Consider the following 54,809-nt stretch of genomic DNA (forward strand, 5'->3'; position numbering starts at 1 on the left):
ACTCCCAGCGCAAGGCCTACGAGGAGTTCCTGGAGGTGGACTTCTCGTTCGAGATCGAGGGCCTGGCGCGCTTTCGTGTCAACGCCTTCAACCAGTACCGGGGCGCGGCCGCCGTCTTCCGTACCATTCCCAGCAAGATCCTGACGCTGGAGCAGCTCAACGCGCCGCGCATCTTCGCCGACCTGGCCCTGAAGCCGCGCGGCCTGGTGCTGGTGACCGGCCCCACGGGCTCGGGCAAGTCCACCACGCTGGCCGGTATGGTCAACCACCTCAACGAGACCGAGTACGGCCACATCCTGACGGTGGAGGACCCCATCGAATTCGTGCACGACTCCAAGAAGTGCCTGATCAACCAGCGCGAGGTCGGGCCGATGACACAGTCGTTCTCGGCCGCCCTGCGCTCGGCGCTGCGCGAGGACCCGGACGCCATCCTGGTGGGCGAAATGCGTGACCTCGAAACCATCCGCCTGGCCATGACCGCGGCCGAGACGGGCCACCTGGTCTTCGGCACCCTGCACACCTCCAGCGCCGCCAAGACCATCGACCGCATCATCGACGTCTTCCCGGCCGAGGAAAAGGAGATGGTGCGCGCCATGCTTTCCGAATCGCTGCAGGCCGTGATCTCGCAGACGCTGTGCAAGACCAAGGACGGCCAGGGCCGCATCGCGGCCCACGAGATCATGCTGGGCACCAGCGCCATCCGCAACCTGATCCGCGAGGCCAAGGTGGCCCAGATGTACTCCACCATCCAGACGAGTCAGAATGTGGGCATGCAGACGCTGGACCAGAACCTGACCGATCTGGTGCGGCGCAACCTGATCAGCCCGGCCGAAGCGCGCGCCAAGGCCAAGATACCGGACAACTTCCCGGGCTGACCGCCACCGGCCCAGCCTCTCGCCACGCGCCATGAAAAGCATTTTCCGCAAGCTGCGAAGCGGCCAGGACCCTTCGGCCCCGGCCTCCGAGTCGGCCTTCTTCACGACCACGCTGGCGGCGCATGGCTTCATGGACCCGCACACGCCTCCCGTTCCCTGGGAGGCGCGCGCCATCGAGGTGGGCGCCACGCGGCTGCCGCGCGGCAGCGTCACCCAGCTGGAGCAGCTGTGGTCGCGCGACCGCTACCTGGGCCAGCTGGATGCGGCCAGCCTGCAGCGGCTCAGTGAATACTTCATCTACGCGGCCGTGGCGCCGCAGCGCGACGTGATCCGCCAGGAGGAGAACGGCAGCTTCATGGCGGTGGTGCTGTCCGGCCAGATCGCCGTGGAGCGCCAGCAGCCCTGGGGCGAGCGCATGCGCCTGGCGCAGACACGGCCCGGCGACATCCTCGGCGAGATGTCGCTGCTCGACGGCGGGCCACGCTTTTCCAGCTGCACCACGCTGACCGACTGCGAGATCGGCGTGCTCAGCGCCGAGGCGCTGGACGAAATGATGGTCAAGGATGCCGCGCTGGCCGCCAAGCTGATGGCGCTGCTGGCGCGCAAGCTCTCGTTCCGGCTGCGTGCCATCAGCGTGCGCCTGGGCGAGGAGCAGCACACTTAGATGGCGAATGAGTCGGCGAATGAGTCGAATATGAGGACGCCTGGCCCATCCGGGCCGGACCGGACCACCTGCACATAACAAAACAACCTGCGCGCCACGACGGTGCGCAATGCCCGGGGGAATACGGCAATGGAAAGAGATCAGGCCACCAAGTTCATCAACGACCTGCTCAAGCTCATGGTCAGCCGCAACGGCAGCGACTTGTTCATCACGGCGGAATTCCCGCCGGCGATCAAGATCGACGGGCGCATCACCAAGGTGTCGCCGCAGCCGCTGTCGCCGGTGCACACGCTGACGCTGGCGCGCTCCGTCATGAGCGACAAGCAGATCGCCGATTTCGAGCGCACCAAGGAGTGCAACTTCGCCATCTCGCCGCCGGGCATCGGGCGCTTTCGCGTCAACGCCTTCATCCAGCAGGGCCGCGTGGGCATGGTGATGCGGACGATTCCGCTGGCCCTGCCCACCATCGACAGCCTGGGCGTGCCCCAGGTGCTCAAGGAAGTGACCATGACCAAGCGCGGCCTGTGCATCCTGGTCGGCGCCACGGGCTCGGGCAAGTCCACCACGCTGGCCGCCATGGTGGACTGGCGCAACGAGAATTCCTACGGCCACATCGTGACCATCGAGGACCCCATCGAATTCGTGCACCCGCACAAGAACTGCGTGGTCACGCAGCGCGAGGTGGGCCTGGACACGGACAGCTGGGAAGCAGCGCTCAAGAACTCCCTGCGCCAGGCACCGGACGTGATCCTCATGGGCGAAATCCGGGACCGCGAGACCATGGAGCACGCCATCGCCTTCTCGGAAACCGGCCACCTGTGCCTGGCCACGCTGCACGCCAACAGCGCCAACCAGGCGCTGGACCGCATCGTCAACTTCTTCCCCGAAGAGCGCCGCCCGCAATTGCTGATGGACCTGTCGCTGAACCTGCGCGCCATGGTCTCCCAGCGCCTGCTGCCCAAGCAGGACAGCAAGGGGCGCGTGGCCGCCATCGAGGTGATGCTCAACTCGCCGCTGATCTCCGACCTGATCTTCAAGGGCGAAGTCACCGAGATCAAGGAGATCATGAAGAAAAGCCGCAACCTGGGCATGCAGACCTTCGACCAGGCGCTGTTCGACCTGTTCGAGTCCAACCTCATCACCTACGAGGATGCCCTGCGCAATGCGGACTCGGTCAACGACCTGCGGCTGCAGATCAAGCTGGGCAGCCAGCGCGCCAAGTCGCTGGACCTGGCGGCGGGCACCGAGCATTTCGCCATCGTCTGAACGCGCCTTCAGCGCGCCGAGCCGGGACACCGGCTCCTTCCAGGGCCGCACACCGCGCGCCCCTGCGCCACCCGCTCCCACCACCTCTCAGGAATCCCCCATGTCCGACTCCTCCATCGCCGCCCGCAGCTATGCGGCCATCGCTCCCCTCTCCGTAGCCTTCCTGGGGCTGGGCGTCATGGGCTATCCCATGGCCGGCCACCTGGCCACGGCAGGCCACCGCGTCACGGTCTACAACCGCACGCAGGCCAAGGCCCGCGCCTGGTGCGAGGAGTTCAACGGCGGCCATGCGGCCACGCCGCGCGAGGCCGTGGCCGGCGCCGACATCGTGTTCAGCTGCGTGGGCAATGACGATGACCTGCGCTCGGTCGTGCTGGGGCCGGACGGCGCCTTCGCGGGCATGCGCCGCGGCGCCATCTTTGCCGACCACACGACGGCATCGGCCGAAGTGGCGCGCGAGCTGCATGCGGCCGGGCTGGAGCTGGGCCTGCAGTTCATCGACGCGCCCGTCTCGGGCGGCCAGGCGGGCGCCCAGAACGGCCAGCTCACCGTGATGTGCGGCGGTGACGAGGCCGCCTTCGCCACCATGCAGCCCGTGGCCATGGCCTTCTCGCGCGCCTGCACGCTGATGGGCGACAGCGGCGCCGGCCAGCTCACCAAGATGGTCAACCAGATCTGCATCGCCGGCCTGGTCCAGGGCCTGTCCGAGGCCATCGCCTTCGGCCAGCACGCGGGCCTGGACATTCCCGCCGTGCTCGACGTCATCGGCAAGGGCGCAGCCCAGAGCTGGCAGATGGACAATCGCGGCCGCACCATGGCCGAAGGCAAGTTCGACTTCGGCTTTGCCGTGGACTGGATGCGCAAGGACCTGGGCCTGGTGCTGGCCGAGGCACAGCGCAACGGCGCCCGCCTGCCCGTCACGGCCCTGGTGGACCAGTTCTATGCCGATGTGCAGCAGATGGGGGGCAGGCGCTGGGATACCTCCAGCCTCATCAAGAGGCTCACCCCCTGAGCGGCTTACGCCGCTTCCCCCTCTCTACTTGCTTCGCAAGGGAGGGGGACGACACCATCGCTGCGGGGCGGCCCTTGCTTGGTGTCCCTGGCTTTAGGCCCTGCCAGATTCAAGTGCTATGCCCTGAGGAACGAGATCTTCCTATGTCCAAAACAAAAAGCCGGAACATGTTCCGGCTTTTGCTTTCAGGCGGCGGTGATCACTTCACCGGGGTGGCGGTGGCGCCCACGGGAGTGGACAGGCTGCTTTCCGAGAGGCTGGTGGGAGCGCTGGCTGCGGCGGCCTTGCCGGAGTCGTCGGTGACCACGGGGGCGGACTGCGGCTGCATGCGGGCCAGTTCGTCCTCGGAGATGACTTCCACCACGCGCACGACCTTGGTCACGTCGTTGATGCCGCGGGCGATCTCGGCGCCGCGCTTGGCTTCGCGCGGGGTGACGATGCCCATCAGGAAGACGACCTTGTTCTCGGTCACGACCTTGAAGGCCGAGGCCTGGATGTCCTTGGCGTCCAGCAGGCTGGCCTTGACCTGGGTGGTGATCAGGGTGTCCTTGGAGCGCTGGCTCAGCGTGGAGGTGAAGGGCGCCACCACCACTTCGTTGAAGACATTGCGCACCGTGGGCTGCTCGCGCACGAGCTTCTCGATGGTCTGGCGGTCGGCCTCGTTGCCGGCCTCGCCGGTCAGCAGCACCTGGCGGTTGTAGCTGGTGACGTTGACATGGGCCTTGTCGCCCAGCACTTCGGAGATGCGGTTGTTGGCGCGCAGCTCGATGCCCTGGTCTTCCACCTGGGTGCCGGTGGTGCGGCGGTCCGCCACCGACATGCCGGCCATCACGGCGCTGCCGCCCACCAGGGCGACGCAGCCCGACAGGGCGGCGCCCAGGGACGCAACGGCGAGCACACCGCAGGCGGCGCGGGACCAACGGAACTTCATAGAGGCATCTCCTGTTCACCAAGTAACTGGGCATCCACGCCGTCGCACAGGCAGTGCAGCACCAGCGTATGGGTTTCGCGCACGCGCGCCGCACGGTCATGCGGCACGCAGATCAGAACATCGGTCTCGCGCACGCGGCCGGCCAGGGAGCCGCCCGTGCGGCCGGTCAGCACCACGGCCATCATGTCGCGCTCATGGGCGGCATCCAGGGCCTCCAGCACGGCCACGTCGTTGCCCGTGGCGGACAGCACCAGCAGCAGGTCGCCGGGCTGGCCCAGGGCGCGTATCTGGCGCGCCAGGTACTGGGTGGCGTTGCCGCCCGAGCCCGTGGCGCCCACGGTGCCCAGCAGGCCACCGTCGGACACCAGGGCCACGGCGGCCAGCTCGGGCCGGTCGCGCTCGAAACCGGCCACGCACAGGGCGGCGAAGAGCTGGGCGTCGCTGGCCGAGGCGCCAGCGCCGCAGGCCAGGACCTTGCCGCCGCTGGTCACGCAGGCCAGCATGGCCTGTACCGCTGACGCAATGGGCTGGCTCAGCGCCTGGGCGGCCTGGTATTTCAGGTCGGCGCTGTCGATGAAATGCTGTTGGATACGTTGCTCAAGCATGGAGGCCCGATGATAACTGCCGCCCCTGAAGTCTTTCGTAGCCAGGCGTTATTTGTGCTGCAGCGGTAACGGATCAGGCGCCTTCGGCGTCAAAGGCGGCCTGCAGCCACTGCACGGCAGGCCCGGCGCCAGGCTCGACCAGCACCACGTCGAAGCGGCACGGCGGCGGCGCGGCCCATCGCATCAGGTAGTGGCGCGCGGCAAACACGACGCGCCGCTGCTTGGTGGCACCGATGCTGGCGCCGGCACCGCCGAAGGCGCGCGTGCCGCGGCTGCGCACCTCGACGAAGACCACGGTGCCGTCGCGCGCCTGCACGATGAGGTCGATCTCGCCGCCGCCGCGCCCCGGCGTCCGATAATTGCGCTCGACCAGACGCAGGCCGGCCGCCTGCAGATGGGCCAGCGCCGCATCCTCGGCCTGCTGGCCCCGGTGCCGGGTCGTGAGGGCAGACGGCCCCGCGCCTGCCGGCTTTTTCGCAAGGAAACCCATTGACTACCTCTTTCGCCACCGCGCTGGGCGCAGCCAAGGATGCTGCGGCATCCCAGCATTATCCGCAGGGCGCCCTCTACGTGGTGGCCACCCCCATAGGCAACCTGGCCGACATCAGCCTGCGCGCCCTGCATGTGCTGCAGCTGGTGGACTGCGTGGCCTGCGAGGACACGCGCCACACCCAGGGCCTGCTGCGCTCCTATGGACTGGACCGCCCCGGCAGCCAGCTGCTGGCCGTGCACCAGCACAACGAGGCCGAGGCGGCACAGCAGATCGTGGCCCGGCTGCAGCAGGGCCAGCGCATCGCCTATGTCAGCGATGCCGGCACACCCGGCGTCAGCGACCCCGGCGCACGCCTGTGCGCCGCCGTGCAGGCCGCGGGCCTGCGCTGCATTCCGCTGCCCGGCGCCAGCAGCATCACGGCCGCCATCAGCGTGGCCGGCGCGGTCACGCCTTCGCAGGGCGAGGGAGGTTTCGTCTTCGCAGGCTTTCTGCCCACCAAGTCGGCCGAGCGCCTGGCTGCCGTGCAGCAACTGGCGCTGCAGCCGCGCTGCACCGTGCTGCTGGAGGCGCCGCACCGCATTGCCGACCTGGCCGCCGCCCTGGCCACGCTGGGCGAGCGCCCGGTGACGCTGGCGCGCGAGATCACCAAGCAGTTCGAGGACATTGCCACCATGCCCGCCAGCGCGCTGCCGGCCTGGCTGCAGGCCGTGCCCCAGCGCAGCAAGGGCGAGTTCGCCGTGGTGCTGCACCCGGTGGCCCTGGGTGGCGATGAGGCCGACGCCGACGCCCTGCGCGTGCTGCGCCTGCTGCTGGCCGAGCTGCCCACCAAGACGGCCGTGCGCCTGGCCGCCGAGATCACGGGCGCACCGCGCAACCGCCTCTATGACGCCGCGCTGGCGATCAAGCAGGCCGCCGAGGAGGACCCGATAGAGGATTAAGCCCAAGGCGGCAGCACCACAGTGGCCTTCACCCTCAGGGACACCGAGCAAGGGCCTACGCCGGCCGCGCCGCCCCGCCGCGAGGGTGTCGCCGGTTGCCCGTACGCCCCCCGCGTAGCGAGAGGGGGGCGCCGTGCAACGGGAAGCGGCGCAGCCGCTCAGGGGGACTTATGCATACGCCAGGCCGGTGGCCACGCCACCGAACAGGTCGCCCTCGACCTGCGGCACGCCGGGGAAGGCCTCGCGCAGCGCATCGCGCAGCGTGCGCAGGGCCGACGAGCCGCCCGTGAGGTAGATGGCGTCCAGCGCCTGGGGCGCCACGCCGGCCAGGCGCAGGCAATCCTGGGCACAGGCCACGACCTGTTGCAGGGGGCCTTGCAGCTGCTCGTGCAGCACCTCGGGCGAGATGGCGGCGGACAGGCCCGATTCCAGCCAGCCCAGCTCGATGGGCGACTCGGCATGGCGCGTGGAAGCCTCGATCTTGGCCTGCTCCACGACGGCGGCCAGGCGGTGGCCTTCGCGCAGTTCCAGCACGTCCATCAGGCGCTTGTGCAGGCGCTGGTCGCTGTAGTCGGTGCGCAGGTTGCGCGCCTCGGCCAGGGCCTTGGGCGAGTACAGCCACTGGATCAGGTGCCAGGTCGAGAGGTCGAAGAACACGCGGCTGGGCACTTCGCGGCCGCTGGGGCCGGTGTGGCGGTAGCCCAGCAGCGGCATGATCTGGGCCAGGTTGAGCCGGTGGTCGAAGTCCGTGCCGCCGATGTGCACGCCGCTGGTGGCCAGGATGTCGTCGCGGCGGTCGCGGCGGCCGGCCTGCTCGGGCCCCAGGCGCACGACGGTGAAGTCGGAGGTACCGCCGCCGATGTCCACCACCAGCACCACGGATTCCTGCGTGAGGCGCTGCTCGTAGTCCAGCGCGGCGGCGATGGGCTCCATCTGGAAATCCACTTCGCCCAGGCCGGCGGCGCGCGCGGCGTCGGCCAGGGCCTGCTGGGCCTGGCGGTCGCGCTCGGGATGGTCATCCACGAAGTGCACGGGCCGGCCCAGCACCACGCGCTCGGGCAGGCGCCCGTCCAGCGAGGCACGCGCCCGGTCGGCCACGCGGCGAAGGAACAGTCCGATCACATCCTGGTAGCTGACCAGCTGGTCGTGCACGGCCGTCTTTTCCTGCAGCAGCGCGCTGCCCAGCAGGCTTTTGAGCGAGCGCATGAGCCGGCCCGGCTCGCCATCCAGGTACTGGGCCATGGCGTCGCGCCCGAAATGCGTGCTGTGCTCATCCGTATGGAAGAACAGCGCCGTGGGCATGCCGCAGGCATCGCCTTCCAGCGGCAGCAGGCGTGCGGGCTGGCCGGGCGCGCGCCAGGCCATGGCGGAGTTGGAGGTACCGAAATCTATGCCCAGCGTGGCAGGAGAGGAAGCAGTCGTCATGGCAAGCGGCGCCGCGCCACGGCAGCCTGCGAAGGCTGCAGCGGCTGCAACGAAAACGCCCACCGGAGTGGGCATGGGTGTCAGCGGGGCGCCATTCTATCGCCCGCGCATTGCGCCTAGGCGGCAGCGGTTTCCCGGGGCAGGGAATCCTGGGCGAGCACGATGCGCACGCCATGCGTGGCGGTCTCGTCCAGTGCCCGTGCAGGCGCAGTCCGCCGCACGTCCAGCCCGATCGCATAAGGGCCTTCGCCGCGCGTGGCCAGCCGGTGGCCCAGGGCGCCCGTGGCCACACCCTGGGCTGGGGCAGACAGCACCAGCTCGGTGGCGCCCGGCCCCGTGCCCCCCAGCTTCAGCGAGGCGCGGTAGGCGCCGCCATCGGCCGACAGGCGGGCCTCGCCGATGTCGGCGCCCTCGCCCAGCAGCGCGCGCCAGCGCGCCAGGCTGGCCCGCAGGTCATGCACGGCCACGTGCAGCCGGGCCACGCCGGTGGCGCCGTTGGCATGCACGCGCGCATCGCCCTCAGGCACGCGCAGGGTGCGCGGCGTGAGGTCGCCGCAGAGAAAGGGCAGGTCCTGGCTGCGGGCGCGTGCGTTGCGCCAGCGCAGCTGCGCGCCGTCGGGGCGCAGGCGGCCGCCTTCGTAGGGCGCCTCGTAGTCCAGCCCGCGCGCCTGGGCGGCGGAAACCACGGCGCCGGTCTCGGTGGGCAGCAGCGCGAAATCGACAATGCCCTCGCCATGGCGCTGCAGCTGCTGCCACCAGCGTTCCTCGGGCGCGGGCGCGCGCCAGGCGATGAGTTCGAAGTAGGCGCCGTCGGCAAACACCACCAGGGCGTTGTGCGTGGAGCGGCCCGGATGCTCGCCGCCGCGCAGCACGTTGAAGCCCAGCGCGGTGTAGTCGGCAATGGTGCGTTCCAGGTCCTGGACCGCGATGACGATGTGGTCGAGTGGCAAGGTCATGGCAGGGGTGCTTCGCACGGTGTTCAGGCCGCCAGGCGCGCGGCGGCGCTGGAGTCGGTGTGGCGCACTTCGGCGCGGATGTTCTGCGGATTGCGCAGCAGGTTGAGGATGGGGCAGGTGCGCTCCACGGCCTCGAACAGCGCATCGATCTCGGCGCGGCTGGCCGGCGAGTCGATGTGCACGGTGTAGCCGATCTCATGCGGCCAGATGGGCGTGGCCTCGTGGCCGGGCCTGCCGCCGCGCGGGTCGATGATGCCCGTGACCTCGACCTCCAGGCTCTCCACGGGCACCTGTCGCTCGGCCGCCTGGATCAGAAAGATGTGGGTGACGCAGGTGCCCAGCACGCCCAGCTGCAGCTCGGGCGAGCTGGGGCCGAGGTTGTAGCCCGCGAAGTCGGGCGGGCTGTCGCTGATGACCTGGTGCTCGCGTATGCGCAGGCGGCGCACGCCGCTGCGGCCCTCGGCACGCACATGGGCCTTGAGGTGGGCGGGCTGGGCCGTGCCGGCCGCGACGGCGGCGCTGCGGGCGAGCACGGCGGCGCGCTTTTCGGCGAGGTATTCGTTGAGATGGCTCATGGACGGGCTTTCGGTGAAGGAAGTACCAGCCCATTGTTGGGACCGCCGCATGCGCGGCAAACAAACGAATCCGTCTGCGCTTATGCACTGGACAGATATGCGGGGCACCCATCCCTTAGTCGTTTTCCAAATAACGATGCAACTCGATATATGAGCGCAAATATTTGGCATCGATAGCATGAAAAACATGGAGCCGGTCCTGTGGCCGGCAGTCTTGTTTTTCAGCGCCCCAGCGGCGGCGAGGTACGAACGTGTTTTCCCAATCGAAGGCGGGTCAGGCGGCATGGAAGGCCGCGATAGCGGTATTGGCGGGCAGCAGCCTGCTGCTGGCGGCGTGCTCCAGGCAGGCCGATACGGCCCAGGCAGGCGCGGCTGCTGGCCCCGTGGAAGGCGGCACCCTGGTCTACCTGGAGCAGCAGGCCCATACCAACCTCTATCCGCCGGCCGGGGGCTTCTATCCCAACGGCGGCGTGCTCAACCAGATCACCGACAAGCTGACCTACCAGGACCCGAAAACGCTGGAGATCCAGCCCTGGATCGCCGAGTCCTGGACCGTGAATGCCGACGCCACCGAGTACCGCTTCAAGCTGCGCCCCGGCGTGACCTTCTCCGACGGCACGCCGCTGGACGCAGCAGCCGTGGCGCGCAACTTCGACACCTATGGCCTGGGCAACAAGGCGCTCAAGCAGCCCGTGTCCGAGGTGATCAACAACTACGAGCGCAGCGAAGTGGTCGACCCACTGACGGTGAAGTTCTTCTTCAGGAAGCCTTCGCCGGGCTTCCTGCAGGGCACCTCGGTGATCGGCTCGGGCCTGGTCTCGCCGGCCACGCTGGACCGCCCCTTCGAGGAGCTGGGCGACGCCACGCGCATCATCGGCTCCGGCCCCTTCGTGGTGGCCAGCGAGACGCTGGGCAAGGAGCTGGTGCTCAAGGTGCGCAAGGACTACGCCTGGGGTCCCGCCAAGCTGGCCCACCAGGGCCGCGCGCGGCTGGACGAGGTGAAGTTCATCGTCACGCCCGAGGACAGCGTGCGCATCGGCGCGCTGCTGGCCGGCCAGGCCGGGCTGATCCGCCAGATCCAGGCCTACGACGAAAAGCGCGTCGAGGACCAGAAGTTCAGCATCTACGCCCCGCCTACGCGCGGCGTGAACAACAGCGTGGCCATCCGCCCCGACAACGCCCTGGTGGCCGATCTGAAGGTACGCCAGGCCCTGCTGCACGGCACCAATGCCAAGGAGATCGTGGAGACGCTGTTCTCGCCGCGCTATCCGCAGGCGCGCTCGGTGATTGCCTCCACTGCGGCCGGCTTCGTGGACCTGTCGGCCAAGCTGGCCTATGACGAGGCCAAGGCGAAACAGCTGCTGGACGAGGCCGGCTGGACGCTGGGCGCCAACGGCCTGCGCCAGAAGGACGGCCGCGATTTCGTGCTGTCCACCTACGAGTCCCTGCCCCAGCCGCAGAACAAGGAGACGCTGCAGCTCGTGGCCCAGCAGTGGGCGCGCATCGGCGTCAAGCTCAACGTGCTGTCGGGCGACGCGGGCAGCCGCGCCGTGGACACGCTGGACCCCGACAAGACCGGCGTGCTGCCCGGCATGGTGGGCCGCGCCGATCCCGACGTGATCAAGAGCAACTACTACCCGACCAACCGCAACGTGCTGCTGCAAAAGGGCGGCGTGAGCCAGAAGGTCAAGTCCTTCGAGGACACCAAGCTCAACGGCCTGTTCGACGCCCTCGCGGCCGAGACCGATGCCGCCAGGCGCCTGGCGCTGGCCGGCGAGGTGCAGAACTACCTGATCGACCAGGCCTATGTGATCCCCATCTTCGAGGAACCCCAGGCCTTTGCGGGCGCAGGCTGGGTGCGCGACGTGGGCTTCGAGGCCGTGGGCCGGCCCAGCTTCTACAGCACCTGGCTGGCCAGGCGCTGACCGGATCGCACCCTGAGGAACCGCTCCCATGCCGCGCCGCTATCTGCTCAGCCGCATCGCACAGGCCGCCCTGGTGCTGTGGGCGGCCTTCACGGTCTCGTTCATCCTGCTGCAGCTGCTGCCGGGCGACGCCGTGCTGATCAAGTTTCTGAACCCCGAGCTGGGCCTGGGCCCGCAGGAGATTGCCGACATCCGCGCGGCCTACGGCTCGGACCAGCCCGTGTGGCAGCAGTACCTGCACACGCTGGGCCAGTTCCTCACGGGCCATTTCGGCTATTCGCTGCAGGCCGGCGTGCCGGTGAGCCAGGGCCTGGCCACCAGCCTGCCGCCCACGCTCAAGCTCGCGGCCCTGGGCTTTGTCGCAGCCGCGCTGCTGGCCGTGGCGCTGGCGGCGGCTGCCAGCCTGGCGCCCTTTGCCTGGCTGCGCAACGCGCTGTATTCGCTGCCTTCGGTCTTTGTCTCGGTACCCGTGTTCTGGCTGGGGATCATGCTGATCCAGGTGGTGTCGTTCCGCCTGGGCTGGATCGCCGTGATCAATCCCGGCCCCTGGGAAGGACTGGTGCTGCCCACGCTGACCCTGGCCGTGCCGATCTCGGCGCCGCTGGCCCAGGTGCTGCTGCGCAATATCGACGCCGTGCTGGCCCAGCCCTTCGTGGCCGTGGCGCGGGCCAAGGGCGCCTCGCGCCGCTGGGTGCTGCTGCGCCATGTGGCACGCAATGCCCTGCTGCCCACGCTGACCATTGCCGGCGTGCTGTTCGGCGAGCTGCTGGCCGGCGCCGTGGTGACGGAGGCCGTGTTCGGCCTCAATGGCCTGGGCACGCTGACCCAGCAGGCCGTGGGCAACCAGGACACGGCCGTGCTCCAGGCCGTGGTGGTCGTCTCGGCCGCCGCCTTCGTACTCATCAACCTCGCCGTGGATCTGCTGTACCCGCTGCTTGATCCGCGCCTGCGCCATTCCGTGGAGAACCGGCCATGAACACTGCCGTCTCAAGCGCTCTTTCCCCGGCCCTGGATGCCCAGGCCGCGCCCGCCACTCCTACTCCCATTCCCATTCCCATTCCCACGGCGCTGCCAGCGTCGTCCCTGGCCCCTGCGCCAGCCGCCCCGCACCGCAGCTTCGCCTTGCCGGCCCGCCTGCAATCCCTGAAGCGCCTGCCACCCACGCTGGCCCTGGCCTGGCTGGTGATTGCCGTGGCCGCGCTGTGGGCGCTGGCGCCCGGCTGGTTTGCCCACCAGAACCCGATCGCGGGCCAGGCCGGCCAGCAGTTGCTGGCGCCCAGCGCCGCGCACTGGCTGGGCACGGACGCGCTGGGGCGCGACCTGTGGGCGCGCGTGGTGCATGGCGCCGTGCATTCGCTGTCGGGCGCCTTCGTGGCCGTGGGCGTGGGCCTGGCCGTGGGCACGCTGATCGGCCTGCTGGCCGGGGCCACGGGCGGGCGCACGGAAGATGCGCTGATGCGCCTGGTCGATGTGCTGCTGGCCGTGCCTTCGCTGCTGCTGTCGCTGACCATCATCATCGTGCTGGGCTTTGGCACCATCAACGCGGCCATTGCCGTGGGCGTGGTCTCGGTGGCCAGCTTCGCGCGCCTGGTGCGCTCGGAGGTGGTGCGCGTGCGCCGCTCCGACTACGTGGAGGCCGCCTTTGGCAGCGGCGGGCGCTTTGCCGCCGTGCTGTGGCGCCATGTGCTGCCCAACTCGCTGACCTCGGTCATCGCCATGGCCGCGCTGCAGTTCGGCTCGGCGATCCTTGCGATTTCCACCCTGGGTTTTCTGGGCTACGGCGCGCCGCCGCCCACGCCCGAATGGGGGCTGCTGATCGCCGAGGGCCGCAACTACATCGCCACCGCCTGGTGGCTGACCACGGCGCCGGGCCTGATCGTGGTGGCCGTGGTGCTGGCGGCCAACCGCATCGCCACGGCCTTCGCTCGGAGGCCTGCATGAGCGCCGCCATCGAGGAACGCATCCACGCCGCACCAGCGGTGGCAACCACCGCCCCCGTGCTCGAAGTGCAGGACCTGGCCGTGGCCTACCGCGATGCCGCAGGCCAGGCGCAGCGCGTGGTGCACGGCGTGTCGTTTTCCGTGGCGCCGGGCGAGGTGGTGGCCCTGGTCGGCGAGTCGGGCTCGGGCAAGACCACCACGGCGCAGGCCGTGATCGGCCTTTTGGCCGACAACGGCCACCGCGAGCACGGCAGCATCCGCCTGCAGGGCACCGAGGTCTCGGGCTGGCCGGCCGCACGCTGGAACGCCATCCGCGGCCGCGTGGTCAGCCTGGTGCCGCAAGACCCCACCATGTCGCTGAACCCCGTGCGCACGGTGGGCGACCAGGTGGGCGAGATCCTGCGCATCCACGGACTGCGCGACCGCACGGCCGTGCAGGCGCGCGTGCTGGAGCTGCTGGCCCGCGTGGGGCTGTCCCAGCCCGCGCTGCGCGCACGCCAGTATCCGCACGAACTGTCGGGCGGCATGCGCCAGCGCGTGCTGATCGCCATTGCGATTGCGCTGCGGCCCGCCCTCATCATTGCCGACGAGCCCACCAGCGCGCTGGACGTGACCGTGCAGCGGCGCATCCTGGACCTGATCGACGCGCTGCGCCGCGAGACCGGCACGGCCGTGCTGCTGGTCACGCATGACCTGGGCGTGGCGGCCGACCGCTCGCACCGCCTGGTCGTCATGCAGGGCGGCCGCATCCAGGAGCAGGGCCCCACGCTGGAGCTGCTGCGCAATCCGCAAAGCGCCTATACGCGGCGGCTGCTGGCCGATGCGCCTTCGCTGGCGCCCGCACCGCGCCGCACGCCCAGGCCCGCCACCACCGATGACTGGGCCATCGAGGTCGAGGACCTGGTGCACGAGTTCGCGGCCCCCGGCCATGCCTCGGCCCACGGGCGCGGCATCTTCCGCGCCGTGGACGGCGTGTCGCTGCGCGTGCGCCGGGGCAGCACGCATGCCATCGTGGGCGAGTCGGGCTCGGGCAAGACCACCACCATCCGCGCCATCGTGGGCCTGGGCCGGCCCACGGCGGGCCGCATCCGCATCGAAGGCACCGAGGTCACGGGCCTGCGCGGCGAGGCCCTGCGCCAGCTGCGCCGCCGCGTGCAGCTGGTCTACCAGAACCCGTTCAGCTCTCTGGACCCGCGCCAGAGCGTGTTCGACATCATCGAGGAGCCCCTGCTGAACTTCGACCCGCTGCCGGCCGATGAGCGCCGCCGGCGCGTGCACGACATGCTGGAGCGCGTGGGCCTGCCGGCCGCCGTGCTGCAGCGGCGCCCGCATGCGCTGTCGGGCGGCCAGCGCCAGCGCGTGGCGATTGCGCGCGCCCTGGTGCTGCAGCCGCAGGTGCTGGTGCTGGACGAGGCCGTATCGGCCCTGGACGTGACGGTGCAGGCGCAGATCCTGGCCCTGCTCGCCCAGCTGCAGCAGGACCTGGGGCTGACCTATCTCTTCATCTCGCACGACCTTGCCGTGGTGCGCCAGATCGCCGACACGGTATCGGTGCTGCGCGCGGGCCGGGTGGTGGACGCGGGCAGCGTGGAGGAGGTGTTCCAGCGCCCCACCAGCGACTACACACGCGAACTCATGGACGCCATTCCCGGCAAAAGGAGCATTGATTTTGTCCCTCACCCCGCCTGATACCAACCGTGGCCACGGCTCCCGAACCGGCCCGCGCCTGGGCTTCTTCAGCCGCCTGCTCGACGATGTGCCGGCCGGCGAGCGCTACCGCCTGGTGGCCGAGCAGATCGCCCATGCCGAGGCCCAGGGCTTCGACTCGGCCTGGGTAGCCCAGCACCATTTCCATGAAAGCGAGGGCGGCCTGCCCTCGCCCTTCGTCTTCCTGGCCCATGTGGCGGCGCGCACGCGGCGCATCCGCATCGGAACGGGCGTGATCACGCTGCCGCTGGAAAACGCGCTGCGCGTGGCCGAGGATGCGGCCGTGCTGGACCTGCTGACCGGCGGCCGCCTGGAAGTGGGCCTGGGCACGGGCGGCACGGCCGAATCCTTCGAGGCCTTTGGCGTGCAGGGCGCCGAGCGCGGCGCCGTCTTCGCACGCAACTTCGGCGTGCTGCAGGACGCCTGGGCCGGGCGTGCGCTGGCCGGCGGCGTGCGCCTGTACCCGGCCGCGCCGCAGCTGCTGGAGCGCGTCTGGCAGGCCACGTTCTCGGCCGAGGGCGGCGCGCGGGCCGGGGCCAACGGCGACGGCCTGATGCTGTCGCGCACCCAGCCACGGCCCGAAGGCGCGCCGCAGGCCACGCTATCCGAGATCCAGAACCCCATCATCGACGCCTACCTTGCCCGCCTGCCCGCAGGGCGGGCGCCGCGCATCCTGGGCTCGCGCACGCTGTTCGTGGCCGACCGCCACGACGAGGCGCTGCGCTGGGCCGAGGCCGGCCTGCGCCGCGTGGCCCGGCGCCATGCCGCCCAGCCCTCGCAGTGGGCGGCCCGCGTCGATCCGCAGGCGCCGCTGGCCGATCTCATCGCCGCCTACGACGTGCATGTGGGCACGCCCGACGAGGTCATCGCCTCGCTGCGCGCCGACACGGCGCTGGCGCGCGTGAGCGACATCGTCTTCCAGGTGCATTCCATCGACCCGCTGCACGACGCCATCCTGCGCTCCATCGAGCTGACGGCCGCCCATGTGGCACCAGCCCTGGGCTGGCGCCGTGCAGATCTGCAGGCACCCTCTTCCCTCCCCGCAGCCCGGGCCGGACTGCTGCAAGCCGCATGACCATGAACACCACCGTACAGCCCCGTTTTCCGGACGACGTCATCGACCACCTCGCCGGCATCACCCCCGGCAGCGCCCTGGACCGCGTGCGCCGCCACCGCACCGAGGCGCGCACGCAGGCCCAGCAGAGTTTTGCCGCCCTGTTCACGCCCGCCGAGCCCGTGCCCGGCACGGTCTCGCTGCGCGAGCGGCTGGCCCTGGCCGCCTTCACGGCCGGGCTGCATGGCGAGCCGCGCAGCGCCGTCTTCTATGCGAAGGCGCTGGCGGCCGAAGAGGCGGAACTGGCTGCCGCCGTGGCATCCGAAGTCGTGCGGGGCCGTGCACAAAGCCTTCAGCCCGGCAGCGGCCCGCACGGGCCGTACGGCCGCTACCCGGCAGGCCCGCTGAGCCGCGAAGACCAGAGCGGCCCCGCCTATGCCGTGGACCCGGCCCATGCCGCGCTGCTGGGCGCGCGCCTGGCCGCGGCGCTGGCCCATGCGCACCTGCTGGCCTACCACCCGCGCGACGCCAGCGCCGGGGCCCTGCAGGCGCTGCAACAGGCGGGCTGGAGCGAGACGGACATCGTCATCGTGTCCCAGCTGGCGTCCTTCCTGTCCTTCCAGATCCGCGTGGTGGCGGGGTTGCGCGTGCTGGCTGCACGCCCCGCGTCCCCGGCAGCCCATCAACCCACCCTGCAAGCCCAGCCATGACCTCAACGAACTCCGCCGCTCCCCAGGTCTTCACCCAGGAACAGCTCGACTGGCTGCCATGGATTGAGCCGCTAGACGAAAGCGAGCTGACCGAACGCCACCATGCAGGCCTGGTCGATGCCTCACGCGCGCAGTCCCCCTACTTCCGCCTGCTGGCGCGCGACCCCGACACGCTGGGCGCACGCACACGCACCGACAAGGACATCTTCTACAACCCCGACGCCGGCCTGCCGCGTGCCGAGCGGGAGCTGGCGGCCGCTGCCACCTCGCGCGCCAATGGCTGCATCTACTGCGCCTCGGTCCATACGCGCTTTGCCACGCACTTCTCGCGCCGGGGCGGCGACGTGCAGCGCCTGCTCGACGAGGGTCCGGGCACGGACCTGGGACCGCGCTGGAACGCCATCGTCACGGCGGCCGTGGCGCTGACCCAGACGCCGCCTGCGCTGGAGCCCGCCCACATCGATGCGCTGCGCGCCGCCGGCCTGGACGATGCCGCCATCTCCGATGTGCTGCACGGCACGGCCTTCTTCAACTGGGCCAACCGGCTCATGCTGTCGCTGGGCGAGCCACGGACCACCGCATGAGGGCTTTCGCCCTCACCACAGGCCCAGCAGCTTCCACCAGGCGCTGCCGACCACGGCAAAGACCAGCAGCTCGATCACGCACATGGCCGCGCCCACGCGCCACCAGTTGCCCAGCGTGACATAGCCGCTTCCGAAGATGATGGGCGAAGTGCCGGTGGCGTAGTGGGTCAGCGTCATCATGATGGCCGAGCCGGCCGTCATCATCAGCATGAAGGGCACGACATAGTCGGCAGGAATCAGCTGCGCGCCCACGGTCAGGAAGGCCAGCATCATGGCGCTGATGTGGGCCGTGGTGCTGGCGAACAGGTAATGCGAGAACACGAACACGCCCACCAGGATGGCCGCCACCGGCAGCCAGTCCAGACCGCTGGCGACGATGGCGTTCTTCATGCCCACCGCGAACCAGGACACCACGCCCAGCTTGTTGAGCTGCTCGGCCAGCATGACCAGGGCGCCGAACCACACCAGCGTGTCCCAGGCGCTTTTCTCGGACAGCACGTCATCCCAGTCGATGGTGCCCGTGATGATCAGCACGAACAGGCCCAGGAAGGCGACCACCGTCGGGTCCAGCGTGAAGGCAGGCCCGAACAGCATCTGCGGCACGTTGGCCCACAGCAGCAGCATCAGGCCGAAGGTGCCCAGCATCACGCGCTCCTTGCCCGACAGCGGCCCCATGCGTGCCATCTCGCTGCGCGCGTACTCCACGGCATTGGGCGTGGCCTTGAGTTCGGGAGGCGACAGCAGGTAGATCACCAGCGGCATCAGCAGCAGGCACAGCAGGCCCGGCAGCAGCATGTACAGCGCCCAGGTGGTCCAGCTCAGGTGCAGCGCCTGGCCCGTGGCCTTGGCCACGAAGTCCACCACCAGCGGATTGGGCGCCGTGGCGGTCAGGAACATGGCCGAGGTGATGGGATTGGCGTGGTAGTTGACCAGGGCCAGATAGGTGCCCACCTTGCCCTGCGTACCCTTGGCCGGGTCCGACTCGAAGGCATTGGCGATGGACTTCATGATGGGGTGCACGATACCGCCGCCGCGCGCCGTGTTGCTGGGCGTGAACGGTGCCAGCACCAGCTCGCAGATCGCCAGGCCGTAGCCGATGCCGATGGTCCGCTTGCCCAGCAGCGCGATGAACATCAGTCCGATGCGGTTGCCCAGCCCCGTCTTCTTGAGGCCGCGCGAGATCAGGATGGCCACCACGATCAACCATATCAGCGGGCTGGAAAAGCTGCTCAGCGCATCGGTGACTGCGCCCTTGGACGAGCCTGACGTGACCTGGGACAGCGAGACGATCACGATGGCCATCAAGGCCATCACGCCAATGGGCATGACCTTGAGGATGATGGCCACGATGGTGGTCAGGAAAATGGCCACCAGCTGCCAGGCCTTGGGCGTCAGCCCCTCGGGCACGGGCACCAGCAGCAGCCCGAACAGCACGGCGGTGGCGATCAGCGCCGGCACCAGCCGGAACGGCACGGCCGACTTGAAGTAGCGGAACAGCGAGGCAATCTTCTCGAGCATGTGGATCCTTTGCGTTGCCGGAGCGGCGCCGAGAGAGCATGGCCTGCCGGGAGCAAAAGCCCACCAGCCTGCACGGGCACTGGCGGCCGCGCCGCATGACTGACATCATGATGCAGTGCAGCATGAGCCCGGCTTCCAGCGGGCGCCTGCGCCACCGAAGTTTGACAGGCATCAAGGCCGGGCCAGTAAACCTGGCGACCCAGGCCACCGAGCCCCGCTCACATGACAGCATCCCCAGACCGGGTGCCTTTCGCCCCGGTGTACCCATGCAGTGAAAAAAGGAGAAAAGCCGACATGCCAGCCAACCGATTCTTGCCCGAGGAATGGGAATGCCGGCTCCAGGAGATCGACCTGGAGATCGCCCGCCACGCCGTCATCTGCAAGATCCCGCTGCTGCAGGCCGGCGTGGTGGAGCGCGTGCTGGCCGATGACGCCAGCGTCTGCGGCGGCGACCACGAGGCCGCTTTCAAGACCCTGCGCGGCCTCTTGTACATGCACTACACCGAGCTGCTGCACATCAGCGAGGTGCTCAGCCCCGATGCCGCCCAGGAAATCGCCCACCGCGTGCGCCTGCGGCTGGGCCAGCGCATCGGCAACCAGCTGGGCGGCTGATGCCGGGCTGTCTGCCTGGCCTTTGCCCTGGCGCGAGGGCATGAAAAAAGGGCTACGACAGTTGTCGTAGCCCTTTTCAATTTGGTTGCGCGAGAAGGATTTGAACCTCCGACCTTTGGGTTATGAGCCCAACGAGCTACCAGACTGCTCCATCGCGCGGTATTCCAAAATTATAGCAGATTATTCAGCTGCCTTGGCTTCGGCGGCGCCTTCTTCAGCGCGCTCGACCAGTTCCACGAAGGCCATGGGGGCGTTGTCGCCCACGCGGAAGCCCATCTTCAGGATACGGGTGTAGCCACCAGGACGCTTTGCGAAGCGGGGGCCCAGCTCGTTGAAGAGCTTGGTCACGCTGTCGCGGTCGCGCAGGCGGTCGAATGCCAGGCGGCGGTTGGCAACGGTGTCGACCTTGGCCAGGGTGATCATGGGCTCGATCACGCGGCGCAGTTCCTTGGCCTTGGGAACGGTGGTCTTGATGGCTTCGTGCTCGATGAGCGAATTCATCATGTTCTTCAGCATCGCCAGGCGGTGCGAAGAGGTGCGATTGAGTTTGCGGAGGCCGTGACCGTGACGCATGGTGCTTTATTCCTAAAATATGTAATTAGGGCTTGCGCAAACAAGGATGCAAGCCTGGACCCGTTACCGGATCTGCAGCTTGCCTCAACCGAATTTGCGCAAGTTGTTGATTAATTCGGGCAGCCGTATCAGGTACTGCCCGAGGCACTGAGGCTCTCCAAAAAGGAGAGCCCGCAATTATAGTGCTTAGCGCTTTTCCAGGCCAGCAGGCGGCCAGTTCTCCAGCTTCATGCCCAGCGTCAGACCGCGGGAAGCCAGGACTTCCTTGATCTCGTTGAGCGACTTGCGACCCAGGTTGGGGGTCTTGAGCAGCTCGTTTTCGGTACGCTGGATCAGGTCGCCGATGTAGTAGATGTTCTCTGCCTTGAGGCAGTTGGCCGAACGCACGGTGAGTTCCAGCTCGTCCACGGGACGCAGCAAGATGGGATCAAAGGCGGTTGCGGCACCACGGCCACCGGCCGGAGCATCGAAGACGCTGGCGATATCGCCGCCGTCCAGCTGAGCGAACACGGCGAGCTGTTCCACCAGGATCTTGGCGGATGCGCGCACGGCGTCCTCGGCAGTGATCGCACCATTGGTTTCGATCTCCACCACCAGCTTGTCGAGGTCGGTGCGTTGTTCAACGCGGGCCGATTCGACGGCGTAGCTCACGCGCTTGACGGGCGAGAACGAAGCGTCCAGCACAATGCGGCCGATCGACTTCGTGGACTCGTCGCCATAGCGGCGCACGTTGCCGGGCACATAGCCGCGGCCCTTCTCGACCTTGATCTGCATGTCCAGCTTGCCGCCTTGCGACAGGTTGGCGATGACATGATCAGGGTTGATGATTTCCACGTCGTGGGGCGTTTGGATGTCGCGCGCCGTCACGACGCCTTCGCCATCCTTGCGCAGGGAGAGCGTGACCTCGTCGCGGTTGTGCAGCTTGAACACCACACCCTTGAGGTTCAGCAGGATGTTGACCACATCTTCCTGGACACCGTCAATGGACGAGTACTCGTGCAACACACCAGCAATCGTCACTTCCGTCGCTGCGTAACCCACCATGGACGAGAGCAGGACACGGCGCAGGGCATTGCCCAGCGTATGGCCGTAGCCACGCTCAAACGGCTCCAGAACAACTTTGGCGCGATTGTGGCCAAGCTGCTCGACATTGATCGTCTTGGGCTTCAGCAAATTGGTTTGCATGCAGACTTCCTCTCAATACCCCCGGCTCGTTACACCGGTAAGGCTGGTGAAGCACCCCAGCGCGATGCCTCGCGGCTGGGGGACGGTTTTACAGAAATGTCGCTGCGCGGAATTAACGCGAGTACAACTCAACGATCAGGGATTCGTTGATGTCTGCACCGAACTCGTCGCGGTCAGGCGACTTCTTGAACGTGCCTTCAGCCTTGTCGGCCGACACTTCCACCCATGCGGGGAAACCGACTTGACCAGCCAGTTGCAGGGCTTCGACGATGCGGGCCTGCTTCTTGGACTTTTCACGCACGGCGACCACGTCACCCACCTTCACCATGTAGGAAGGGATGTTGACGGATTGGCCGTTGACCGTGATGGCCTTGTGCGACACCAGCTGACGCGCTTCCGAGCGGGTCGAGCCGAAGCCCATGCGGTACACCACGTTGTCCAGACGCGACTCCAGCAGCGACAGCAGATTGGCACCGGTGTTGCCCTTCTTCTTGTCGGCGGCTTCGAAGTAGCGGCGGAATTGCTTTTCCAGCACGCCGTACATGCGCTTGACCTTCTGCTTTTCACGCAGCTGCAGGCCGAAGTCGGAAGTACGCTGACCGGAAGTGCGGCCGTGCTGACCGGGCTTGGTGTCGAACTTGGACTTGTCGGCGATCGAGCGACGTGCGCTCTTCAGGAACAGGTCAGTGCCTTCACGGCGGGAGAGTTTGGCCTTGGGGCCGATATAGCGTGCCACTTGATTTCCTTTGTGTCATCTGCCGTGCACAAGCACGGGAGCCGCCCGCGATGTTACACATCTGGGCGGCGGTGGGCTTGGTGAAAAAGCTTAGATACGACGGCGCTTTTGAGGGCGGCAGCCGTTGTGGGGAACCGGCGTCACGTCCGCGATGGAAGTGATGCGGATGCCCAGGGCGCCCAGGGCGCGAACCGAGGATTCACGGCCGGGACCGGGACCCTTGATTTCGACGTCCAGGTTCTTGATGCCCTGTTCGATGGCAGCACGACCAGCCACTTCCGAAGCCACCTGGGCAGCGAAGGGCGTCGACTTGCGCGAACCCTTGAAGCCCTGGCCACCCGAGGAGGCCCACGACAGAGCGTTGCCTTGGCGGTCGGTGATGGTGATGATCGTGTTGTTGAACGAAGCGTGCACGTGGGCAATGCCGTCCGAAATGTTCTTACGGACTTTCTTGCGAACGCGCTGTGCAGCGTTGTTTGCGGGAGACTTAGCCATAGTGATCTTTCAATCTCTTTATTTCTTCAAAGCCGCGGCACCCTTGCGCGGACCCTTGCGGGTACGTGCATTCGTGCGGGTACGCTGACCACGCATGGGCAGGCCACGACGATGACGGAAACCGCGATAGCAACCGATGTCCATCAAACGCTTGATGTTCATCGTTGTTTCGCGACGCAGATCACCTTCCAGCGTCAGGGAAGTCAGCTGATCGCGGATCTTTTCCAGATCGCCGTCAGTCAGTTCCTTGATTTTCTTGGAATATGCGATGCCAGCGGCTTCGCAGATCTTGCGTGCAGTGGTGCGACCGATCCCATAGATAGCGGTCAGGCCGATTTCAGCGTGCTGATGCGGCGGGATGTTAATGCCAGCGATACGTGCCATTATTCGTCCTCAAACTTTCCTATCAACCCTGGCGCTGCTTGTGGCGCTGGTCCGTGCAGATCACTCGCACCACACCCTTGCGGCGGATGATCTTGCAGTTACGGCAGATTTTTTTGACCGAAGCCGAAACTCTCATTTCATTCTCCTAAAACTCTACATCCGTTACGGCCTATCGACCGGGAAACATGCCCGCGATGGATAGATCGAATGGGCGTCTACTAACTCTTACTGGACCCGCCGGCACCGCCGGCCAGGCCCATCACTTAGTTCAATTGCCAAGTGTCGCTTTGAAGTTCGCCTTTTTGAGGAGCGATTCGTACTGTTGCGACATCATGTAGTTCTGCACCTGGGCCATGAAGTCCATGGTCACCACCACAATAATCAGCAGTGATGTACCACCGAAGTAGAACGGGACGTTGTACTTCAGGATCAGGAACTCGGGCAACAAGCACACGAATGTGATGTACACCGCACCAGCCAGGGTCAGGCGAACCAGGATCTTGTCAATGTAGCGGGCCGTCTGGTCACCGGGACGGATCCCGGGGATGAAGGCACCACTCTTCTTCAGGTTGTCGGCGGTTTCCCGGCTGTTGAACACCAGGGCCGTGTAGAAGAAGCAGAAGAAGATGATGGCGGTGGCGTAGAGCATCACATAGATCGGCTGACCGGGGGTCAGCGTGCTAGCAATGTCCTTCAGCCAGCGCATGGATTCCCCTGCACTGAACCAGTTCACAACGGTCGCCGGCAGCAAGATGATCGAGGAAGCGAAGATGGGAGGAATGACCCCCGCCATGTTCAGCTTCAGCGGCAAGTGCGAAGACTGACCGCCATACACCTTGTTACCCACCTGACGACGCGCATAGTTCACCAGGATCTTGCGCTGTCCCCGCTCGACAAACACGACGAAGTACGTCACGGCTGCCACCACGAGAACGATGAAGATCGCGGCCAGGATGCTCATGGCACCGGTGCGCACCAGCTCCAGCAGACCACCGATGGAGCTCGGCAGACCTGCGGCGATACCTCCAAAGATGAGGATCGAGATGCCGTTGCCCAGACCACGTTCCGTGATCTGTTCACCGAGCCACATCAGGAACATGGTGCCGGCCGTCAGGCTGACCACCGCCGTGAGGCGGAAGCCGAAACCGGGGCTCAGAACCAGACCTGCGGAGCTTTCCAGAGCCACGGCAATTCCCAGGGACTGAAAAATCGCCAGGCCCAGAGTGCCATAGCGGGTGTACTGGGTGATCTTGCGACGACCCGATTCACCTTCCTTTTTCAGCTGCTCGAATGTAGGGACCACGTAGGTCATGAGCTGCATGATGATCGATGCCGAGATGTACGGCATGATCCCCAGTGCGAACACCGTGAAGCGCGACAGCGCCCCACCCGAGAACATGTTGAACAGATTGAGAATGCCGCCCTGCTGGCCATTGAACAGCTGCTGCAGCTGCGCTGGATCGATGCCCGGCACGGGGATATGAGCCCCGATGCGGTAAACGACCAGCGCGAGCAACAGAAAAACCAGACGGCGGCGAAGATCGCCGAATTTTCCGGTTTTTGCAATTTGAGCTGCGCTAGTAGCCACGGATGTCTTCTTTCAGATCATTAATCAGGCGATGCTGCCGCCGGCAGCTTCGATGGCAGCCTTGGCGCCGGCGGTAGCGCCGATGCCGTTGAGCTTGACAGCCTTGCTGATTTCACCGCTCTTGATGATCTTGACCACCTTTGCGATTTCACCAACCAGACCGGCTTGCTTCAGAGCTGCCAGATCGACTTCGGCCAGGCCCAGCTGTTCCAGAGCGGACAGGGTCACTTCTGCGTTGAACTTCAGCAGATGCGACTTGAAGCCACGCTTGGGCAGACGGCGCTGCAGAGGCATTTGACCGCCTTCGAAGCCCACCTTGTGGTAGCCACCCGAACGCGACTTCTGGCCCTTGTGACCACGGCCGGCAGTCTTGCCCAGGCCGGAGCCGATGCCGCGGCCGACACGGCGCTTGGCATGCTTGGCACCTGCTGCAGGCTTGATGCTATTGAGTTCCATCATCAATCCTTTCAGAGGACTTTGACCAGATAGCTGATCTTGTTGATCATGCCGCGCACAGCAGGCGTGTCCTGCAGTTCGCTGATGCTATTCAGCTTGCGCAGGCCCAGGCCACGGACGGTGGCGCGGTGCGATTCCTTGGTGCCAATGGGGCTGCGCACCAGTTGCACCTTCACGGTTTGTTGCGTTGTCATGTGATTGACTCCGATCAGGCGGTGAAGATGTCTTCAACCGACTTGCCGCGCTTGGCTGCCACTTCCGAAGGGGTCGTGGAGTTCTTCAGAGCGTCAAAAGTCGCGCGGACCATGTTGTAGGGATTCGACGAGCCATGGCTCTTGGCCACGATGTCGGTGATGCCCAGCACTTCGAAGACGGCGCGCATCGGGCCGCCGGCGATGATGCCGGTACCCTTGGGAGCGGGGTTCAGCATCACGGATGCTGCGCCATGCTGACCCATCACGGTGTGATGGATCGAGCCGTTCTTCAGGGACACCTTGATCATGTTGCGACGGGATTCTTCCATCGCCTTTTGCACGGCTGCAGGCACTTCCTTGGACTTGCCCTTGCCCATGCCAACACGGCCATCACCGTCGCCAACCACGGTCAGTGCAGCGAAGCCGAGGATACGACCGCCCTTCACAACCTTGGTGACGCGGTTCACCGCGATCATTTTTTCGCGCAGACCGTCGTCACGACCTTCGTCTTGCACCTTGGGAGAAAACTTTGCCATTTCTATCCGCTCCGCTTAGAACTGCAGGCCGGCTTCACGAGCGGCTTCTGCCAAAGCCTTCACGCGGCCGTGGTATGCGAAACCAGCGCGATCGAAAGCCACTTTCTCCACGCCTGCAGCCTTGGCCTTCTCGGCAATGCGCTTGCCGATCAGCGTAGCGGCAGCCACGTTGCCACCCTTGCCGATGGCGCCCAGTTGGGTGCGCACTTCGGCTTCGGCAGTCGAGGCCGAAGCCAGCACCTTGGTGCCGTCTTCCGACACCACGCTTGCGTAGATGTGGAGGTTCGTACGGTTCACGCTCAGACGTGCCACGCCTTGCTGTGCAATGCGGATGCGGGTCTGGCGGGCACGACGGAGACGCTGCTCTTTCTTGGTCAACATAATGCAGCTCCTTACTTCTTCTTGGTCTCTTTGATCACGACCTTCTCATCCGAGTAACGGATGCCCTTGCCCTTGTAGGGCTCGGGAGGACGAACGGCACGGATCTCAGCAGCCAGTTGGCCAACGGCCTGGCGGTCAGCACCCTTGACCACGATTTCCGTGGGCGTGGGGGTGGCAACAGTGATGCCGGCCGGCATTTCGAAGTTCACCGGGTGCGAATAGCCGATCGCGAGGTTCAGCTTGGCGCCAGAGGCCGAAGCCTTGAAGCCCACGCCGACCAGCGACAGCTTCTTCTCGAAGCCCTTGCTCACGCCCACCACCATGTTGTTCACCAGCTGACGCATGGTGCCGCTCATGGCGTTGGCTTCGCGCGAGTCGTTGACGGGCTCGAAAGACAGCTTGCCTTCGTTGTTGGAGATCTTCACCAGAACGTTCTGGGCCAGCGACAGCGTGCCGCCGGTGCCCTTCACATTGATCTGGTCAGCCTTGATGGACACATCCACGCCTGCGGGGATGGCCACGGGAGTCTTTGCTACGCGAGACATTTCAGTATTTCTCCTTAATGTCCGTTAGGCCACGTAGCACAGCACTTCGCCGCCCACGCCGGTGGCGCGTGCCTTGCGATCCGTCATCACGCCCTTGGGAGTGGTGACGATGGCCACGCCCAGACCGTTCATGACCTGGGGGATTGCGTCGCGGCCCTTGTACACGCGCAGGCCGGGACGGCTCACGCGCTCGATGCGCTCGATCACCGGACGGCCGGCGTAGTACTTCAGGGTAATTTCGAGTTCGGACTTGCCAGCGTCGGTCTTCACTTGGAAGCCGTCGATGTAGCCTTCATCCTTCAGCACCTGGGCGATGGCAACCTTGACCTTGGAGGAAGGAGCCGTCACGGTGGTCTTGGAGACCATTTGTGCATTGCGGATGCGGGTCAGCAAGTCAGCGATGGGATCACTCATGCTCATGTTTAATCTCTCCTGCTTGCTTACCAGCTGGCCTTGGTGACACCGGGGATGTCGCCAGCGAAGGCCAGTTCACGGATCTTGGCGCGGCCCAGACCGAATTGACGGAAGGTGCCACGGGGACGACCCGTGATCTCGCAGCGGTTGCGCTGGCGAGTGGGGTTCGCGTTACGGGGCAGCTTCTGCAGGCCCAGGCGAGCGGCGTCGCGCTCTTCGTCGCTGCGCTTTGCGTCAGCGGCGATTGCCTTCAGTTCTGCGTACTTGGCAGCGTACTTGGCCGCCAGCTTTTCGCGCTTGAGTTCGCGCTGAATCAATGCAACTTTAGCCATGCGCCACCTCAGTTCTTGAAGGGGAAACGGAAAGCGGCGAGCAGTGCCTTGCACTCGTCGTCGGTCTTTGCCGTAGTCGTGATGCTGATGTTCAGACCACGCAGAGCGTCCACCTTGTCGTACTCGATTTCGGGGAAGATGATCTGTTCCTTGACGCCGACGTTGTAGTTGCCGCGACCGTCGAACGAACGGCCGGAGATACCACGGAAGTCACGCACGCGGGGCAGAGCCACGGTGACGAAACGATCCAGGAATTCATACATCTGAACGCCACGCAGGGTCACCATGCAGCCGATGGCCTGGCCTTCGCGGATCTTGAAGCCGGCGATAGCCTTCTTGGCCTTGGTCACCACGGGCTTCTGACCAGCAATCTTGGTCAGGTCGGCCACGGCGTTGTCCATCACCTTCTTGTCGGCCACGGCTTCGCTCACACCCATGTTCAGGGTGATCTTGGTCAGGCGGGGCACTTCCATGGTGGAGGTGTAGCCGAACTTTTCCTTCAGTTCAGCCGCGATCTTTTCGCGATACAGTTTTTGCAGTCGTGCCATGTGTTACCCCTTAGGCCGCCTTGATTTCGGCGCCGTTGGACTTGAACACGCGAACGCGCGTGCCGTCGGCTTGCACCTTGATGCCCACGCGATCGGCCTTGCCGGTCGCTGCATTGAAGATGGCCACGTTGGATTGGTGGATAGGCATGGCCTTTTCCACGATGCCGCCGGTGGTGCCCTTCATGGGGTTCGGCTTGACGTGCTTCTTCACCAGGTTGATGCCGTCGATCAGCAGGTGGGAGTCGTCCTTGCGAGCCGAGACCACGCCTTGCTTGCCCTTGTCACGGCCGGTCAGCACGATGACTTGGTCGCCCTTGCGAATCTTGTTCATGGTGCTTCCTTTAGAGAACTTCAGGTGCCAGGGACACGATCTTCATGAACTTTTCGTTGCGCAGTTCACGAGTCACGGGGCCAAAGATGCGGGTGCCGATAGGCTCCAGCTTGGCGTTCAGCAGCACGGCGGCATTGCCGTCGAACTTGACGAGCGAGCCATCAGCGCGGCGAATACCCTTCGCCGTGCGCACCACGACCGCGCTGTAGACCTCGCCTTTTTTGACGCGTCCACGCGGTGCAGCTTCCTTGATGCTCACCTTGATGATGTCACCAACACTCGCATAGCGACGATGAGAACCGCCCAGCACCTTGATGCACTGAACAGACTTCGCGCCGGTGTTGTCGGCAACCTCTAACCGAGATTCTGTTTGGATCATTTCAATATTCCCAACTTGCTCCAGCAAACACCCGACAGCCCCAGAGTCTTCTCAAGGGCCGCGAGCAGCCAGTCAGTCTTGGGCCCGTCGTCCACGCCGAAAACCATTTCTCGGCGCTTCCACTGGGCAGATAACTTCACGATTTTCACGTGAAGCATGGGATTGTCCCAGAAATTCCTTTGCGCGTCAAACCCTTAGCGACTTTTCCCGCCCCTGCCCGGCAGCGTTGCGCAACGCCCACAAGGGCGCCGGCAACCGAGGGGCCGCCCGGGCCTCCCGATCGGCCCATGCCACCGGAGACGCCCATAAAAAAGCCGAGCCACGCGGGCTCGGCAAAGGGTGGCAGACTCAACGCAATTGTTGGCTGCGGACGGACCGCGCCGACGACGGCACAGACCGCGCAGCGGCTTTGGGGCCACCGCGTCGGGCTTGGGCGCGGCCCTTGCCCTGCGGAAAACGCACTTTCAAGCGCTTTCTTTTTGCTTCCCTCCCTCGTCAGCCTTGTGCTGGCTGCTGTTCACTGGCACTGAAGCTGGGCGCCATGAACCGCATTCTCATTCATAAAACCAATCGAGTACATATATTCATCAATTTTGACAATCATGCGTGGCGCAAGCGTCTTACGCAGAAAGCACAACGCCCTGCGTTGCAGGGCGTTGTGCATGGAGATGGACAGGATCAGGCAGGCAGGTACTGCGCCGCCAGCGGCATGAAGTCCGCCAGGCCGGCGTCGTGTCCCAGCTCCTCCTGGAGGATGGCCGCCACGCGCGGGGCCACTTCGGCGGCCTTGCGCGCATCGAGGAACAGCAGGCGGCTGCGGCGCGCCAGCACGTCTTCCACGGTGCGCGCGTATTCGAAGCGCGCGGCAAAGCGCACCATGGCTTCGTTCAGGCCGTCGGCCAGCCATTCGTCGTTGCCCGGCAACGCCTGCACCGCCGAGGCTTCCGTGCCGTAGGAATGCAGGCCCTGGATCTGGTTCATGCGGTGGTGCACGGCGGACTCGGCCGGGGCGCCGGCCAGCGGCAGGCGGGCCGTGACACCACCGGGGCGGTGCGGCAGGCGGCCGATGGCAAAGCATTCGGAGAGCACGTCTTCGGCCATGGCGCGGTAGGTGGTCCACTTGCCGCCCGTGACGGTCACCAGGCCGGTGCGGCTGGACATGACGGTGTGCTCGCGGCTGATCTTCTTGGTGTTTTCGCCATCGTCGTCCTGGGGCTTGACCAGCGGGCGCAGGCCCACCCACATGCTGCGCACGTCGGCCAGCGTGGGCTGGCGCGTGAGGTAGCGGCCTGCCTCGGTGAGGATGAAGTCCAGTTCTTCGGGGAAAGGCAGGGGTTCGCGCGCCAGGTCGTTGCGCGGCGTGTCGGTGGTGCCCAGGATGACCTTGCCCAGCCAGGGCACGGCAAAGAGCACGCGGCCATCGGCCGTCTTGGGCACGAGCAGGGCATGGTCGCTGGGCAGGAAGTCGCGGTCCACGACCACGTGCACGCCCTGGCTGGGCGCGACCATGGGCTTGACGGGACGGCCCTGGGCCTCGGCGTCCTGCTGGCGAAACAGGTCCACCCAGGGGCCGGTGGCGTTGACCACGCACTTGGCGCGCAGCGTGAAGCGCTGGCCGGATTCCGAGTCTTCGCAGATCAGGCCGGCGACCTTGCCGCCTTCGTGCAGCAGTTCACGTGCGGGGCAGTAGTTGACCAGCAGCGCGCCCTTGGCAGCGGCCGTGCGGGCCAGCGCCAGCGCCAGGCGGGCATCGTCGAACTGGCCGTCCCAGTATTTGACGCCGCCCTTGAGGCCCTGCTGCCGCACGGTGGGCAGGCACTTCACGGTGCTGGAGCGCGAGAGGAATTCCGTGGCGCCCAGGCCTGCCTTGCCGGCCAGCGCGTCATACATCTTGAGGCCGATGCCATAGAACGGCGTGTCCAGCAGCTTGTAGGACGGCATGACGAAGGCCAGCGGCTGCGCCAGGTGGGGCGCGTTGTGCAGCAGCGTGGTGCGCTCATGCAGCGCTTCGCGCACCAGGGCGATGTTGCCCTGCGCCAGGTAGCGCACGCCACCATGGACCAGCTTGGTGGCACGCGAGGACGTGCCCTTGGCGAAGTCATGCGACTCCACCAGCACGACCTTGAACCCGCGCGCCGCCGCGTCCAGGGCCACGCCCAGGCCGGTGGCACCGCCGCCGATGATGGCCAGATCGTAGGTTTCAGGCTGGGCCAGGCGTTCCAGCAGGGCGGCGCGGCCGGTGGGCAGAGGGGAAGCAGCGAGGGACATGGATCTTCGACGAAGGAATGTGGGGCAAGTTAACAGGGCGCCATGTAGCCGCCATGTCAGCACCCGGGACGCCACGCCTGCGCCCAATGCGAAGGGGACGGAATCGGGTTTTCCGCTATTTTCGCTCGTTTTTGTATTTTTTTCTTCGCTATCTTTCGTTTCGTGTTTTTTGCAGTCAACGAATTTGGCGATAGGCCGGGAGACCAGCACAGGGCATGTTGTCCAAAGCCGACACGGCCCAACTCAGGGACGCCGAGCAAGAGCCGCCTCGCGGCGAGGGCGTCGTCCCCCTCCCTTGCGAAGCAAGTAGAGAGGGGGAAGGCGCGCAAGCGCCTCAGGGGGTGCTAACGCACCTTGCCGTTTTTCCAGGCATTGAGCAGCGTGTCATACGCAATCGTCTCGCCCTTGGGCTTTTCATTGGCCAGCTTCTTCCACGGCGCCTGCTTGTCGCTGAGCCACTTGGACGGGTCGCCCTTGGGGTTGAGCTTGGGCGCGCAGTGCGCCATGCCTGCGCGCTGCAGGCGGGCCATGACCTGGTCCATTTCCTCGGCCAGGTTGTCCATGGCGCCCTGGGGCGTCTTCTCGCCGGTGACGGCCTGGGCCACGTTCTTCCACCACAGCTGGGCCAGCTTGGGATAGTCGGGCACGTTGTTGCCGGTGGGCGTCCAGGCCACGCGGGCGGGGCTGCGGTAGAACTCGACCAGGCCGCCGAGCTTGGGCGCCATGTCGGTCATGGCCTTGGAGCGGATGTCGCTTTCGCGGATGGGCGTCAGGCCGACGATGGTCTTCTTGAGGCTGGTGGTCTTGGCGGTGACGAACTGCGCGTAGAGCCAGGCGGCGGCCGTGCGGTTGGCGTCATGGTCCTTGAAGAAGGTCCAGCTGCCCACGTCCTGGTAGCCGTTTTGCATGCCGTCCTTCCAGTACGGCCCGTTGGGGCCGGGCGCCATGCGCCATTTGGGCGTGCCGTCGGCATTGACCACGGGCAGGCCGGGCTTGGTCATGTCGGCCGTGAAGGCGGTGTACCAGAAGATCTGCTGCGCGATATGGCCCTGGGCCGGCACGGGGCCGGACTCGCCGAAGGTCATGCCCATGGCTTCCTTGGGCGCGTACTTCTTCATCCAGTCCACGTACTTGGTGAGCGCGAACACGGCGGCCGGCGAGTTGGTGGCGCCCCCGCGCGAGACCGAGGCGCCCACGGGCGTGCACTTGTCGTCGGCCACGCGGATGCCCCATTCATCGACGGGCATGCCGTTGGGAATGCCCTTGTCGGCCGCGCCGGCCATGGACAGCCAGGCATCGGTGAAGCGCCAGCCCAGCGAGGGGTCCTTCTTGCCGTAGTCCATGTGGCCGTAGACAGGCTTGCCGTCGATCTGCTTGACGTCGTTGGTGAAGAACTCGGCGATGTCCTCGTAGGCGCTCCAGTTCAGCGGCACGCCCAGCTCGTAGCCGTACTTGGCCTTGAACTTGTCCTTGAGGTCCTTGCGCTCGAAGAGGTCGGCGCGGAACCAGTAGAGGTTGGCGAACTGCTGGTCGGGCAGCTGGTAGAGCTTGCCGTCGGGCGCGGTGGTGAAGCTGGTGCCGATGAAGTCCTTGATGTCCAGGCCAGGATTGGTGAAGTCCTTTCCGGCGCCGGCCATGTAGTCGGTCAGGCTCATGATGCGGCCGTAGCGGTAGTGCGTGCCGATCAGGTCGGAGTCGGAGATCCAGCCGTCATAGATGGACTTGCCCGACTGCATCGAGGTCTGCAGCTTCTCGACCACGTCGCCTTCCTGGATCAGGTCGTGCTTGACGGTGATGCCCGTGATCTCGGTGAAGGCCTTGGCCAGCGTCTTGCTCTCGTACTCGTGCGTGGTGATGGTCTCGGAGACCACGGCGATCTCCTTGACGCCCTTGGCCTGCAGCTTCTTGGCCGCCTCGATGAACCACTTCATCTCGGCCATCTGCTGGTCCTTGGACAGCGTGCTGGGCTGGAACTCCGCGTCGATCCACTTCTTGGCTTCCGCCTCTCCGGCCCAGGCCGCCTGCCCCGCCGCCAGCAGGGCCGCCGCGAGGGCGATGGTGTGAAGTCGTTGTTTCATCTGCCGTCTCCTAGATTCTTGCTGTCTCCCCGACATGCACATGCACCAGCGGGCCCCGGGGGAGCTTCGGACCCGGCTGTCGATAAATGGAATGAAGTGATCAGCCTTTGCGCATCACGACGGCCAGCACGAGCATGGACAGCACGAAACTGATCCACACCGAAGGCTCGGCCTCCAGCGAGAACCACTGCGCCATCTTCTCGCCCAGCCCCACCCAGGCCAGATTGACATAGGCCGCCAGCAGCAGCCCGATGAACAGCCGGTCCCCGCGCGTCGTCGCCATCGGCAGCCAGCCCTTGCGCATCACGGTCGGGCTGCGCAACTCCCACAGCGTCATGCCCACCAGCATCAGCACGATGCAACTGAAGAACACCGCCACCGGCAGCGTCCAGGCCATCCAGGAAAACATTGACGAGTCCTTTCAGAAACAAAAACCACTGCCCGTCGAAACTGGCGCGACCCCAAGCGAGGGACAGCAAGCAAGGGCCGCCCCGCCGCGAGGCTGTCGTCCCCCTCCCCCGCGAAGCGGGCAGAGAGGGGGAAGGCGCGCAAGCGACTCAGGGGGTGCCTCACACCCTCCCCATGGCGAACCCCTTGGCGATGTAGTGCCGCACGAACCAGATCACGATGGCGCCCGGCACGATGGTCAGCACGCCGGCCGCCGCCAGCGTCGCCCAGTCCATGCCCGAGGCCGAGACGGTGCGCGTCATGGTCGCCACGATGGGCTTGGCGTTCACGCTGGTCAGCGTGCGCGCCAGCAGCAGTTCCACCCAGCTGAACATGAAGCAGAAGAAGGCCGCCACGCCCACGCCGGCCTTGATCAGCGGCAGGAAGATGGTGAGGAAAAAGCGCGGGAAGGAGTAGCCGTCGATATAGGCCGTCTCGTCGATCTCGCGCGGAATGCCGCTCATGAAACCCTCCAGGATCCAGACGGCCAGCGGCACGTTGAACAGCAGGTGGGCCAGGGCCACGGCGATGTGCGTGTCCATCAGGCCCACCGTGGTGTAGAGCTGGAAGAAGGGCAGCAGGAAGACGGCCGGCGGCGTCATGCGGTTGGTCAGCAGCCAGAAGAACACATGCTTGTCGCCCAGGAACTGGTAGCGCGAGAACGCATAGGCCGCCGGCAGCGCCACCGTCAGCGAGATCACGGTGTTGATGGCCACGTAGATCAGGCTGTTGATGTAGCCCGAGTACCAGGAGGCGTCGGTGAAGATGGTTTGGTAGTTGGCCCAGGTGAAATGCTGGGGCCACAGCGAGAAGCTCGACAGGATCTCCTCGTTGGTCTTGAAGCTCATGTTGACCATCCAGTAGATGGGCAGCACGGCGAACAGCAGGTAGGCGACGAGGAACAGCGTGCGCTTGTGGAAACGGCGGTCTTCAGTCATGTCCGGCCTCCCGCAGGGCCACCCCAAGGCAGGCCGAGCCCCCTCGGGGGGCAGTGAACGAAGGGAGCGTGGGGGTCATTCTCTTGCCCCTTCCTTGTCTGCCGTGCCCACGCGCTGCATCCAGTTGTAGAGGATGAAGCACAGCAGCAGGATGATGAGGAAATAGATCAGCGAGAAGGCCGCCGCCGGCCCGAGGTCGAACTGGCCCACGGCCTTTTGCGTCAGGTACTGCGACAGGAAGGTGGTCGCATTGCCGGGCCCGCCGCCCGTGAGCACGAAGGGCTCGGTATAGATCATGAAGCTGTCCATGAAGCGCAGCAGCACGGCGATCATCAGCACGCCGCGCATCTTGGGCAGCTGGATGTAGCGGAACACCGCGAACTTGCTGGCGCCGTCGATGCGCGCGGCCTGGTAGTAGGCGTCGGGAATGGAGCGCAGGCCCGCGTAGCACAGCAGGGCCACCAGCGGCGTCCAGTGCCAGACATCCATGACCAGCACGGTAAGCCAGGCATGGGTGGCATTGCCCGTGTAGTTGTAGTCCACGCCCAGCGCGTTGAGCGCCGCGCCCAGCAGGCCGATGTCGGCGCGGCCGTAGATCTGCCAGATGGTGCCGACCACGTTCCACGGAATCAGCAGCGACAGCGAGACCACGACCAGCACCGCCGAGGCCTTCCAGCCCTGGGCCGGCATGGACAGGGCCAGGGCGATGCCCAGCGGGATCTCCACCAGCAGCACGGCCAGCGAAAAGCCGATCTGGCGCAGCAGGGCCGAGTGCAGTTCCTCGTCGCGCATGACCTGGGCAAACCATTCCGTGCCCACGAACACGCGCCGGTCGGGACTGATGATGTCCTGCACCGAGTAGTTCACCACCGTCATCAGCGGGATGATGGCCGAGAAGGCCACGCAGATGATGACCGGCAGGATCAGCAGCCAGGCCTTCTGGTTGACGGGCTTGATGGTCTGGCTCATGCCTGCAGCTCCTCGTTGACGTAGTAGCAGGTGTGGGGGCCCTGCAATTGCACCCAGACGGTCTGCCCTGCGGCGGGCAGGAAGGCGTCGGCGCCGCAGCGCAGCTTGAGAAGCCGCTCGCCCAGGCGCGCCACCAGCAGCTGGTGCGTGCCCACGTCCTGCACGCGCTCCACCGTGCAGGCCACGGCGCCGGGCGCGTCGGCCGAGGCCAGTGTCAGGTACTCGGGGCGTATGCCCAGGCTCAGGGGCAGGCCGGGCGCCACGCTGGCCAGTGCGGCGGGCAGGGACAGGTACTGGCCCTCGGCCAGCAGCCGGCCGCCGTCCTGCTGCAGCGGCACGAAGTTCATGCCCGGCGAGCCGATGAAGTGGCCGACGAAGGCATGGCTTGGCCGCTCGAAGAGCTGGGCCGGCGTGCCCACCTGCACGGCACGGCCACGCGTCATGACCACCACCTGGTCGGCAAAGGTCAAGGCCTCCACCTGGTCGTGCGTCACATAGATCAGCGTGAGCCGCAGCTCGTGGTGGATCTGCTTGAGCTTGCGGCGCAGCTGCCACTTGAGCTGGGGGTCGATCACCGTGAGCGGCTCGTCGAACAGCACGGCCGAGACATCGGGCCGCACCAGGCCCCGGCCCAGCGAGATCTTCTGCTTGGCGTCGGCCGACAGGCCCGCCGCGCGCTGGTCGAGCTGGCCGCTCATCTCCAGCATCTCGGCGATCTGGCCCACGCGGGCGCGGATGCGGTCGGCAGGCATGCGGCGGTTCTTCAGCGGAAAGGCCAGGTTCTCGGCCACGGTCATGGTGTCGTAGATCACCGGGAACTGGAACACCTGGGCAATGTTGCGTTCCTGGGGCGTGGCGCGCGTCATGTCGCGGCCGTCGAACAGCACCTTGCCCTGCGAGGGGACCAGCAGGCCCGACATGATGTTGAGCATGGTGGTCTTGCCGCAGCCCGAGGGGCCGAGCAGCGCATAGGCGCCGCCGTCCTCGAAGACCATGCTCAGCGGCAGCAGCGCATAGTCGCTGTCCTGCTGCGGGTTCGGCTTGTAGGAGTGGGCCAGATCGAGTTCTATGCGGGCCATCTCATCGTCCCCCGGGCCGCGCCGGCGCCAGCAGCAGCGCGCCGTCCGTGCCGAACACATAGGCATGGGCCGGGTCCAGGTGCAGCGTGACCGCGCTGCCCAGGTCCAGGTGGTGCACGCCCGTGACCTGGGCCACCAGCTCGCCCCAGGGCGTGGTGGCATGCACGAAAGTGTCCGACCCCGAGATCTCGGCCAGTTCCACCACGCCTTGCAGCGCCACATCCCCGGGCCGGGCCTGCAGGCGCAGCGCGCTGGCGCGCAGGCCCAGGGTCAGGGTGCCGGCAGCGGCCAGGTCCACCGGCAGCGCCATGGGCAGCCGCGCGCCGCCGGGCAGCTCCAACCCGGTGTCCACGGCCTGCGCGGGCACCAGGTTCATGGGCGGATCGCTGAAGGCCCGCGCCACGCGCAGCGAATTGGGTCGGTGGAACACCTCCGCCGTGGGGCCGTACTGCAGCAGCTCCCCCTCGTGCAGCACGGCCGTGTGGCCGCCCAGCAGCAGGGCCTCGCCGGGCTCGGTGGTGGCGTAGACCACGGTGGAGCTGCCGGTGGCGAACAGCTGGGTCAGCTCCTCGCGCAGTTCCTCGCGCAGCTTGTAGTCGAGGTTGACCAGCGGCTCGTCCAGCAGCATCAGCGGAGCGCCCTTGGCCAGCGCCCTCGCCAGGGCCACGCGCTGCTGCTGGCCACCCGACAGCTCGGCCGGATAGCGGTCCAGGAACATCTCGATGTGCAGCCGCTCGGCCAGGGCGCGCACGCGCTGCGCCACGTCGCGATCGCCGCGCAGCTTCAGCGGCGAGGCGATGTTGTCCGCCACCGTGAGCGAGGGATAGTTGATGAACTGCTGGTAGACCATGGCCACATTGCGCTCGCGCACGGGCATGCCGGTCACATCGACGCCATCGACGCGCACCCGGCCTTCGGTGGGCACGTCCAGGCCGGCCATGATGCGCATCAGGCTGGTCTTGCCGGCCTGCGTGGCGCCCAGCAGCACGGTCACCGCGCGGCTTTCCAGTTCCAGGTGCATGGGGTGCAGCCAGGTCTGGCCGCCCACACGCTTGCTGATTCTCTCCAACACCAGTTCCACGACTGCCCTCTTTTGACGAGGCCGCCACCGGGGCAGCATTTGAACAAGGAGAAAGGCGGGCCTCCAAAGCGCGTTTGAAGGCCCGAACGTCTTCATTTTTGTTCTTTCCGGATCGCAGCCCATCAACACATACCCTAGGTGCTGTTCCTTTTTCTTCGTTTTAAAGTTCCCCAGCCCACGGCTGGCCGCGTCAAATGCGCTATAAACCCGTCGCCCGGCCCGATTGACTGCCCGACCATCCACCCGCCCCCCGATCGCCCCTCCGATGGATTTGCCGTGAACACCAACCCCCGCCAACTACAGCTGCTGGACGAAGTCCGCAGCCGCCAGTCCACCACGGTGGAGCAGCTGGCCGAGATCCTGGGCGTGACGCTTCAGACCGTGCGCCGCGACATTCAGAAGCTGGCAGATGCCGGGCTGATGGTGCGCTTTCACGGCGGCGTGCGCGTGCCCAGCGCCACGGTCGAGAACCTGGGCCACCCCCAGCGCCAGGTGCTGCATGCCGAAGGCAAGTCGCGCATTGCGCGCGCCGTGGCCGAGGCCATTCCCAACGGCTGCTCGCTGATCCTGAACATCGGCACCACCACCGAGGCCGTGGCCCAGGCCCTGCTCAAGCACCGGGGCCTGCGCGTGATCACCAACAACCTCAACGTGGCGGCCATCCTCAGCTCCAACGCGGACTGCGAAGTCATCGTGGCCGGCGGCGTGGTGCGCACGCGCGACCGGGGCATCGTGGGCGAGGCGGCCGTGGACTTCATACGCCAGTTCAAGGTGGACATCGCCCTGATCGGCATCTCGGCCATCGAGCCCGATGGCAGCCTGCGCGACTTCGACATGCGCGAGGTCAAGGTGGCCCAGACCATCATTGCCCAGTCGCGCGAGGTCTGGCTGGCCGCCGACCACAGCAAGTTCCACCGCCAGGCCATGGTGGAGCTGGCACGCCTGGACCAGATCGACCGCCTGTTCACCGATACCGCGCCCCCTGCGCCCTTCGACGCACTGCTTCGCGAAGCCGAGGTGCAATGCGTGGTGGCGCAATAAGTTTTCCGCAGCCGCTGCGCCACCGCCCGCACAGGACACGCGCACCGGCCCTGCTTTTCCTGGATACCGCACCATGACCTATCTGCTTGCCCTGGACCAGGGCACCTCCAGCTCGCGCAGCATCGTCTTCGACACCCAGGGCCGCATCGTGGCCTCTGCCCAGCTGGAGCTGCCGCAGATCTATCCCCGCCCCGGCTGGGTGGAGCACGATCCGCGCGAGATCTGGCGCACCCAGCTGGCCACGGCGCGCGAGGCCCTGGCCAAGGCCGGGCTGGCGGCGGCCGACATCCGCGCCCTGGGCATCACCAACCAGCGCGAGACCACCATGGTCTGGAACCGCGCCACGGGCCAACCCCTGCACCACGCCATCGTCTGGCAGGACCGCCGCGCCGAGCCGCTGTGCGCCCAGCTGCGCGAGGCCGGCCATGCCGACACCATCCAGCGCAAGACCGGCCTGCTGATCGACGCCTATTTCTCGGGCACCAAGCTGCGCTGGATCCTGGACAACGTCAATGGCGCACGCGCCGCCGCCGAGCGCGGCGAACTGGCCTTCGGCACCGTGGACAGCTGGCTGATCTGGCAGCTCACGGGCGGACGCCGCCATGTGACCGATGTCTCCAACGCCAGCCGCACCATGCTGTTCAACGTCCACACCAACCAGTGGGACGACGATCTGCTGGCGCTGCTGGAGATTCCGCGCGCGCTGATGCCCGAGGTGCTGCCTTCCGCCGCCGATTTCGGCCGCACGGCAGCCGAGGTGCTGGGCGGCGAGATCGCCATCGGCGGCGTGGCCGGCGACCAGCAAAGCGCCCTCTTCGGCCAGGCCTGCTTTTCGGCCGGCATGGCCAAGAACACCTATGGCACGGGCTGCTTCATGCTCATGCACACAGGCGGCGTGTTCCAGACCTCTGCCAACGGCCTGCTGACCACCGCTGCGGCACAGCCCACCGCTACGCCGGCCTATGCGCTGGAAGGCAGCGTCTTCGTGGGCGGCGCCGTGGTCCAGTGGCTGCGCGACGGGCTGCGCGCCATCGAGCACAGCGGCCAGGTGCAGCAACTGGCCGAGAGCGTGCCCGACTCGGGCGGCGTGATGATGGTGCCGGCCTTCACCGGACTGGGCGCCCCCTACTGGAAGCCCGATGCGCGCGGCACCATCACGGGCCTGACGCGCGGCACCACCATGGCCCACATTGCGCGGGCCGCGCTGGAATCCATCGCCTTCCAGAGCGCCGCCCTGCTGCTGGCCATGAGCCGCGATGCGGTGGCCAGCGGCGGCGCGCCGGTGAGCGAACTGCGCGTGGACGGCGGCGCCTGCGTCAACAACCTGCTCATGCAGTTCCAGGCCGACCTGCTGGGCATTCCCGTCGTGCGCCCGGCCTGCGTGGAGACCACGGCCCTGGGCGCGGCCTACCTGGCGGGCCTGTCCTCGGGCGTGTACCAGAGCACCGAGGAACTGTCGGCGCTGTGGAAGGCCGAGCGCCGCTTCGTGCCCACGCTGGACAAGCACCGCGCCGACGAGCTGATGGCGCGCTGGGAGCATGCGGTGGCCCAGACCGCGCTGGCGGCCTGAGGCTGACTGTCTTGCGCCGGCTTGCCAGCCTGGTGGCTTGCGGCCTGTGGCTGGCAGGCTGTGCCGCGCCACCGCAGGCGCTGCCGGTCCCGCAGCCCACCGCCTGCGCACGCCTGCAATGGCTGGGCAGCGCCACCCTTGCGCGGGACGAGCCCATCGACGGCGCCATCACAGGCGGCATCTCGGGCCTGGACTACGACGCGCAGCGCGGCGACTACGTGGCCATCAGCGATGACCGCTCGGCCCGCGGGCCCGCACGCTGGATGCGGCTGCGCATAGAGCCGCTGGACGCCGGCCAGCGCGCCGGCCCCAACCCCTGGCAGGCGCAGGTCACCGAGGTGCACCCGCTGCGGGATACCGAAGGCCACTGGCTGCGCCCGCGCCATGCCGCGTCCGCCACCCAGCCCGTGCCCGACCCCGAAACCATCCGCCTGCTGCCGGACGGCGGCCTGCTGTGGACCGATGAAGGCGACCCGGGCCGGGGCTTTGGCACCTCGCTGGTGAGGACCGACGCCACGGGCCGCCAGATCGCACGGTGGTTCTACGCATTCAGGGACAAGGACGGCAGGCCGGGCCTGCGCTCGAACTTCGGCTTCGAGGGGCTGGCCGTCACGCCGGACGGACAGCAGGCCTGGCTGGCCCTGGAGGCGCCGCTGCGCCAGGACGGACCGCGCGCCAGCGCCGCCACGGCAGGCGCGCCCGTGCGCATCAGCCTGGTCAGCCTGGACGACGGCCGGCTGCTGCGCCAGATCGCCTACCAGCCCGATGCCGTGCCGGCCGCCAGTTGGGCCCTGCCCCAGCGCGAGGTCAACGGCATCAGCGAAATCCTGCCGGACGGTCCCGACCATCTGCTGGTACTGGAGCGCTCTTACAGCCCGGGCCACGGCTTTGGCGCGCGGCTGTACCGCATCGGCCTGCAAGCGACCGATACGCTGGCCATGGACAGCTTCATGCGCAACCCGCCGCAGGTGGCAGCCAAGCAGCTGATTGCCGACCTGTCCACGGTTCAGCGCGGGCGGCTGGACAACATGGAGGCCATGTCCTGGGGCCCGCCGCTGCCCGATGGCACGCGCGTGCTGGTGTTCGCCAGCGACGACAACTTCAACCCGGCGCAGGCCAACCAGATCCTGGTCACCGCCTACCGGCCCTCGACGCCCTGCGCCCCCTGAAGGCGCTTCAGGGCGTGGCCTGCACCTGCTCCTGCGGCAGGTAGATGCGCGTCAGACCGCGCGCAATCGCCTCCACGATCTGCTCGCGCCGCAGGCCGATGTGCTCGGCCATCAGGCGCTCGCTGGCCTGGGCGTCGCGGTCGCTCAAGGCCTGCAGGATTTCCAGGTGCTCGTGCTGGGTGGAGGCGCGCCCCACGTTCTCCATGTCGATCCACCGGATGAAGCGGATGCGCTCGTTCAGGCTCACCAGCATGCGCCGCAGCTCGGCATTGCCAGCCATGTCGGCAATGCGCAGATGGAATCCCTCGTCCAGGTCCACCAGCTGCCGCACCGGCGTGTCGGAGGCCACGCGCTGGCTCTGCTCCAGATAGGCCCGCGCCTCGTCGATCTGGGCATCGGTGGCGCGCTCCACGGCCAAGCGCACGCATTCGCGCTCCACGGCCACGCGGGCCTCGTACAGGTCCAGTGACTCCTTCACGTCCAGTTCGCGCCGCATGTAGCCGCGGCTGGCGGGCAGCAGAAAACCGTCGGCCACCAGCCGCGTCAGTGCCTCGCGCACGGGCGTGCGGCTCACGCCCAGGCGCAGCGCCAGTTCGCTCTCGCTCAGGCGCTCGCCCGGTTTGAACTCGTAGGAAATGGCCATGTCACGCAGCGTGCTGTAGACGCTGGAGCCCCGTTCGTGGCGGATGTTGGAGATTTTCATGGCGCCATTGTGCCCTCTGGCGCTTTGGATACTTTTAAGTATACTGAAATGGATTCTTAAAAACCCCTCATCCAACCTGCCCGGAGACTCCCGACATGACCACCGCTTTCAATGGCGCCGACGCCATGGTCCGCATGCTTCAGCTCAACGGCGTCAAGCACATCTTCGGCCTGTGCGGCGACACCAGCCTGCCCTTCTACGACGCCATGGCGCGGCTGGACCACGGCATGGACCACATCCTCACGCGGGACGAGCGCAGCGCCGGCTACATGGCCGACGCCTATGCGCGCGTCACAGGCAAGGTGGGCGTGTGCGAAGGCCCCAGCGGCGGCGGCGCCACCTACCTGCTGCCCGGCCTGGCCGAGGCCAACGAATCCTCGGTGCCCGTGCTGGGCATCACCTCGGACGTCTCCGTGGGCGCACGCGGCAAGTTCCCGCTGACCGAACTGGACCAGCAGGCGCTGTACAGGCCGCTGACCAAGTGGAATACCACCATCGACCGCGTGGACCAGATTCCGCATGCCGTGCGCAGCGCCTTTCGCGCCATGACCACGGGCCGGCCGGGCGCCACCCATATCTGCCTGCCCTATGACGTGCAAAAGCACGCGCTGGATCCGGCCGATGTCTGGGCCCAGCCCGGCCATGACCGCTATCCCGCCTACCGGTCCGCGCCCGATCCGGCGGCCGTGGCCGAGGCAGCCGACCGCCTGGTGGCGGCACGCTCCCCCGTGCTGATCTGCGGCGGCGGCGTGCTCATCGCGGGCGCCGGCGCCGCGCTGGATGCGCTGGCCACCCTGCTCAACGCGCCCGTGTGCTCCAGCGTCAGCGGCCAGGGCAGTCTTGCCGGCAGCCATCCGCTCAATGCCGGCGTGGTGGGCACCAATGGCGGCGTCGAGGCCACGCGCGCCGTGGTGGCGCAGGCCGATCTGGTGATGTTCATCGGCGCACGCGCCGGCTCCACCACCACCGAGCACTGGCAGATGCCCTCGCGCAAGGTGACCATCGTCCATCTGGACGTGGACGCCATGACCATAGGCACCAACTACCGCACCGACGTGGCCCTGGTGGGCGACGCCCTGCTGGGCCTGCAGGCGCTGCACGCAGCCGTGCAGCAGCGCATCGCCCGCCGCCCCGCCGATGCCGCGGACGGCGCCGCGCTGGCGGCCACCGCGCGCGCCGCCAAGCTGGCCTTCTTCGCGCCGCTGGCCGCCTCGCTGGAGCGCCCCATCAAGCCCGAGCGCGTGGTGGACACGCTCAACCGCCTGCTGCCCGCGCGCGCCATCGTGGTGGCCGACCCCGGCACGCCCTGCCCCTACTTCACGGCCTATTTCGACGCGCCCCAGGCCGGCCGGCACTTCATCACCAACCGCGCGCACGGGGCGCTGGGCTTTGCCATGTCCGCCGGCTTTGGCGCAGCCATCGGCCAGCCCGATTCCGTGGTGGTCGCGGTCATGGGCGACGGCAGTTTCGGCTTCACCTGCGGCGAGCTGGAAACCATCGTGCGCCGCAACGTGCCGCTGAAGATGATCGTGTTCTCCAACAGCGTGTTCGGCTGGATCAAGGCCAGCCAGAAGTCCGGCTACGATGAACGCTACTTCTCCGTCGACTTCAACCGCACCCACCATGCCCGCGTGGCCGAGGCCTTCGGCGTCAAGGCATGGCGCGTGGAGGACCCGGCAGACCTCGAAGCCGCGCTCAAGGCTGCGCTGATGCACGACGGCCCGGCGCTGGTGGATGTGATCTCGCAAGAGCTCCAGGACACGGCCGTGCCGGTGAGCCAATGGATGGGTTGACGCCAGGCCCCACGCACAGACCCCCTCTCCCCTCTGCCCGTCAATGCGCTTGAAAAGGAGTTTCCATGCCCTGCCGCCCTTCACGCAGCCCTACACGCAGCCCTTCACGCCACCTCTACCGCCGCCAGCTGCTGCTGGCCATGGCCGCCGCATCCCTGCTGGGGACGGCGGGCACGGCATCCGCGCAGGGTGCCGCCCCGCTCAAGCTGGTCATCACCTTCCCGCCAGGGGGCAGCACCGACATCGCCGCGCGCATACTGCAGCCGCGCCTGGGCGAGGTGAGCGGGCGGTCGGTGATCGTCGAGAACCGCCCCGGCGCCGCCAGCCAGATCGCCACCCAGTACGTGGCCAAGTCGGCCCCGGACGGCAACACCCTGCTGTTCAGCTTCGACACCCATGCCATCAATCCCATCGCCAAGTCCCGGCTGCCCTACGACACCTTCAAGGACTTCACGGGCGTGTCGCTGGCGCTTCGCTTTCCGCTGGTGATCGGCGCTTCGGCCTCGGTGCCCGCCAAGAACCTGGCCGGCTTCCTGGAGCTGGCGCGCCGCAACCCGGGCAAATACAGCTACGCATCGACCGGCCTGGGGTCCATGAACCACCTGGTGATGGAAGACATCAAGCGCCGCTCGGGCACCTACGTGCTGCACGTGCCCTACGGCGGCGGCGGCCCGGCCGTGCAGGCCGTGCTCGGCAATGTGTCCGACCTCACGCTGCTCAGCTACGCGGCGCTGCGCGGCCAGATTTCGGCGGGCAAGATCAAGCCGCTGGCGGTGACCGGCCTCAAGCGCCTGCCCGAGCTGCCCGACGTGCCCACCGTGGCCGAATCGGGCTTTGCGGGCTTCGAGGCCTATTCGTGGATCGGCGTGTTCGCGCCTTCCGCCACGCCGGCCGCCACGGTGCACAAGCTCACCGAAGACTTCCAGGCCACGCTGAACACGCCCGACATCCGCAGCAAGCTCATGCAGTCGGGCTTCGAAGTCATGGCCACGGACGGACCCGCCCTCGACCGCTGGGTGCGCCAGGAATATGAGCGCTGGGGCCGCTTCGTGCGGGACAACAAGATTCAGCTCGAAGACTGAGAATCCGGACGGCCCCCCCTTACAACACAGGAGCATTCATGGCACTTCCGCTGGACCACATCGTCATCGCCGTGCAGGACCTCGAGGCCGCCGTGGCGGACTACCGCGCGCTGGGCTTCCAGGTCGTCATCGGCGGCCGCCATCCGGGCCGCACCTCGCACAACGCGCTGATCGTCTTTGCCGACGGCGCCTACCTGGAGATCATTGCCTGGACCGCTCCGGCCCCCGAAGAGCGCTGGTACCGCACGCTGCGCGACCATGGCGAAGGGCTGGTGGACTTCGCCCTGCTGCCCCAAAGCACCTCCCAGGCCCTGGCCGAGGCGCGCGGGCGGGGGCTGGACACCCTGGTCGGCCCCGTGGACGGAGGCCGCGTGCGCCCCGATGGCGCGCAACTGCTGTGGCAGACGGCGCGCCACGCCACGCCCGACCTGCCCTTCCTGTGCGGCGACGTCACGCCGCGCGCGCTGCGCGTGCCCGAAGGCAGCGTGCGCGAGCATCCCAACGGCGCGCTGGGTGTGGCCTCGCTGACCGTCGCCGTGCACGATCTGGACGCCAGCCTGGACCGCTACCGGGCGCTGCTGGGCCCGGGCCTGCCGCTGGAGAAGCTGGACAACCAGGGCGCGCGGCTGGCATTGCCGGGGTTCGACCTGCTGCTGCAAGGCGCGCAGGCACTGACGGCCTGCGACGCACTGCGCCAGCGCCTTGCCACCCGCGGAGAGGGCCCTTGCACGCTCACCCTGCGCCAGCGGCCCGGCGCCCCGGCACAGCCCCTGGACCTGGCCGCCAGCCATGGCGTGGACATGCGCTGGCACGGTGGGAACACGCTCTAAACTCTTCGTTTTCCTTCTCCACCGCCACCAGCATGAACACCGTTTCCACAGCCTCCCCTGTCATCGCCTTCATCGGTGGCGGCAACATGGCCAGCGCCATCATCGGCGGACTGATCGGCCAGGGCCAATCCGCAGACCGCATCGTCGTCGTCGAACCCTTCGAGGCTGCACGCGACGCGCTGCGCACGAACTTCGGCATCACGGCACATGCCGATGCCGCGGCCGCCGCCAGCGCGCTGGACGGTGCCGGCATCGTGGTCTGGGCCGTCAAGCCCCAGACCTTCAAGGAAGCCGCCCAGGCCGTGGCGCCGCACACCGCCCAGGCCCTGCACCTGAGCGTGGCCGCCGGCATTCCCACGGACGCCATCGCCCAGTGGCTGGGCACGGGCCGCATCGTGCGCGCCATGCCCAACACGCCGGCCCTGGTGGGCAAGGGCATGACGGGCCTGTTCGCCCGCGCCCAGGTCGATGCCGCAGGCAAGAGCGCAATCGAGCAGCTGGTGGCCACCACGGGCCAGTTCGTCTGGGTCGACCAGGAAGCGCACCTGGACGCCGTGACCGCCCTGTCGGGCTCGGGCCCGGCCTATGTCTTCCTGTTCCTCGAAGCCATGACACAGGCTGGCGTGGACATGGGCCTCACGGCCGAGCAGTCCTACCGCCTGGGCGTGGCCACCTTCCAGGGCGCGTCGGAGCTGGCCGCCCGCTCCACCGAAAGCGCCGACGTGCTGCGCCAGCGCGTCACCAGCAAGGGCGGCACCACCCACGCCGCCATCACCCACCTGCAGGCGCAGCAGGTGCCCGAGCATTTCGTGGCCGCCATGCGGGCGGCGGAAACACGGGCCAAGGAGCTGGCCGCCGAGTTCGGCCGCTGAGCCCGACGCAGCGCGCCCAGGCACCATGCAAAAGGGAGGCACCGGCCTCCCTTGTTTTTTCAGCGCTGAGCCCTCAGCGCAGCGCAAACCCCAGCGCCACGCCCGCGAACAGGCTGGCACCGATCCAGTGGCTCTTGCTGAAGGCGACGAAGCAGCCTTCGCGCGTGCGGTGGCGGATCAGGGTGAAGTGCCAGATCACCTGGGCCGCAGCCACGGCCAGGCCCAGCCAGAAAGGCCAGGCCAGGCCGAAGGGTGCCAACGCCCAGACCGTGAGCAGGCCGCAGAGCACGAAGAAACCCATGACGGCCACCACGTCGAAGCGGCCCAGGGTGATGGCCGAGGTCTTCATGCCGATCTTGAGGTCATCGTCGCGGTCCACCATGGCGTATTCGGTGTCATAGGCCAGCACCAGGAACATGTTGGCCAACCACAGAATCCAGGCCGTGGCGGGCACCTGCCCCTGCACGGCGGCGAAGGCGATGACGATGCCGAAGTTGAAGGCAATGCCCAGGAAGGCCTGGGGCATGGCGAAGAAGCGCTTGGTGAACGGGTAGAGGATGGTGAACAGCACGGCGGGCACGGACCAGGCCACGGCCTCCCAGCGCGTGGTCAGCACCAGGCCCAGCGAGACCAGGGCCAGGGCCGCGCCCAGCAGAGCGGCCTCCTTGACCGAGACCTGCCCCGAGGTGATGGGCCGCTGCGTGGTGCGCTTGACGTGGCGGTCGAAATCGCGGTCGGCGATGTCGTTGATGCAGCAGCCGGCGCTGCGCATCAGCACCGTTCCCAGCACGAAGACCACCAGCAGATGCCAGCCCGGAAACCCGCCCGCTGCCACCCACAGTGCGGCCAGCGTGGGCCAGACCAGGACCAGCCAGCCGGCCGGCCGGTTGAAGCGGACCAGGTCCAGGTAGAGCGACAGTTTGCTGCGCCGGGGCGCAGGCATGGGCGTGGAGGAGGTGGTAGGCATGGCGTCTGGGCGCCGATGGCGGCCGTGGGCCGACCATCGCACGCATCACATTCGAAAATGCCCGCATTGTCGCCGCTGGGCGGGCGGGCTCGGCGGCGCGCCTCAGCCGCGCCTGCCGGCAACGCGGGTTTGCGCCCACTCCACGGCACAGATCACCAGCGCCATCCAGGCCAGGCCCAGCAGCCAGCCGGCCAGCACATCGCTGGCATAGTGCACGCGCAGCACGACGCGGCTGGCGCCTACGCCCAGGGCAACGGCCAGGGCCGCCAGGCCCACGCACCAGCGCCAGGCAGGCCGCAGGTACGGCAGCAGCAGCCAGGCCAGCATCAGATAGAGCACGAAGGTGCCGGCGCTGTGGCCGCTGGGGAAGCTGAAGCCGCCCTCGGGCACCCAGCCGCCCACGGGGCGCGGGCGGCCCACGCTGGTCTTGATGGCGCGTATCCACAGGCCGACTCCCGCCGTGGCCACCACCCAGGCGGCCGCATGCAGCCAGTCGCGGCGCCACAGCAGCAGCGCCAGCACGGCAACAGACAGCGACACCATCCAGCCCACATGGCCCAGCTGGGTGAAGGCGACCACGGGGCGCACCCAGGCATCGGTGGCATGGCCGGCCAGCCACTGGTGCAGGGCATCGTCCAGCACCGGCCAGTCGGTGCAGGAGTCGCAGCCTGCGGGCTGGCCCAGGCCCAGCATGTCGCGCACCATCACGCCCAGGGCCAGCGCGGCCAGCAGGCCTGCCGCCACCAGGCCCTGCCATGCGGCGCGTGGCATCGGCAGGCCTGCATGGCGCAGCCGCGCGGCGGCGGGCAGGCGCAGGTAGAAAAAAAGGCCGCCCAAGGCGGCCAGTACCAGGCACAGGCCGCTCGTGGCGGCGTGTGCGTCAATCCAGGTCCGGAGCATGCGCGGTCATCACTCCCGGGCCGTGGCAGGTGCTTGGGACATGTGCAGCATCACTCTTCAAGCAGGGCACGCAGCATCCAGGCGGTCTGCTCATGCACGGTCAGGCGCTGGGTCAGCAGGTCGGCCGTGGGCTCGTCGCTGGCTTTGTCGGCCAGCGGGAAGAGGCTGCGCGCCGTGCGTGCCACGGCTTCATGGCCTGCCACCAGGATGCGCACCATCTCCAGGGCCTTGGGCGGATCGTGGGGCACGTCGGCCAGGCTGGTGAGCTTGCCGAAGTCGGCATAGGAGCCCGGTGCGAAATGGCCCAGGGCGCGGATGCGCTCGGCGATGGGATCAACGGCGTTCCACAGTTCCGTGTACTGCCCCATGAACATGGTGTGCAGTGTGTTGAACATCGGGCCCGTGACGTTCCAGTGGAAGTTGTGCGTTGTCAGATAGAGCGTGTAGGTGTCGGCCAGCAGGGCCGACAGGCCCTTGGAGATGGCGGCACGGTCCTTGTCGCTGATGCCGATGTGGATGGCGCTGGAGCGCACGGACACCGGTGCGACATCGGCCGTCGCTGCCTGCACGGTCTTGGCGGCCTGCACGGCCTCTGGCTTCTTTGCACCGGACTTGTCTTTGCTGGCATTTTTGGCCATGGGATCCCTTTCAACTTCGTACGGATGGAATATGCCCCGGGCAGACCGCCCGGAGACCGAAAGCAACGATAACGCAAGCGCGGTGGCCCTGGAGGCACGGCCCGCGCAGCGGTGCAGTCATCAGGACAGGCGTTTGACGCCGGGCAAGGCGCAGGCGTAGACCGCGTTGCGCAGGGCGGCGATGGCCTCGTAGCGCGTGAAGCTGCGGCGCCAGGCCAGGACCACGCGGCGCGTGGGCGGGGCCGAGCCGTCGTCCTCGAGGATGGGCAGGTAGCGGATGTGCGGCTCGTCGGTCTTGCGGCGGCGCGCCGTGGTCTCCAGCGCATCGGCGGGCACGGACAGGCGCGGCACCAGGGTCACGCCCATGCCGGCGGCCACCATGTGCTTGATGGTCTCCAGCGACGAACCTTCGAAGGTGCGGCGAATGCCTTCGGCATTGCTGGCATAGCGTGCGAACTCGGGGCAGACCTGGAGCACATGGTCGCGGAAGCAGTGGCCCGAGCCCAGCAGCAGCATGGTCTCGTTCTTGAGATCGCTGGTGGAGACATGGTCCTTCTGGGCCAGCGCATGGGTGCTGGGCACGGCAGCCATGAAGGGCTCGTCATACAGCGGCGCCAGCGCCAGGCCGGTGTCGGGGAAGGGCTCGGCGACGATGGCGCAGTCGATCTCGCCCGTGCGCAGCATCTCCAGCAGCTTGATGGTGTAGTTCTCCTGCAGCATCAGCGGCATCTGCGGCGTGCGCAGAATGGAGTTGCGCACCAGATCGGGCAGCAGGTAGGGGCCGATGGTGTAGATCACGCCCAGCGTGAGCACGCCCGACAGCGGGTCCTTGCCGCGCTTGGCGATTTCCTTGATCTCGGCGGCCTGCTCCAGCACGCTTTGCGCCTGCCGGATGATCTCCTCTCCCAGCGACGTGACCGACACTTCGCCGGCGCTGCGCTCGAAGAGCTTGACATCGAGCTCCTCCTCCAGCTTTTTGATCGCCACGGACAACGTGGGCTGGGACACATAACAGGCTTCGGCGGCGCGGCCAAAATGCTTTTCACGTGCCACGGCCACGATGTATTTGAGTTCGGTAAGTGTCATTGGCGAGCTGTGTCTGGGAGGGAACCTCGGGAAATACGATGGTCTTAGACCTGGAACCTGGGCCGAAACCTTTGTGCAACCAGGCCTTGCGGCCCGGTTGCCGGGGTGCTCCCCTCAAAAGTTCCTGTGCAGACTCTAGGATTTGTCCTATTTCGATTGTGCCAGTCCTCGTCCACGCATGACCACTGCGCGCTCCCCGACCTGCCGGCTTTTTGCATTTATCCACCTAGTGCAGCGGCCGGCGCATCCGGTCGCGCTGCTGCATGAGCTGGTCCATGCCTATCAATGCTGCCAGGCCTATGGCCACGATCACGGTAAAGACGGGAAGGTCCAAAGCGCTGATCACGGCAAAACCTTGCGGCCGAGCATACCGCTGTGTCTCGGAAATGCATACAAAGTCTGCTGCGGCCATGCCCGTGTAATGCATGGAGCATACTGCCGCCCCCATCACGGCAGCCGCCAGCGCCCGCATGCCCAGCGAGCCGGTGCGAAACGACAGCCAAAGAGCGGCGCTGGCCGCCACCACGGCAATGGCCACGGACAGCACCACGGTGGGAACGGACCAGACGATGAAGCCCGGAAAGCGCATGCCGTACATGCCCAGGTAATGCATGAAGGCCACGCCCAGGCCCAGCAGGGTGCCGGCGCCCAGCACGCGCAACCCGCTTTCGGGCCGCCGCGCGACAAAGGCCAGCGCCACCGAGGTCGCAGCGACGGCAGCCACCAGGGACACCAGGGTTTCGACCATGGAGTAGCCCGAGCCCATGCCCAGGTTCAGCGCCAGCATGCCCGTGAAATGCATGGACCACACGCCTATGCCGCCCAGCGCCGTGCCGGCCGCCAGCAGATTCAGCCAGCTGATTCCCGTGCGCCCGCGGATGCGCTGTGCCGCCGTGAGGGCCACGAAGGAGCCCAGCACGGCAATGCCATAGGACAGGGCCACCAGGCCCATGCGCCAGGAGGTCTCGACGAGTTCATTCGCTTGAACGGCTTCATTCATGTGGACGGCTCCTCATTCTCAGAAAGATGGGACAACACAAGAGTGATCACGGCCGTCCTCCCCGTGGGGAAGCGTGGGGAGGAGTGGCAGGCCATCCCCTCCCGGATGGACCTACCCTGTTTTTTGCGACTCAATGTACCAAAATGTCACAAATACTCAATGCCGTCGCCGCGCGCAGATGTCACCGCCAGGACCGCATGAAGCGCTCCCTACCGACAGCTACAACGCACACGCAAACCTTGCCTGGCGCGGGCTGCAGGCCTGCGGAGCAGGCCGCCACCGGGCAGCGCCCGTGCGCGTAAAAATACGTAACAGAAACATCCCGCAAGCGGGGGCCGGCCCATCAGGCCTTGAGGAATTCGGCCTTGCCGCCCAACCAGCGGTCCACATGCCGCTGGGCCAGTTGCGGGTGCTGCTCCAGCATGCGAGGCGCCAGCTCGCGGGCCCAGTCGAGCAGCATCAGGTCCTGCTCCAGATCGGCAAAGCGCAGCATGGGAGCGCCTGATTGGCGCGCACCCAGGAATTCGCCCGGACCGCGAATCTCCAGGTCGCGCCGCGCGATCTCGAAGCCGTCGTTGGTTTCGGCCATGGCACGCAGCCGGTCCTTGGCCGTCTCGCCCAGGCGGCCGCTGTCTCCCACCGAATACAGCAGCACGCAGGCCGAAGCTGCAGCGCCCCGTCCCACGCGCCCGCGCAGCTGGTGCAGCTGCGACAGGCCAAAGCGCTCCGCATGCTCGATCACCATGAGCGAAGCGTTGGGCACATCCACGCCCACTTCGATCACCGTGGTGGAGACCAGCACGCCCATGACGCCGGCCGAGAACAGCTCCATCACCGCCTTCTTCTCGGCCGTGGGCATGCGCGAATGCAGCAGGCCGACCATGACATCGGGCAGCATCTCGCTGAGGTAGGCGTGGGTGGCCGTGGCGTTGGACAGGTCCAGCGCCTCGCTTTCCTCGATCAGCGGACACACCCAGTAGACCTGGCGCCCCTGGGCGACCTGGGCGCCGATGCGTTCGATGACTTCGTCCTTGCGGCTGTCGGCAATGAGCTTGGTGACGATGGGCGTACGCCCAGGCGGCAGCTCGTCGATGGTGGAGACATCCAGGTCGGCGTAGTAGCTCATGGCCAGGGTGCGCGGGATCGGGGTGGCGCTCATCATCAGCAGATGGGGCTCCATGCCCGAGGCTGCGAGTTTCTGGCGCAGCGCCAGCCGCTGGGCCACGCCGAAGCGGTGCTGCTCGTCGATGACGGCCAGCGCCAGGTTCTTGAACTCCACCTGGTCCTGGATGACGGCATGCGTGCCCACCACCAGGGCCGCCTCGCCGCTGCGGACCAGCTCCAGCATGGCGGTGCGCTCCTTCTTCTTCTGCGCGCCGGCCAGCCAGGCCACGCGCTTGCCCAGCGGAGCCAGCAGCGGCTCCAGCCAGCCGACCAGCTTGCCGAAATGCTGCTCGGCCAGGATTTCGGTGGGCGCCATCAGCGCGCACTGCCAGCCGGCCTCGATGCAGGCCACGGCCGACAGCGCCGCCACCACCGTCTTGCCCGATCCCACATCGCCCTGCAGCAGCCGGTGCATGGGCATGCGGCGCTCCATGTCGGCGAGGATCTCGCCCACCACGCGCTGCTGGGCACCGGTCAGGCCAAAGGGCAACTGGTCGAGAAACTGGCGCGCCAGTCCCTGGGCGCTGTCCATGGGCAATGCGCGCAGCACGGGCGCCCTGAGCCGCGCGCGCTCGCGCTTGGCCTCGTATTGCGACAGTTGCTGGGCCAGCAGTTCCTCGGCCTTCAGGCGCTGCCAGGCCGGATGCGAATGGTCTTCCAGCGTGGCCAGGGCCACATCGGGCGTGGGATGGTGCAGGAACTGCAGCGCGTCACGCAGGCTGAACAGCGGCGGCAGCCCGCCGTTGCCGTGGAAATGGGCCACGGGCGGGTGCTCTCCTGCGGGCAGCGTATCGGAGAGGTCGGCCCGCAGCATCGCCGTGGCCGCTGCGCGGCGGATATAGGCCTGGGGCAGTCCTGCCGCCACCGGATAGACGGGCGTGAGCGCCGTGGGCAGATCCCCCCCGGCCGCGCGGAACGCGGGGTGCAGCATCTGCCGTCCCCAGAAGCCGCCCTTGACCTCGCCGCGTATGCGCAGCCGCGCGCCCACGGACAGGGTTTTCTGGTGCGAAGGGTAGAAGCTGAAGAAGGTCAGCACGCATTCGGCCGTGCCGTCGTCCACCGTGACCTTGAGCATGCGGCGAGGGCGCAGCTGCACTTCGCTGTGGGTGACCGTGGCCTCGATCTGCACCGTATCGCCTTCGCGCGCATTGCGCAGCGCGGTGATGCGGGTCTCGTCCTCATAGCGCAGCGGCAGGTGCAGCGCAAGGTCGATGTCGCGCACCAGGCCCATTTTCTGCAGCGCCTTCTGCGCGGGACTGGCGGCAGGCCTGGCGGCGGGCTGTGCAGGCGAGGCGGCCTTGTCGCCCGAAGTGGCCGAGGCCTTGCCGGCCTTCCTGGCGCCGCCCTTGCCTGCGCCAGCCTTTGCCTTGCCGGCGCGCGCGGCCTTGCCACCAGGGGCGTCGCGCCCCAGGTCGGGAAAGGCAGAGGAGACGTTCAGGGGCATGGGCTTTCCTGTTTCAGAACATGCGCATTGGCTTGCAGCATAGTGTATGAATATACAGGTGTAGGCAACACGCCACGTTCATGCCGGCCGGCCCTGCCCAAAGCACCCTTGACGCCCCGGGTCTCTGGGGAAGCCGCTACCATGCACGCTGACGTTACGTAGTGTTACCCCGCCACCGAATGCCATGTTGAAGCGTATCAATGTCCAGCATGTCACTCTGGGCATGTTCCTGCACGAGTTCTGCGGCTCCTGGATGGAGCATCCCTTTTGGCGAACCCGTTTCCTGCTTCGCTCCGAGGCCGATCTCCAGCGTCTGCGCGCCACCTCCATCCAGGAAGTCTGGATCGATGTGCGCAAAGGCCTGGACGTGGGCGTGCAGGTGCCCTGCCTGCGCTTCGACCCGCAGGACGAGCTTCGCCACCAGATCCCCGACAACGCCCGCCCTGCGTCCGAGCAGAGCACGGCCCCCATCTCCACCGCCACCGAGCTGCGCCGCGCGGCCCAGACCTGCGCCCAGGCCAGGCAATTGCTGAGCCGCCTGTTCAGCGATGCGCGGCTGGGCCGGCCCGTGGACGCCTCGGCCGCCGGACAGCTGGTGGACGATGTGACGGCCTCCGTTGCACGCAATCCCCATGCGCTGATCGGCCTGGCCCGCCTGAAGACCGCCGACGACTACACCTACATGCACAGTCTGGCCGTGTGCGCGCTGATGGTGGCCCTGGCCAAGCGCATGGGCCTGGACGACCACAGCCTGCGCAAGGCCGGCATGGCCGGCCTCATGCACGATCTGGGCAAGACCGCCATTCCGGTGACCGTGCTCAAC

At 67.1% G+C, this 54,809-nt stretch carries 60 protein-coding genes and 1 tRNA gene (2 of these 61 only partly in view); 21 read left to right on the forward strand and 40 right to left on the reverse strand.

All coding sequences use genetic code 11. The features are described from left to right. The 4 genes from U6958_RS31125 to U6958_RS31140 all read left to right on the forward strand — a co-directional run. Window positions 1-875, forward strand: partial view of a type IV pilus twitching motility protein PilT gene (locus U6958_RS31125; protein WP_016450723.1) — the 3' portion only. Its footprint begins 169 nt before the window's first position; the window shows 875 of its 1,044 coding nt (coding positions 170-1,044); its start codon lies beyond the left edge, outside the window; its stop codon occupies window positions 873-875. A 31-nt stretch (window positions 876-906) separates the two neighbouring features. Then, the gene (locus tag U6958_RS31130; protein ID WP_017406039.1) at window positions 907-1,539 is read left to right on the forward strand and encodes a cyclic nucleotide-binding domain-containing protein; all 633 of its coding nucleotides are present in this window, start codon (window positions 907-909) and stop codon (window positions 1,537-1,539) included. A 129-nt stretch (window positions 1,540-1,668) separates the two neighbouring features. Continuing rightward, on the forward strand, window positions 1,669-2,805 hold the full coding sequence (locus U6958_RS31135) for a PilT/PilU family type 4a pilus ATPase (protein ID WP_016450725.1): 1,137 nt from the start codon (window positions 1,669-1,671) through the stop codon (window positions 2,803-2,805). 100 nt (window positions 2,806-2,905) lie between these two features. Then, window positions 2,906-3,817: an NAD(P)-dependent oxidoreductase gene (locus tag U6958_RS31140; RefSeq protein WP_016450726.1), complete on the forward strand. Its 912-nt coding sequence runs from the start codon at window positions 2,906-2,908 to the stop codon at window positions 3,815-3,817. A gap of 199 nt (window positions 3,818-4,016) precedes the next feature. Here U6958_RS31140 and U6958_RS31145 read toward each other — a convergent pair whose 3' ends face one another. From U6958_RS31145 to U6958_RS31155, 3 genes are all read right to left on the reverse strand, one after another. After that, a complete protein-coding gene (locus U6958_RS31145) occupies window positions 4,017-4,748 on the reverse strand; it encodes a BON domain-containing protein (RefSeq protein ID WP_046238859.1) in 732 nt (243 codons plus the stop codon). Next, window positions 4,745-5,353, reverse strand: coding sequence for an SIS domain-containing protein (locus U6958_RS31150; protein ID WP_016451992.1), 609 nt, complete (start codon window positions 5,351-5,353; stop codon window positions 4,745-4,747). Before U6958_RS31150 ends, U6958_RS31145 begins: the two co-directional genes overlap by 4 nt. Before the next feature lie 73 nt (window positions 5,354-5,426). Further along, window positions 5,427-5,843, reverse strand: a complete 417-nt coding sequence (locus U6958_RS31155) for a YraN family protein (protein ID WP_074920775.1) — start codon at window positions 5,841-5,843, stop codon at window positions 5,427-5,429. On the opposite strand from U6958_RS31155, the gene rsmI reads away from it, so the two are divergent. Next, on the forward strand, window positions 5,843-6,784 hold the full coding sequence (gene rsmI, locus U6958_RS31160; protein WP_012202992.1) for a 16S rRNA (cytidine(1402)-2'-O)-methyltransferase: 942 nt from the start codon (window positions 5,843-5,845) through the stop codon (window positions 6,782-6,784). The genes U6958_RS31155 and rsmI overlap by 1 nt on opposite strands. Window positions 6,785-6,952: 168 nt before the next feature. Here rsmI and U6958_RS31165 read toward each other — a convergent pair whose 3' ends face one another. From U6958_RS31165 to U6958_RS31175, 3 genes are all read right to left on the reverse strand, one after another. Then, window positions 6,953-8,209: an Hsp70 family protein gene (locus tag U6958_RS31165; protein WP_016450731.1), complete on the reverse strand. Its 1,257-nt coding sequence runs from the start codon at window positions 8,207-8,209 to the stop codon at window positions 6,953-6,955. Between the two features lie 116 nt (window positions 8,210-8,325). Further along, complete coding sequence (locus U6958_RS31170; protein WP_074920777.1) at window positions 8,326-9,165, reverse strand: VOC family protein; 840 nt, start codon at window positions 9,163-9,165, stop codon at window positions 8,326-8,328. A gap of 23 nt (window positions 9,166-9,188) precedes the next feature. Continuing rightward, entirely contained in the window at window positions 9,189-9,740 is a 552-nt protein-coding gene (locus tag U6958_RS31175; RefSeq protein ID WP_034400151.1) for an OsmC family protein, read from the reverse strand. A gap of 251 nt (window positions 9,741-9,991) precedes the next feature. Between U6958_RS31175 and U6958_RS31180 the strand changes: the two genes are divergently transcribed. From U6958_RS31180 to U6958_RS31210, 7 genes are read left to right on the forward strand one after another with little or no spacing between them, the layout of a single operon-like run. Beyond that, on the forward strand, window positions 9,992-11,665 hold the full coding sequence (locus U6958_RS31180) for a TIGR04028 family ABC transporter substrate-binding protein (protein WP_074920779.1): 1,674 nt from the start codon (window positions 9,992-9,994) through the stop codon (window positions 11,663-11,665). 28 nt (window positions 11,666-11,693) lie between these two features. After that, window positions 11,694-12,641: an ABC transporter permease gene (locus U6958_RS31185; RefSeq protein WP_047326315.1), complete on the forward strand. Its 948-nt coding sequence runs from the start codon at window positions 11,694-11,696 to the stop codon at window positions 12,639-12,641. Next, the gene (locus U6958_RS31190) at window positions 12,638-13,606 is read left to right on the forward strand and encodes an ABC transporter permease (RefSeq protein ID WP_074920781.1); all 969 of its coding nucleotides are present in this window, start codon (window positions 12,638-12,640) and stop codon (window positions 13,604-13,606) included. Before U6958_RS31185 ends, U6958_RS31190 begins: the two co-directional genes overlap by 4 nt. Beyond that, window positions 13,603-15,294, forward strand: coding sequence for an ABC transporter ATP-binding protein (locus tag U6958_RS31195; RefSeq protein WP_074920783.1), 1,692 nt, complete (start codon window positions 13,603-13,605; stop codon window positions 15,292-15,294). Before U6958_RS31190 ends, U6958_RS31195 begins: the two co-directional genes overlap by 4 nt. Next, window positions 15,275-16,387 (forward strand): putative FMN-dependent luciferase-like monooxygenase, encoded by a 1,113-nt coding sequence (locus U6958_RS31200; RefSeq protein ID WP_074920785.1) that lies wholly within the window; start codon window positions 15,275-15,277, stop codon window positions 16,385-16,387. The genes U6958_RS31195 and U6958_RS31200 overlap by 20 nt, the downstream gene beginning before the upstream one ends. Further along, window positions 16,384-17,076 carry a CMD domain protein gene (locus U6958_RS31205; protein ID WP_074920795.1) on the forward strand — a complete coding sequence of 231 codons (693 nt, stop codon included), beginning with the start codon at window positions 16,384-16,386 and terminating at the stop codon, window positions 17,074-17,076. The genes U6958_RS31200 and U6958_RS31205 overlap by 4 nt, the downstream gene beginning before the upstream one ends. Further along, window positions 17,073-17,660, forward strand: a complete 588-nt coding sequence (locus tag U6958_RS31210) for an alkylhydroperoxidase domain protein (RefSeq protein WP_074920797.1) — start codon at window positions 17,073-17,075, stop codon at window positions 17,658-17,660. Before U6958_RS31205 ends, U6958_RS31210 begins: the two co-directional genes overlap by 4 nt. A 12-nt stretch (window positions 17,661-17,672) precedes the next feature. Here U6958_RS31210 and U6958_RS31215 read toward each other — a convergent pair whose 3' ends face one another. Then, on the reverse strand, window positions 17,673-19,178 hold the full coding sequence (locus tag U6958_RS31215; protein ID WP_016449181.1) for a DASS family sodium-coupled anion symporter: 1,506 nt from the start codon (window positions 19,176-19,178) through the stop codon (window positions 17,673-17,675). A gap of 294 nt (window positions 19,179-19,472) precedes the next feature. On the opposite strand from U6958_RS31215, the gene U6958_RS31220 reads away from it, so the two are divergent. After that, window positions 19,473-19,790: a hypothetical protein gene (locus tag U6958_RS31220; RefSeq protein ID WP_016449180.1), complete on the forward strand. Its 318-nt coding sequence runs from the start codon at window positions 19,473-19,475 to the stop codon at window positions 19,788-19,790. An 82-nt stretch (window positions 19,791-19,872) separates the two neighbouring features. Here U6958_RS31220 and U6958_RS31225 read toward each other — a convergent pair. The 26 genes from U6958_RS31225 to U6958_RS31350 all read right to left on the reverse strand — a co-directional run bounded on the left by U6958_RS31225 (window position 19,873) and on the right by U6958_RS31350 (window position 37,727). After that, window positions 19,873-19,949: transfer RNA gene (locus tag U6958_RS31225), tRNA-Met, on the reverse strand. Between the two features lie 21 nt (window positions 19,950-19,970). Then, complete coding sequence (rplQ, locus tag U6958_RS31230) at window positions 19,971-20,363, reverse strand: 50S ribosomal protein L17 (RefSeq protein ID WP_012202979.1); 393 nt, start codon at window positions 20,361-20,363, stop codon at window positions 19,971-19,973. A 186-nt stretch (window positions 20,364-20,549) separates the two neighbouring features. Beyond that, window positions 20,550-21,548 carry a DNA-directed RNA polymerase subunit alpha gene (locus U6958_RS31235; RefSeq protein ID WP_012202978.1) on the reverse strand — a complete coding sequence of 333 codons (999 nt, stop codon included), beginning with the start codon at window positions 21,546-21,548 and terminating at the stop codon, window positions 20,550-20,552. A gap of 112 nt (window positions 21,549-21,660) precedes the next feature. Further along, window positions 21,661-22,284, reverse strand: coding sequence for a 30S ribosomal protein S4 (rpsD, locus tag U6958_RS31240; RefSeq protein WP_012202977.1), 624 nt, complete (start codon window positions 22,282-22,284; stop codon window positions 21,661-21,663). 90 nt (window positions 22,285-22,374) lie between these two features. Further along, window positions 22,375-22,779: a 30S ribosomal protein S11 gene (rpsK, locus tag U6958_RS31245; protein WP_012202976.1), complete on the reverse strand. Its 405-nt coding sequence runs from the start codon at window positions 22,777-22,779 to the stop codon at window positions 22,375-22,377. An 18-nt stretch (window positions 22,780-22,797) separates the two neighbouring features. Beyond that, window positions 22,798-23,163 (reverse strand): 30S ribosomal protein S13, encoded by a 366-nt coding sequence (gene rpsM / locus U6958_RS31250; RefSeq protein WP_012202975.1) that lies wholly within the window; start codon window positions 23,161-23,163, stop codon window positions 22,798-22,800. A gap of 22 nt (window positions 23,164-23,185) precedes the next feature. After that, the gene (gene rpmJ, locus U6958_RS31255) at window positions 23,186-23,299 is read right to left on the reverse strand and encodes a 50S ribosomal protein L36 (protein ID WP_003050535.1); all 114 of its coding nucleotides are present in this window, start codon (window positions 23,297-23,299) and stop codon (window positions 23,186-23,188) included. 132 nt (window positions 23,300-23,431) lie between these two features. Continuing rightward, window positions 23,432-24,751, reverse strand: a complete 1,320-nt coding sequence (secY, locus tag U6958_RS31260) for a preprotein translocase subunit SecY (RefSeq protein ID WP_012202974.1) — start codon at window positions 24,749-24,751, stop codon at window positions 23,432-23,434. Between the two features lie 24 nt (window positions 24,752-24,775). Further along, window positions 24,776-25,207 carry a 50S ribosomal protein L15 gene (gene rplO / locus U6958_RS31265; protein WP_016449179.1) on the reverse strand — a complete coding sequence of 144 codons (432 nt, stop codon included), beginning with the start codon at window positions 25,205-25,207 and terminating at the stop codon, window positions 24,776-24,778. 11 nt (window positions 25,208-25,218) lie between these two features. Beyond that, window positions 25,219-25,401: a 50S ribosomal protein L30 gene (gene rpmD, locus U6958_RS31270; RefSeq protein ID WP_012202972.1), complete on the reverse strand. Its 183-nt coding sequence runs from the start codon at window positions 25,399-25,401 to the stop codon at window positions 25,219-25,221. Between the two features lie 14 nt (window positions 25,402-25,415). Further along, window positions 25,416-25,937, reverse strand: coding sequence for a 30S ribosomal protein S5 (gene rpsE, locus U6958_RS31275; RefSeq protein ID WP_016449178.1), 522 nt, complete (start codon window positions 25,935-25,937; stop codon window positions 25,416-25,418). Window positions 25,938-25,952: 15 nt separating this feature from the next. Further along, window positions 25,953-26,318, reverse strand: coding sequence for a 50S ribosomal protein L18 (gene rplR / locus U6958_RS31280; protein WP_012202970.1), 366 nt, complete (start codon window positions 26,316-26,318; stop codon window positions 25,953-25,955). A gap of 11 nt (window positions 26,319-26,329) precedes the next feature. Then, the gene (gene rplF, locus U6958_RS31285) at window positions 26,330-26,863 is read right to left on the reverse strand and encodes a 50S ribosomal protein L6 (RefSeq protein WP_016449177.1); all 534 of its coding nucleotides are present in this window, start codon (window positions 26,861-26,863) and stop codon (window positions 26,330-26,332) included. A 24-nt stretch (window positions 26,864-26,887) separates the two neighbouring features. Further along, the gene (gene rpsH, locus U6958_RS31290) at window positions 26,888-27,283 is read right to left on the reverse strand and encodes a 30S ribosomal protein S8 (RefSeq protein ID WP_016449176.1); all 396 of its coding nucleotides are present in this window, start codon (window positions 27,281-27,283) and stop codon (window positions 26,888-26,890) included. A gap of 20 nt (window positions 27,284-27,303) precedes the next feature. Continuing rightward, window positions 27,304-27,609: a 30S ribosomal protein S14 gene (rpsN, locus tag U6958_RS31295; RefSeq protein WP_012202967.1), complete on the reverse strand. Its 306-nt coding sequence runs from the start codon at window positions 27,607-27,609 to the stop codon at window positions 27,304-27,306. Between the two features lie 8 nt (window positions 27,610-27,617). Next, on the reverse strand, window positions 27,618-28,157 hold the full coding sequence (rplE, locus tag U6958_RS31300) for a 50S ribosomal protein L5 (RefSeq protein ID WP_016449175.1): 540 nt from the start codon (window positions 28,155-28,157) through the stop codon (window positions 27,618-27,620). Window positions 28,158-28,167: 10 nt separating this feature from the next. Next, the gene (gene rplX / locus U6958_RS31305) at window positions 28,168-28,488 is read right to left on the reverse strand and encodes a 50S ribosomal protein L24 (protein ID WP_016449174.1); all 321 of its coding nucleotides are present in this window, start codon (window positions 28,486-28,488) and stop codon (window positions 28,168-28,170) included. Between the two features lie 10 nt (window positions 28,489-28,498). Continuing rightward, entirely contained in the window at window positions 28,499-28,867 is a 369-nt protein-coding gene (gene rplN / locus U6958_RS31310; RefSeq protein WP_016449173.1) for a 50S ribosomal protein L14, read from the reverse strand. Next, the gene (locus U6958_RS31315) at window positions 28,864-29,025 is read right to left on the reverse strand and encodes a hypothetical protein (RefSeq protein WP_016449172.1); all 162 of its coding nucleotides are present in this window, start codon (window positions 29,023-29,025) and stop codon (window positions 28,864-28,866) included. The genes rplN and U6958_RS31315 overlap by 4 nt, the downstream gene beginning before the upstream one ends. A gap of 520 nt (window positions 29,026-29,545) precedes the next feature. Next, entirely contained in the window at window positions 29,546-31,135 is a 1,590-nt protein-coding gene (locus U6958_RS31320; protein WP_016449171.1) for a glycerol-3-phosphate dehydrogenase/oxidase, read from the reverse strand. 344 nt (window positions 31,136-31,479) lie between these two features. After that, window positions 31,480-33,213, reverse strand: coding sequence for an ABC transporter substrate-binding protein (locus U6958_RS31325; protein ID WP_074920799.1), 1,734 nt, complete (start codon window positions 33,211-33,213; stop codon window positions 31,480-31,482). Window positions 33,214-33,313: 100 nt separating this feature from the next. Next, the gene (locus U6958_RS31330) at window positions 33,314-33,622 is read right to left on the reverse strand and encodes a DUF2160 domain-containing protein (protein ID WP_016449169.1); all 309 of its coding nucleotides are present in this window, start codon (window positions 33,620-33,622) and stop codon (window positions 33,314-33,316) included. Between the two features lie 160 nt (window positions 33,623-33,782). Continuing rightward, window positions 33,783-34,598, reverse strand: coding sequence for a carbohydrate ABC transporter permease (locus U6958_RS31335; RefSeq protein ID WP_013804448.1), 816 nt, complete (start codon window positions 34,596-34,598; stop codon window positions 33,783-33,785). A gap of 75 nt (window positions 34,599-34,673) precedes the next feature. Beyond that, a complete protein-coding gene (locus U6958_RS31340; protein WP_034363482.1) occupies window positions 34,674-35,567 on the reverse strand; it encodes a carbohydrate ABC transporter permease in 894 nt (297 codons plus the stop codon). Further along, window positions 35,564-36,646 (reverse strand): ABC transporter ATP-binding protein, encoded by a 1,083-nt coding sequence (locus tag U6958_RS31345; RefSeq protein ID WP_016452006.1) that lies wholly within the window; start codon window positions 36,644-36,646, stop codon window positions 35,564-35,566. The genes U6958_RS31340 and U6958_RS31345 overlap by 4 nt, the downstream gene beginning before the upstream one ends. Before the next feature lies 1 nt (window position 36,647). Further along, window positions 36,648-37,727: an ABC transporter ATP-binding protein gene (locus tag U6958_RS31350; protein WP_074920801.1), complete on the reverse strand. Its 1,080-nt coding sequence runs from the start codon at window positions 37,725-37,727 to the stop codon at window positions 36,648-36,650. Window positions 37,728-38,003: 276 nt separating this feature from the next. On the opposite strand from U6958_RS31350, the gene U6958_RS31355 reads away from it, so the two are divergent. The 3 genes from U6958_RS31355 (at window position 38,004) to U6958_RS31365 (ending at window position 41,507) form a co-directional block, all read left to right on the forward strand. Next, window positions 38,004-38,768, forward strand: coding sequence for a DeoR/GlpR family DNA-binding transcription regulator (locus tag U6958_RS31355; RefSeq protein WP_016452008.1), 765 nt, complete (start codon window positions 38,004-38,006; stop codon window positions 38,766-38,768). 73 nt (window positions 38,769-38,841) lie between these two features. Continuing rightward, window positions 38,842-40,338, forward strand: coding sequence for a glycerol kinase GlpK (glpK, locus tag U6958_RS31360; RefSeq protein WP_074920803.1), 1,497 nt, complete (start codon window positions 38,842-38,844; stop codon window positions 40,336-40,338). A gap of 11 nt (window positions 40,339-40,349) precedes the next feature. Beyond that, window positions 40,350-41,507 carry an esterase-like activity of phytase family protein gene (locus U6958_RS31365; protein ID WP_074920805.1) on the forward strand — a complete coding sequence of 386 codons (1,158 nt, stop codon included), beginning with the start codon at window positions 40,350-40,352 and terminating at the stop codon, window positions 41,505-41,507. A 7-nt stretch (window positions 41,508-41,514) separates the two neighbouring features. On the opposite strand, the gene U6958_RS31370 is transcribed toward U6958_RS31365, so the two are convergent. Beyond that, window positions 41,515-42,210, reverse strand: coding sequence for a GntR family transcriptional regulator (locus U6958_RS31370; RefSeq protein ID WP_016449162.1), 696 nt, complete (start codon window positions 42,208-42,210; stop codon window positions 41,515-41,517). 95 nt (window positions 42,211-42,305) lie between these two features. Between U6958_RS31370 and U6958_RS31375 the strand changes: the two genes are divergently transcribed. From U6958_RS31375 to proC, 4 genes are all read left to right on the forward strand, one after another. Continuing rightward, complete coding sequence (locus U6958_RS31375) at window positions 42,306-44,003, forward strand: thiamine pyrophosphate-binding protein (protein WP_016449161.1); 1,698 nt, start codon at window positions 42,306-42,308, stop codon at window positions 44,001-44,003. Between the two features lie 65 nt (window positions 44,004-44,068). Continuing rightward, entirely contained in the window at window positions 44,069-45,085 is a 1,017-nt protein-coding gene (locus U6958_RS31380) for a tripartite tricarboxylate transporter substrate binding protein (protein ID WP_074920807.1), read from the forward strand. A gap of 38 nt (window positions 45,086-45,123) precedes the next feature. Beyond that, entirely contained in the window at window positions 45,124-45,915 is a 792-nt protein-coding gene (locus U6958_RS31385; RefSeq protein ID WP_074920809.1) for a VOC family protein, read from the forward strand. A 32-nt stretch (window positions 45,916-45,947) separates the two neighbouring features. After that, window positions 45,948-46,787 carry a pyrroline-5-carboxylate reductase gene (proC, locus tag U6958_RS31390; RefSeq protein WP_074920811.1) on the forward strand — a complete coding sequence of 280 codons (840 nt, stop codon included), beginning with the start codon at window positions 45,948-45,950 and terminating at the stop codon, window positions 46,785-46,787. A gap of 73 nt (window positions 46,788-46,860) precedes the next feature. Here the strand turns inward: proC and ubiA are convergent, their stop codons facing one another. The 6 genes from ubiA to recG all read right to left on the reverse strand — a co-directional run bounded on the left by ubiA (window position 46,861) and on the right by recG (window position 53,986). Then, a complete protein-coding gene (ubiA, locus tag U6958_RS31395) occupies window positions 46,861-47,730 on the reverse strand; it encodes a 4-hydroxybenzoate octaprenyltransferase (protein WP_074920813.1) in 870 nt (289 codons plus the stop codon). A gap of 126 nt (window positions 47,731-47,856) precedes the next feature. Then, window positions 47,857-48,654, reverse strand: coding sequence for a phosphatase PAP2 family protein (locus U6958_RS31400; RefSeq protein ID WP_016449156.1), 798 nt, complete (start codon window positions 48,652-48,654; stop codon window positions 47,857-47,859). A gap of 50 nt (window positions 48,655-48,704) precedes the next feature. Then, window positions 48,705-49,292: a Dps family protein gene (locus U6958_RS31405; protein WP_016449155.1), complete on the reverse strand. Its 588-nt coding sequence runs from the start codon at window positions 49,290-49,292 to the stop codon at window positions 48,705-48,707. A gap of 120 nt (window positions 49,293-49,412) precedes the next feature. After that, window positions 49,413-50,378 (reverse strand): LysR substrate-binding domain-containing protein, encoded by a 966-nt coding sequence (locus tag U6958_RS31410; RefSeq protein ID WP_016449154.1) that lies wholly within the window; start codon window positions 50,376-50,378, stop codon window positions 49,413-49,415. A gap of 226 nt (window positions 50,379-50,604) precedes the next feature. After that, complete coding sequence (locus U6958_RS31415) at window positions 50,605-51,378, reverse strand: MHYT domain-containing protein (protein ID WP_043789162.1); 774 nt, start codon at window positions 51,376-51,378, stop codon at window positions 50,605-50,607. 343 nt (window positions 51,379-51,721) lie between these two features. After that, a complete protein-coding gene (gene recG / locus U6958_RS31420; protein WP_074920816.1) occupies window positions 51,722-53,986 on the reverse strand; it encodes an ATP-dependent DNA helicase RecG in 2,265 nt (754 codons plus the stop codon). A gap of 184 nt (window positions 53,987-54,170) precedes the next feature. Between recG and U6958_RS31425 the strand changes: the two genes are divergently transcribed. Next, window positions 54,171-54,809, forward strand: the 5' portion of a protein-coding gene (locus U6958_RS31425) for an HD-GYP domain-containing protein (protein WP_016449151.1). Its footprint extends 615 nt past the window's final position; the window shows 639 of its 1,254 coding nt (coding positions 1-639); the start codon lies at window positions 54,171-54,173; its stop codon lies off the right edge, out of view.

The sequence above is a fragment of the Delftia lacustris genome, assembly GCF_040267515.1.
Taxonomy (GTDB): Bacteria; Pseudomonadota; Gammaproteobacteria; order Burkholderiales; family Burkholderiaceae_C; genus Comamonas; species Comamonas tsuruhatensis.

Excerpts from the sequence above, each read along its gene's own strand:
- rpmJ (WP_003050535.1), bottom strand. The coding sequence starts at position 23,299 with ATGAGAGTTTCGGCTTCGGTCAAAAAAATCTGCCGTAACTGCAAGATC.
- U6958_RS31415 (WP_043789162.1), bottom strand. The coding sequence starts at position 51,378 with ATGAATGAAGCCGTTCAAGCGAATGAACTCGTCGAGACCTCCTGGCGC.
- rpsK (WP_012202976.1), bottom strand. The coding sequence starts at position 22,779 with ATGGCTAAGTCTCCCGCAAACAACGCTGCACAGCGCGTTCGCAAGAAA.
- U6958_RS31220 (WP_016449180.1), top strand. The coding sequence starts at position 19,473 with ATGCCAGCCAACCGATTCTTGCCCGAGGAATGGGAATGCCGGCTCCAG.
- U6958_RS31145 (WP_046238859.1), bottom strand. The coding sequence starts at position 4,748 with ATGAAGTTCCGTTGGTCCCGCGCCGCCTGCGGTGTGCTCGCCGTTGCG.
- rplX (WP_016449174.1), bottom strand. The coding sequence starts at position 28,488 with ATGAACAAGATTCGCAAGGGCGACCAAGTCATCGTGCTGACCGGCCGT.
- rplN (WP_016449173.1), bottom strand. The coding sequence starts at position 28,867 with ATGATCCAAACAGAATCTCGGTTAGAGGTTGCCGACAACACCGGCGCG.
- rplE (WP_016449175.1), bottom strand. The coding sequence starts at position 28,157 with ATGGCACGACTGCAAAAACTGTATCGCGAAAAGATCGCGGCTGAACTG.
- U6958_RS31210 (WP_074920797.1), top strand. The coding sequence starts at position 17,073 with ATGACCTCAACGAACTCCGCCGCTCCCCAGGTCTTCACCCAGGAACAG.
- rpsH (WP_016449176.1), bottom strand. The coding sequence starts at position 27,283 with ATGAGCATGAGTGATCCCATCGCTGACTTGCTGACCCGCATCCGCAAT.
- rplR (WP_012202970.1), bottom strand. The coding sequence starts at position 26,318 with ATGTTGACCAAGAAAGAGCAGCGTCTCCGTCGTGCCCGCCAGACCCGC.
- ubiA (WP_074920813.1), bottom strand. The coding sequence starts at position 47,730 with ATGCCTGCGCCCCGGCGCAGCAAACTGTCGCTCTACCTGGACCTGGTC.
- U6958_RS31140 (WP_016450726.1), top strand. The coding sequence starts at position 2,906 with ATGTCCGACTCCTCCATCGCCGCCCGCAGCTATGCGGCCATCGCTCCC.
- rpsE (WP_016449178.1), bottom strand. The coding sequence starts at position 25,937 with ATGGCAAAGTTTTCTCCCAAGGTGCAAGACGAAGGTCGTGACGACGGT.
- U6958_RS31405 (WP_016449155.1), bottom strand. The coding sequence starts at position 49,292 with ATGGCCAAAAATGCCAGCAAAGACAAGTCCGGTGCAAAGAAGCCAGAG.
- U6958_RS31175 (WP_034400151.1), bottom strand. The coding sequence starts at position 9,740 with ATGAGCCATCTCAACGAATACCTCGCCGAAAAGCGCGCCGCCGTGCTC.
- rplO (WP_016449179.1), bottom strand. The coding sequence starts at position 25,207 with ATGGAACTCAATAGCATCAAGCCTGCAGCAGGTGCCAAGCATGCCAAG.
- U6958_RS31320 (WP_016449171.1), bottom strand. The coding sequence starts at position 31,135 with ATGTCCCTCGCTGCTTCCCCTCTGCCCACCGGCCGCGCCGCCCTGCTG.
- U6958_RS31235 (WP_012202978.1), bottom strand. The coding sequence starts at position 21,548 with ATGCAAACCAATTTGCTGAAGCCCAAGACGATCAATGTCGAGCAGCTT.
- U6958_RS31170 (WP_074920777.1), bottom strand. The coding sequence starts at position 9,165 with ATGACCTTGCCACTCGACCACATCGTCATCGCGGTCCAGGACCTGGAA.
- U6958_RS31205 (WP_074920795.1), top strand. The coding sequence starts at position 16,384 with ATGACCATGAACACCACCGTACAGCCCCGTTTTCCGGACGACGTCATC.
- U6958_RS31135 (WP_016450725.1), top strand. The coding sequence starts at position 1,669 with ATGGAAAGAGATCAGGCCACCAAGTTCATCAACGACCTGCTCAAGCTC.
- U6958_RS31315 (WP_016449172.1), bottom strand. The coding sequence starts at position 29,025 with ATGCTTCACGTGAAAATCGTGAAGTTATCTGCCCAGTGGAAGCGCCGA.
- U6958_RS31345 (WP_016452006.1), bottom strand. The coding sequence starts at position 36,646 with ATGGCCCGCATAGAACTCGATCTGGCCCACTCCTACAAGCCGAACCCG.
- U6958_RS31325 (WP_074920799.1), bottom strand. The coding sequence starts at position 33,213 with ATGAAACAACGACTTCACACCATCGCCCTCGCGGCGGCCCTGCTGGCG.
- U6958_RS31195 (WP_074920783.1), top strand. The coding sequence starts at position 13,603 with ATGAGCGCCGCCATCGAGGAACGCATCCACGCCGCACCAGCGGTGGCA.
- U6958_RS31185 (WP_047326315.1), top strand. The coding sequence starts at position 11,694 with ATGCCGCGCCGCTATCTGCTCAGCCGCATCGCACAGGCCGCCCTGGTG.
- U6958_RS31380 (WP_074920807.1), top strand. The coding sequence starts at position 44,069 with ATGCCCTGCCGCCCTTCACGCAGCCCTACACGCAGCCCTTCACGCCAC.
- U6958_RS31400 (WP_016449156.1), bottom strand. The coding sequence starts at position 48,654 with ATGCTCCGGACCTGGATTGACGCACACGCCGCCACGAGCGGCCTGTGC.
- proC (WP_074920811.1), top strand. The coding sequence starts at position 45,948 with ATGAACACCGTTTCCACAGCCTCCCCTGTCATCGCCTTCATCGGTGGC.
- U6958_RS31385 (WP_074920809.1), top strand. The coding sequence starts at position 45,124 with ATGGCACTTCCGCTGGACCACATCGTCATCGCCGTGCAGGACCTCGAG.
- U6958_RS31375 (WP_016449161.1), top strand. The coding sequence starts at position 42,306 with ATGACCACCGCTTTCAATGGCGCCGACGCCATGGTCCGCATGCTTCAG.
- U6958_RS31410 (WP_016449154.1), bottom strand. The coding sequence starts at position 50,378 with ATGACACTTACCGAACTCAAATACATCGTGGCCGTGGCACGTGAAAAG.
- U6958_RS31165 (WP_016450731.1), bottom strand. The coding sequence starts at position 8,209 with ATGACGACTGCTTCCTCTCCTGCCACGCTGGGCATAGATTTCGGTACC.
- rpsN (WP_012202967.1), bottom strand. The coding sequence starts at position 27,609 with ATGGCTAAAGTTGCATTGATTCAGCGCGAACTCAAGCGCGAAAAGCTG.
- U6958_RS31155 (WP_074920775.1), bottom strand. The coding sequence starts at position 5,843 with ATGGGTTTCCTTGCGAAAAAGCCGGCAGGCGCGGGGCCGTCTGCCCTC.
- U6958_RS31330 (WP_016449169.1), bottom strand. The coding sequence starts at position 33,622 with ATGTTTTCCTGGATGGCCTGGACGCTGCCGGTGGCGGTGTTCTTCAGT.
- rplF (WP_016449177.1), bottom strand. The coding sequence starts at position 26,863 with ATGTCTCGCGTAGCAAAGACTCCCGTGGCCATCCCCGCAGGCGTGGAT.
- recG (WP_074920816.1), bottom strand. The coding sequence starts at position 53,986 with ATGCCCCTGAACGTCTCCTCTGCCTTTCCCGACCTGGGGCGCGACGCC.
- rpsM (WP_012202975.1), bottom strand. The coding sequence starts at position 23,163 with ATGGCACGTATCGCTGGCATTAACATCCCGCCGCATCAGCACGCTGAA.
- U6958_RS31340 (WP_034363482.1), bottom strand. The coding sequence starts at position 35,567 with ATGAGCCAGACCATCAAGCCCGTCAACCAGAAGGCCTGGCTGCTGATC.
- U6958_RS31130 (WP_017406039.1), top strand. The coding sequence starts at position 907 with ATGAAAAGCATTTTCCGCAAGCTGCGAAGCGGCCAGGACCCTTCGGCC.
- U6958_RS31190 (WP_074920781.1), top strand. The coding sequence starts at position 12,638 with ATGAACACTGCCGTCTCAAGCGCTCTTTCCCCGGCCCTGGATGCCCAG.
- U6958_RS31150 (WP_016451992.1), bottom strand. The coding sequence starts at position 5,353 with ATGCTTGAGCAACGTATCCAACAGCATTTCATCGACAGCGCCGACCTG.
- rpmD (WP_012202972.1), bottom strand. The coding sequence starts at position 25,401 with ATGACAACGCAACAAACCGTGAAGGTGCAACTGGTGCGCAGCCCCATT.
- U6958_RS31335 (WP_013804448.1), bottom strand. The coding sequence starts at position 34,598 with ATGACTGAAGACCGCCGTTTCCACAAGCGCACGCTGTTCCTCGTCGCC.
- U6958_RS31215 (WP_016449181.1), bottom strand. The coding sequence starts at position 19,178 with ATGCTCGAGAAGATTGCCTCGCTGTTCCGCTACTTCAAGTCGGCCGTG.
- rplQ (WP_012202979.1), bottom strand. The coding sequence starts at position 20,363 with ATGCGTCACGGTCACGGCCTCCGCAAACTCAATCGCACCTCTTCGCAC.
- U6958_RS31370 (WP_016449162.1), bottom strand. The coding sequence starts at position 42,210 with ATGAAAATCTCCAACATCCGCCACGAACGGGGCTCCAGCGTCTACAGC.
- glpK (WP_074920803.1), top strand. The coding sequence starts at position 38,842 with ATGACCTATCTGCTTGCCCTGGACCAGGGCACCTCCAGCTCGCGCAGC.